The sequence below is a fragment of the Sphingopyxis sp. genome (assembly GCF_035944815.1).
Taxonomy (GTDB): Bacteria; Pseudomonadota; Alphaproteobacteria; order Sphingomonadales; family Sphingomonadaceae; genus Sphingopyxis.
Genome location: NZ_DASZAU010000008.1, coordinates 1 through 56779 on the forward strand (window position 1 = coordinate 1; position 56779 = coordinate 56779).

General features: G+C 65.5%; 55 protein-coding genes (1 of these 55 cut by a window edge). 29 read left to right on the forward strand and 26 right to left on the reverse strand.

Features of this window, described 5'->3' with window-relative positions:
* The coding region (locus VGU00_RS10605) for an acyl-CoA dehydrogenase family protein (RefSeq protein ID WP_327468265.1) at positions 1 to 193 on the forward strand (193 nt) is incomplete at its 5' end.
* On the forward strand, positions 190 to 1602 hold the full coding sequence (gene leuC / locus VGU00_RS10610) for a 3-isopropylmalate dehydratase large subunit (protein WP_327468267.1): 1413 nt from the start codon (positions 190 to 192) through the stop codon (positions 1600 to 1602). The genes VGU00_RS10605 and leuC, both read left to right, overlap by 4 nt.
* On the opposite strand, the gene leuD is transcribed toward leuC, so the two are convergent.
* A complete protein-coding gene (gene leuD / locus VGU00_RS10615) occupies positions 1599 to 2186 on the reverse strand; it encodes a 3-isopropylmalate dehydratase small subunit (RefSeq protein WP_327468269.1) in 588 nt (195 codons plus the stop codon). The genes leuC and leuD overlap by 4 nt on opposite strands.
* A gap of 159 nt (positions 2187 to 2345) precedes the next feature.
* On the opposite strand from leuD, the gene VGU00_RS10620 reads away from it, so the two are divergent.
* The 3 genes from VGU00_RS10620 (at position 2346) to VGU00_RS10630 (ending at position 4182) form a co-directional block, all read left to right on the forward strand.
* Positions 2346 to 2852, forward strand: coding sequence for a MarR family transcriptional regulator (locus VGU00_RS10620; RefSeq protein WP_327468271.1), 507 nt, complete (start codon positions 2346 to 2348; stop codon positions 2850 to 2852).
* A gap of 70 nt (positions 2853 to 2922) precedes the next feature.
* On the forward strand, positions 2923 to 3495 hold the full coding sequence (locus tag VGU00_RS10625; RefSeq protein ID WP_327468273.1) for an NAD(P)H-dependent oxidoreductase: 573 nt from the start codon (positions 2923 to 2925) through the stop codon (positions 3493 to 3495).
* A 138-nt stretch (positions 3496 to 3633) separates the two neighbouring features.
* Positions 3634 to 4182, forward strand: a complete 549-nt coding sequence (locus tag VGU00_RS10630; protein ID WP_327468275.1) for a hypothetical protein — start codon at positions 3634 to 3636, stop codon at positions 4180 to 4182.
* A gap of 29 nt (positions 4183 to 4211) precedes the next feature.
* Here VGU00_RS10630 and VGU00_RS10635 read toward each other — a convergent pair whose 3' ends face one another.
* Positions 4212 to 4667, reverse strand: a complete 456-nt coding sequence (locus tag VGU00_RS10635) for a MarR family winged helix-turn-helix transcriptional regulator (RefSeq protein WP_327468276.1) — start codon at positions 4665 to 4667, stop codon at positions 4212 to 4214.
* Between the two features lie 153 nt (positions 4668 to 4820).
* Here VGU00_RS10635 and VGU00_RS10640 point away from each other — a divergent pair, with 153 nt between their 5' ends.
* Genes VGU00_RS10640 through VGU00_RS10665 form a run of 6 tightly spaced genes read left to right on the forward strand, consistent with a single transcriptional unit; the run spans position 4821 to position 11495 of the window.
* Positions 4821 to 6455: a long-chain-fatty-acid--CoA ligase gene (locus VGU00_RS10640; protein ID WP_327468278.1), complete on the forward strand. Its 1635-nt coding sequence runs from the start codon at positions 4821 to 4823 to the stop codon at positions 6453 to 6455.
* A 24-nt stretch (positions 6456 to 6479) separates the two neighbouring features.
* Positions 6480 to 7610 (forward strand): alpha/beta hydrolase, encoded by a 1131-nt coding sequence (locus VGU00_RS10645; protein ID WP_327468280.1) that lies wholly within the window; start codon positions 6480 to 6482, stop codon positions 7608 to 7610.
* 1 nt (position 7611) lies between these two features.
* Positions 7612 to 8586, forward strand: a complete 975-nt coding sequence (locus VGU00_RS10650) for an aminoglycoside phosphotransferase family protein (RefSeq protein WP_327468282.1) — start codon at positions 7612 to 7614, stop codon at positions 8584 to 8586.
* 1 nt (position 8587) lies between these two features.
* Entirely contained in the window at positions 8588 to 9886 is a 1299-nt protein-coding gene (gene eno, locus VGU00_RS10655; protein WP_327468284.1) for a phosphopyruvate hydratase, read from the forward strand.
* A complete protein-coding gene (locus VGU00_RS10660) occupies positions 9883 to 10803 on the forward strand; it encodes an NAD(P)-dependent oxidoreductase (RefSeq protein WP_327468286.1) in 921 nt (306 codons plus the stop codon). The genes eno and VGU00_RS10660 overlap by 4 nt, the downstream gene beginning before the upstream one ends.
* On the forward strand, positions 10803 to 11495 hold the full coding sequence (locus VGU00_RS10665; RefSeq protein WP_327468288.1) for an alpha/beta fold hydrolase: 693 nt from the start codon (positions 10803 to 10805) through the stop codon (positions 11493 to 11495). Before VGU00_RS10660 ends, VGU00_RS10665 begins: the two co-directional genes overlap by 1 nt.
* Before the next feature lie 69 nt (positions 11496 to 11564).
* Here the strand turns inward: VGU00_RS10665 and VGU00_RS10670 are convergent, their stop codons facing one another.
* A complete protein-coding gene (locus VGU00_RS10670; RefSeq protein WP_414713525.1) occupies positions 11565 to 12623 on the reverse strand; it encodes a 5-methyltetrahydropteroyltriglutamate--homocysteine methyltransferase in 1059 nt (352 codons plus the stop codon).
* A gap of 80 nt (positions 12624 to 12703) precedes the next feature.
* Here VGU00_RS10670 and VGU00_RS10675 point away from each other — a divergent pair, with 80 nt between their 5' ends.
* A complete protein-coding gene (locus VGU00_RS10675) occupies positions 12704 to 14269 on the forward strand; it encodes a long-chain-fatty-acid--CoA ligase (protein WP_327468292.1) in 1566 nt (521 codons plus the stop codon).
* Positions 14270 to 14745: 476 nt separating this feature from the next.
* Here the strand turns inward: VGU00_RS10675 and VGU00_RS10680 are convergent, their stop codons facing one another.
* The 7 genes from VGU00_RS10680 to VGU00_RS10710 are packed head-to-tail and all read right to left on the reverse strand — an operon-like array spanning position 14746 to position 20143.
* Entirely contained in the window at positions 14746 to 15339 is a 594-nt protein-coding gene (locus VGU00_RS10680) for a VOC family protein (protein ID WP_327468294.1), read from the reverse strand.
* 18 nt (positions 15340 to 15357) lie between these two features.
* Positions 15358 to 15975, reverse strand: a complete 618-nt coding sequence (locus VGU00_RS10685; RefSeq protein ID WP_327468296.1) for a glutathione S-transferase — start codon at positions 15973 to 15975, stop codon at positions 15358 to 15360.
* Positions 15976 to 16022: 47 nt separating this feature from the next.
* Complete coding sequence (locus VGU00_RS10690; protein ID WP_327468298.1) at positions 16023 to 16937, reverse strand: SMP-30/gluconolactonase/LRE family protein; 915 nt, start codon at positions 16935 to 16937, stop codon at positions 16023 to 16025.
* Positions 16937 to 17584, reverse strand: a complete 648-nt coding sequence (locus tag VGU00_RS10695) for a carboxymuconolactone decarboxylase family protein (protein WP_327468300.1) — start codon at positions 17582 to 17584, stop codon at positions 16937 to 16939. Before VGU00_RS10695 ends, VGU00_RS10690 begins: the two co-directional genes overlap by 1 nt.
* Positions 17585 to 17594: 10 nt before the next feature.
* Positions 17595 to 17990, reverse strand: a complete 396-nt coding sequence (locus VGU00_RS10700; RefSeq protein WP_327468302.1) for a nuclear transport factor 2 family protein — start codon at positions 17988 to 17990, stop codon at positions 17595 to 17597.
* Between the two features lie 9 nt (positions 17991 to 17999).
* Positions 18000 to 18887 (reverse strand): SDR family NAD(P)-dependent oxidoreductase, encoded by an 888-nt coding sequence (locus VGU00_RS10705; protein WP_327468304.1) that lies wholly within the window; start codon positions 18885 to 18887, stop codon positions 18000 to 18002.
* A complete protein-coding gene (locus VGU00_RS10710; RefSeq protein WP_327468306.1) occupies positions 18884 to 20143 on the reverse strand; it encodes an MFS transporter in 1260 nt (419 codons plus the stop codon). The genes VGU00_RS10705 and VGU00_RS10710 overlap by 4 nt, the downstream gene beginning before the upstream one ends.
* Positions 20144 to 20286: 143 nt before the next feature.
* Between VGU00_RS10710 and VGU00_RS10715 the strand changes: the two genes are divergently transcribed.
* Positions 20287 to 21054, forward strand: coding sequence for an SDR family oxidoreductase (locus VGU00_RS10715; RefSeq protein WP_327468308.1), 768 nt, complete (start codon positions 20287 to 20289; stop codon positions 21052 to 21054).
* Here the strand turns inward: VGU00_RS10715 and VGU00_RS10720 are convergent.
* Genes VGU00_RS10720 through VGU00_RS10730 form a run of 3 tightly spaced genes read right to left on the reverse strand, consistent with a single transcriptional unit; the run spans position 21051 to position 24543 of the window.
* A complete protein-coding gene (locus tag VGU00_RS10720) occupies positions 21051 to 21761 on the reverse strand; it encodes a glutathione S-transferase N-terminal domain-containing protein (RefSeq protein ID WP_327468310.1) in 711 nt (236 codons plus the stop codon). The genes VGU00_RS10715 and VGU00_RS10720 overlap by 4 nt on opposite strands.
* Positions 21758 to 22255 carry a nuclear transport factor 2 family protein gene (locus VGU00_RS10725; protein WP_327468312.1) on the reverse strand — a complete coding sequence of 166 codons (498 nt, stop codon included), beginning with the start codon at positions 22253 to 22255 and terminating at the stop codon, positions 21758 to 21760. Before VGU00_RS10725 ends, VGU00_RS10720 begins: the two co-directional genes overlap by 4 nt.
* A gap of 14 nt (positions 22256 to 22269) precedes the next feature.
* Positions 22270 to 24543 (reverse strand): TonB-dependent receptor, encoded by a 2274-nt coding sequence (locus VGU00_RS10730; protein ID WP_327468313.1) that lies wholly within the window; start codon positions 24541 to 24543, stop codon positions 22270 to 22272.
* Positions 24544 to 24666: 123 nt separating this feature from the next.
* On the opposite strand from VGU00_RS10730, the gene VGU00_RS10735 reads away from it, so the two are divergent.
* Genes VGU00_RS10735 through VGU00_RS10745 form a run of 3 tightly spaced genes read left to right on the forward strand, consistent with a single transcriptional unit; the run spans position 24667 to position 26286 of the window.
* Entirely contained in the window at positions 24667 to 25164 is a 498-nt protein-coding gene (locus VGU00_RS10735) for a DUF3237 domain-containing protein (RefSeq protein ID WP_327468315.1), read from the forward strand.
* Between the two features lies 1 nt (position 25165).
* The gene (locus VGU00_RS10740; protein ID WP_327468317.1) at positions 25166 to 25891 is read left to right on the forward strand and encodes a glutathione binding-like protein; all 726 of its coding nucleotides are present in this window, start codon (positions 25166 to 25168) and stop codon (positions 25889 to 25891) included.
* Positions 25892 to 25941: 50 nt separating this feature from the next.
* On the forward strand, positions 25942 to 26286 hold the full coding sequence (locus tag VGU00_RS10745; protein WP_327468319.1) for a hypothetical protein: 345 nt from the start codon (positions 25942 to 25944) through the stop codon (positions 26284 to 26286).
* A 24-nt stretch (positions 26287 to 26310) separates the two neighbouring features.
* On the opposite strand, the gene VGU00_RS10750 is transcribed toward VGU00_RS10745, so the two are convergent.
* A complete protein-coding gene (locus VGU00_RS10750) occupies positions 26311 to 27015 on the reverse strand; it encodes a glutathione S-transferase family protein (RefSeq protein ID WP_327468321.1) in 705 nt (234 codons plus the stop codon).
* Between the two features lie 4 nt (positions 27016 to 27019).
* On the reverse strand, positions 27020 to 28183 hold the full coding sequence (locus VGU00_RS10755; protein WP_327468323.1) for a CoA transferase: 1164 nt from the start codon (positions 28181 to 28183) through the stop codon (positions 27020 to 27022).
* Positions 28184 to 28301: 118 nt separating this feature from the next.
* Here VGU00_RS10755 and VGU00_RS10760 point away from each other — a divergent pair, with 118 nt between their 5' ends.
* Entirely contained in the window at positions 28302 to 29207 is a 906-nt protein-coding gene (locus VGU00_RS10760; protein ID WP_327468325.1) for a hydroxymethylglutaryl-CoA lyase, read from the forward strand.
* Between the two features lie 3 nt (positions 29208 to 29210).
* On the opposite strand, the gene VGU00_RS10765 is transcribed toward VGU00_RS10760, so the two are convergent.
* On the reverse strand, positions 29211 to 30278 hold the full coding sequence (locus tag VGU00_RS10765) for a YeiH family protein (RefSeq protein WP_327468368.1): 1068 nt from the start codon (positions 30276 to 30278) through the stop codon (positions 29211 to 29213).
* Between the two features lie 192 nt (positions 30279 to 30470).
* On the opposite strand from VGU00_RS10765, the gene VGU00_RS10770 reads away from it, so the two are divergent.
* The 5 genes from VGU00_RS10770 to VGU00_RS10790 all read left to right on the forward strand — a co-directional run bounded on the left by VGU00_RS10770 (position 30471) and on the right by VGU00_RS10790 (position 36969).
* The gene (locus VGU00_RS10770) at positions 30471 to 31475 is read left to right on the forward strand and encodes a LacI family DNA-binding transcriptional regulator (RefSeq protein WP_327468327.1); all 1005 of its coding nucleotides are present in this window, start codon (positions 30471 to 30473) and stop codon (positions 31473 to 31475) included.
* 267 nt (positions 31476 to 31742) lie between these two features.
* A complete protein-coding gene (locus VGU00_RS10775) occupies positions 31743 to 33551 on the forward strand; it encodes an ABC transporter ATP-binding protein (protein WP_327468329.1) in 1809 nt (602 codons plus the stop codon).
* A 140-nt stretch (positions 33552 to 33691) separates the two neighbouring features.
* Positions 33692 to 34945: an MFS transporter gene (locus VGU00_RS10780; RefSeq protein WP_327468330.1), complete on the forward strand. Its 1254-nt coding sequence runs from the start codon at positions 33692 to 33694 to the stop codon at positions 34943 to 34945.
* Between the two features lie 57 nt (positions 34946 to 35002).
* Positions 35003 to 35905 (forward strand): aldo/keto reductase, encoded by a 903-nt coding sequence (locus VGU00_RS10785; RefSeq protein WP_327468332.1) that lies wholly within the window; start codon positions 35003 to 35005, stop codon positions 35903 to 35905.
* Positions 35902 to 36969, forward strand: coding sequence for an LLM class flavin-dependent oxidoreductase (locus VGU00_RS10790; RefSeq protein WP_327468334.1), 1068 nt, complete (start codon positions 35902 to 35904; stop codon positions 36967 to 36969). The genes VGU00_RS10785 and VGU00_RS10790 overlap by 4 nt, the downstream gene beginning before the upstream one ends.
* Positions 36970 to 37169: 200 nt before the next feature.
* On the opposite strand, the gene VGU00_RS10795 is transcribed toward VGU00_RS10790, so the two are convergent.
* Both VGU00_RS10795 and VGU00_RS10800 read right to left on the reverse strand, forming a co-directional pair.
* A complete protein-coding gene (locus tag VGU00_RS10795; RefSeq protein WP_327468336.1) occupies positions 37170 to 38336 on the reverse strand; it encodes an iron-containing alcohol dehydrogenase in 1167 nt (388 codons plus the stop codon).
* The gene (locus VGU00_RS10800; RefSeq protein ID WP_327468338.1) at positions 38333 to 39631 is read right to left on the reverse strand and encodes an MFS transporter; all 1299 of its coding nucleotides are present in this window, start codon (positions 39629 to 39631) and stop codon (positions 38333 to 38335) included. Before VGU00_RS10800 ends, VGU00_RS10795 begins: the two co-directional genes overlap by 4 nt.
* A 232-nt stretch (positions 39632 to 39863) precedes the next feature.
* On the opposite strand from VGU00_RS10800, the gene VGU00_RS10805 reads away from it, so the two are divergent.
* Positions 39864 to 40703, forward strand: a complete 840-nt coding sequence (locus VGU00_RS10805) for a hypothetical protein (protein WP_327468340.1) — start codon at positions 39864 to 39866, stop codon at positions 40701 to 40703.
* A gap of 5 nt (positions 40704 to 40708) precedes the next feature.
* On the opposite strand, the gene VGU00_RS10810 is transcribed toward VGU00_RS10805, so the two are convergent.
* The 3 genes from VGU00_RS10810 to VGU00_RS10820 are packed head-to-tail and all read right to left on the reverse strand — an operon-like array spanning position 40709 to position 45084.
* Positions 40709 to 42127 carry an FGGY family carbohydrate kinase gene (locus VGU00_RS10810; protein WP_327468342.1) on the reverse strand — a complete coding sequence of 473 codons (1419 nt, stop codon included), beginning with the start codon at positions 42125 to 42127 and terminating at the stop codon, positions 40709 to 40711.
* On the reverse strand, positions 42120 to 43523 hold the full coding sequence (locus VGU00_RS10815; protein WP_327468344.1) for an FAD-binding oxidoreductase: 1404 nt from the start codon (positions 43521 to 43523) through the stop codon (positions 42120 to 42122). Before VGU00_RS10815 ends, VGU00_RS10810 begins: the two co-directional genes overlap by 8 nt.
* Position 43524: 1 nt before the next feature.
* Positions 43525 to 45084, reverse strand: a complete 1560-nt coding sequence (locus tag VGU00_RS10820; RefSeq protein WP_327468346.1) for a glycerol-3-phosphate dehydrogenase/oxidase — start codon at positions 45082 to 45084, stop codon at positions 43525 to 43527.
* Positions 45085 to 45149: 65 nt separating this feature from the next.
* Here VGU00_RS10820 and VGU00_RS10825 point away from each other — a divergent pair, with 65 nt between their 5' ends.
* Complete coding sequence (locus VGU00_RS10825) at positions 45150 to 46067, forward strand: LysR family transcriptional regulator (protein ID WP_327468348.1); 918 nt, start codon at positions 45150 to 45152, stop codon at positions 46065 to 46067.
* On the opposite strand, the gene VGU00_RS10830 is transcribed toward VGU00_RS10825, so the two are convergent.
* The 3 genes from VGU00_RS10830 to VGU00_RS10840 form a co-directional block, all read right to left on the reverse strand.
* Complete coding sequence (locus tag VGU00_RS10830) at positions 46013 to 48022, reverse strand: alpha-glucosidase (RefSeq protein WP_327468350.1); 2010 nt, start codon at positions 48020 to 48022, stop codon at positions 46013 to 46015. The genes VGU00_RS10825 and VGU00_RS10830 overlap by 55 nt on opposite strands.
* A gap of 88 nt (positions 48023 to 48110) precedes the next feature.
* On the reverse strand, positions 48111 to 50429 hold the full coding sequence (locus VGU00_RS10835; RefSeq protein WP_327468352.1) for a TonB-dependent receptor: 2319 nt from the start codon (positions 50427 to 50429) through the stop codon (positions 48111 to 48113).
* Between the two features lie 179 nt (positions 50430 to 50608).
* Positions 50609 to 51532, reverse strand: coding sequence for a LysR substrate-binding domain-containing protein (locus VGU00_RS10840; RefSeq protein WP_327468353.1), 924 nt, complete (start codon positions 51530 to 51532; stop codon positions 50609 to 50611).
* A 102-nt stretch (positions 51533 to 51634) separates the two neighbouring features.
* Here VGU00_RS10840 and VGU00_RS10845 point away from each other — a divergent pair, with 102 nt between their 5' ends.
* Both VGU00_RS10845 and VGU00_RS10850 read left to right on the forward strand, forming a co-directional pair.
* On the forward strand, positions 51635 to 52399 hold the full coding sequence (locus VGU00_RS10845) for a phytanoyl-CoA dioxygenase family protein (protein WP_327468355.1): 765 nt from the start codon (positions 51635 to 51637) through the stop codon (positions 52397 to 52399).
* Between the two features lie 10 nt (positions 52400 to 52409).
* Positions 52410 to 53021, forward strand: coding sequence for an NAD(P)H-dependent oxidoreductase (locus VGU00_RS10850; protein WP_327468357.1), 612 nt, complete (start codon positions 52410 to 52412; stop codon positions 53019 to 53021).
* 3 nt (positions 53022 to 53024) lie between these two features.
* Here the strand turns inward: VGU00_RS10850 and VGU00_RS10855 are convergent, their stop codons facing one another.
* Together VGU00_RS10855 and VGU00_RS10860 are read right to left on the reverse strand one after the other, a co-directional pair.
* Positions 53025 to 54200: a benzoate/H(+) symporter BenE family transporter gene (locus VGU00_RS10855; RefSeq protein ID WP_327468358.1), complete on the reverse strand. Its 1176-nt coding sequence runs from the start codon at positions 54198 to 54200 to the stop codon at positions 53025 to 53027.
* 25 nt (positions 54201 to 54225) lie between these two features.
* The gene (locus VGU00_RS10860) at positions 54226 to 54990 is read right to left on the reverse strand and encodes an AraC family transcriptional regulator (protein WP_327468360.1); all 765 of its coding nucleotides are present in this window, start codon (positions 54988 to 54990) and stop codon (positions 54226 to 54228) included.
* A 246-nt stretch (positions 54991 to 55236) separates the two neighbouring features.
* Between VGU00_RS10860 and VGU00_RS10865 the strand changes: the two genes are divergently transcribed.
* From VGU00_RS10865 to VGU00_RS10875, 3 genes are all read left to right on the forward strand, one after another.
* On the forward strand, positions 55237 to 55851 hold the full coding sequence (locus VGU00_RS10865; protein ID WP_327468362.1) for a fasciclin domain-containing protein: 615 nt from the start codon (positions 55237 to 55239) through the stop codon (positions 55849 to 55851).
* Positions 55852 to 55891: 40 nt separating this feature from the next.
* Positions 55892 to 56479, forward strand: a complete 588-nt coding sequence (locus VGU00_RS10870; protein ID WP_327468364.1) for a fasciclin domain-containing protein — start codon at positions 55892 to 55894, stop codon at positions 56477 to 56479.
* Positions 56480 to 56643: 164 nt separating this feature from the next.
* Positions 56644 to 56779, forward strand: partial view of a proton-translocating transhydrogenase family protein gene (locus VGU00_RS10875; protein WP_058803547.1) — the beginning only. It continues 146 nt past the right edge of the window; the window shows 136 of its 282 coding nt (coding positions 1-136); its start codon is at positions 56644 to 56646; its stop codon lies beyond the right edge, outside the window.

Below are 56779 nucleotides of genomic sequence, written 5' to 3' on the forward strand. Positions count from 1 at the left end.
CGAAGCCGCCGACCGCGCGATGCAGGTCCATGGCGGCATCGGTTACTCGCGCCACAAACCGTTCGAACATATCTACCGCCACCACCGCCGATACCGCATCACCGAAGGCGCCGAAGAAATCCAGATGCGAAAAGTCGCAGCCTTCCTCTTCGGGTACATGGGGCCGAGGAAAGAAACGCTGGGGATGCTGTGAACCGCCCCCGCACGCTCTACGACAAGATATGGGACAAGCACGCCATCGCCGAGGACGATGGCGAAACCCTGCTCTATATCGATCTGCACTTGCTGCACGAGGTGACCTCGCCGCAGGCGTTCGCCGGCCTCGCTGCGGCAGGACGCAATGTGCGGCGCCCCGCGCGTGCGCTGGCGCTGTCCGATCATAATGTGCCGACGACGGGGCAGGCGGCGGGGCCAGCGGGCGTCGAAGACGAAGAGGCGCGCGCGCAGCTCGCCGCGCTCGTCGACAATACGCGCCGTTTCGGGATCGAGAATTTCCCGATGGGCGATCCGCGCGGCGGCATCGTCCATGTCGTCGGGCCCGAACAGGGGCGCTCGCAGCCCGGGATGACTATCGTTTGCGGCGACAGCCATACGTCGACGCATGGTGCGTTCGGAGCGCTGGCCTTCGGCATCGGTACGTCGGAGGTCGAGCATGTGCTCGCGACGCAGACGATCCGCCAGCGCAAGTCGCGCAACATGCGGATCACCGTCGACGGCGAACTCGCACCGCATGTCCATGCCAAGGACCTTGCGCTGCATTTGCTTGCCGCGATCGGGGTCGACGGCGCGACGGGGCATGTCATCGAATATGCCGGATCGGCGGTCCGCGCGCTGTCGATGGAGGCGCGCATGACGCTGTGCAATCTCAGTATCGAGATGGGCGCGCGCGCCGGGTTGATCGCCCCCGACGCGACGAGCTTCGCCTATCTGGAGGGGCGTCCTGCCGCGCCGCAGGGCGCCGACCGGGATGCTGCCCTCGATCGCTGGCGCGATTTGCCGACCGATGCCGGCGCGCTGTTCGACCGCGAGGTCATATTCGACGCCGCCGATGTGCGGCCGATGGTCAGCTGGGGAACCAACCCCGCGCAATCGATCGCGATCGATTCCCGCATTCCCGACCCGGGCGCGCTTGCCGGGGGTGACGCGCGCGTCGCGGCCGACCGGGCGCTGGCCTATATGGACCTCGCGGCGGGACAGGCGATCGCAGGGGTCCCGCTCGACCGCATCTTCATTGGCAGCTGCACGAACAGCCGGATCGAGGATCTGCGGATCGTCGCCGACATCGTTCGGGGCCGGACCGTCGCGCCACATATCCGCGCGATGGTCGTGCCGGGTTCGGGGCTGGTCAAGCGGCAGGCCGAGGCCGAAGGGATCGACAAGGTGCTGTGCGCGGCGGGTTTCGACTGGCGCGAGCCCGGCTGTTCGATGTGCGTCGGGATGAACGCCGACCGGTTGCAACCGGGCGAACGCTGCGCGGCGACATCGAACCGCAATTTCGAAAACCGGCAGGGCCGCGGCGGGCGCACGCACCTGATGAGCCCGGCGCTCGCCGCCGCCAGCGCGATCGCGGGGTGCATCACCGACCCCGCGAGCCTCGGCTAAAGGCTCGCCTCGAAACGCGCGATTGCGGATTCATGTCGCAAGGTTCGCGCGATGTCGTCGAGCCCCTCGATCAGTGTGCGCCGGTCGTCGGGATCGATCGCGAAGTCGATCGTCTCGCCCGATGCGAGGGCGATGCGCTGCTCGATCAGGTCGACGGTCAGCGGTGCGAATTGTGCGAGCGCGATTTCTTCGCGCAGCCGGTCGCAAATCGCATCGGGCAGGCGGATGAGCAGCAGCCCGTTCTTGCGCGCATTGCCGGCAAAGATATCGCCGAAGCTTGGCGCGATCACGCAGCGGATGCCGAAATCGGCGAGCGCCCACACCGCATGTTCGCGCGACGATCCGCAACCGAAATTACGGTCGGCGATCAGGATGCGCGCCTGTCGGCCCGCCGGATGGTTGAGGATGAAGCCCTCACGCTCCTCGTCGCCACCGGGGATATAGCGAAGCTCGCGAAACAGGTGCCGGCCAAGTCCGCTGCGCGTCAGCCCCTTCATATAGCGCGCCGGGATGATCATGTCGGTGTCGACATTGGCGAGGGGCAGCGGCGCCGCGATCGCGGTCAGCCGGTCGAATTTTTCCATGGGCCATTTCCATTAACTTAGATATCTAAGTATATCGGAAAAATGCCTTTGTCCAAGGATATCGCGGAGTCGAAGCAACTTGCGGTGCGAATCATAGAGCCCTAAGGTTCACGCCATAATGACACGGTTCCGCCCGCGGGCGGCCGAAGGGGAAAAATCTTGGCCAAGAAGAATGAGGGCTTCCGGCATCCGGCCGAATATTACACCAACCCGGACAACAGCATCGGCTATCTGGCGCGTATCGTGTTCCGGTCCTTCTCGCGCTTGCTCGAACGCGGCACGCTGACGCACGATGTGTCGGCGGGACAGTGGCGTTTCCTGCGCCAGTTGTGGCGCGAGGACGGGATCACCCAGCGCGAGCTCAGCGAGCGGGTGGGGATGCGCGAGCCCACGACGGTCGTTGCGCTGAAGGGCCTTGAAAAGGCCGGCTTCATCACGCGCAAGAAGACCACCGACGATCGCCGCAAGACCTTTATCCACCTGACCCCGCACGCGAAGAAGCTCGAACTCATCCTCGCGCCGATGAACGCCGAAGTGCACGAGGTCGCGACGCGCGGGATGAGCGATGCGGAGGTCGAGACGCTGCAGGCTTTGCTGCGCCGGGTGATCGACAATCTGGCCGACGAGACCGCCAAGCTTGCTACGCTGTCGGATATCAAGGCCTGATCGCCAAAGATGGTTGCGACCCGCCCGGGCAATAGGTTAGTATGCTAACTAAATTGCCCGGGAGGAAAAATTGACACAGATTGCAGTCATCGTCGGAAGCACGCGCGAAGGATCGTTCAACCGCGCGCTCGGCAAACTCGCGGTTCGCGCGCTGGAAGCGCATGGCGCGGCCGTCGCCGACATCGACCTGTCGGCTTTCGACCTGCCGCTTTATTCGGCGGCGCTCGAGGCCAACGCCTTTCCACCCGACGCGGTGCGACTCAAAGAGCTTTTTGCCGCGCAGCAGGGCCTGCTCTTTGTATCGCCCGAATATAATGGGTCGGTCTCGCCGCTGCTCAAAAATGCGATCGACTGGGCATCGCGCCCTACCGGCGATGAATCGCTCGTCGCGCTCACCGCCTATCGCGGCAAGGCCAGCGCGGTGATGTCGGCGTCGATCAGCCCGTTCGGCGGGCTGCGCGGGCTGATGCACCTGCGCCAGATCCTGTCGACCGTCCAGACGCTCGTCATTCCCGAACAGGTGCTGGTGCCGAACGCGCACGCAGCATTCGACGAATCGGGCAATCTGAAGGAGGCGCTGCCGGCGACGCTGGTCGACGCGACGGCGGCACGGCTGGTCGCCGTTGCGAAGGCGATCGGATAGCGCGGGCAAGCTCCGTCCCGGTCGGCAGGCGCCTCGCGTGTCGGCTCGCCGTGTCGGCTGCACGGTCCGGCAGCATGGCATTTGGTCCGACGCGGCGCGATGCGGCACGGGTGGTGTTGCTATTCGACAGGAGCCTTTATGCCCAAGCCTTCCGGCCTGCTCGCCGGCCTATGCCTTGCCGTTTCCGCAATCGTTGCGGTCCCCGCAGTACAGGCGCAGCAGGCCGCACCCGCCGCGTCGCTGATCGCCGGCGCCAAAGTTTACGACGAAAAGGGCGAGGAGGTCGGCCAGATCGTCAAGGTCCTCGGCGACAAGGTCGCGGTGGCGATCGGCGGTAGCGGGCTGGTGGTGCCGAAGAAGGATTTCCTGGGGACGGCCAAAGGCCCCGCACTGAAGGCGCCGAAGGAGAAAATCCTCGCGGTGCTGAAGGAAGCCGAGGCCGATGCGACCGCGGTCGACGGGGCGTTGAAACCGGGGGCGCAGGTTCATAGTGCCGACGGCGCCGCGGTGCTCGGCACCGTCAAGGCCGTGGCGCCGCGTGGCGCGGTGCTGACAACCAGCGAGGGCAATGTCACCATGCCGCGGGCGGCATTTTTCATGTCGAACAAGGGACTGGCCATGAAGGTCAACCAGAAGCAGTTCGTCGAGGGCATCAAGGCGGCGCAGGCGAAGAAGAAGGGCGGCTAAGCGCCCGATCGGTGGGCCGATATTGACGATCAGGCCTGCCGTTTTTTCGCGGGCGATGACGCCCCGATATTGTCGCCCCAGTCGGCCTCGAGCGTGGCGAGCAGGGCATCGAAACGATCCTTGCCCAGCCGCGCCGAAAGCTGGTCGGCCAGTTCGTCCATCGCCGCCTGCGCGTCCTGGCGCATCCGCGCGCCGGTGTCGGTCAGCGAAACGATCATATGTCGGCGGTCGTCGGGATCGGGATCGAGTTTGACGATTTCCAGCGCGACCATCTGGTTGATCGTGCTGTGGATCGCCTGCCGCGAGACGCCGAGGTTGCGCGCGATATCGGACGGGCGCACGATGCCGCTGACGATATTGGTCATCACCATCGATTGCGGGCGGCTGACGTCGGGCCAGCCGCCATCGTGGAGCCGCGCCTGCAAGCCTTCGTCGAGCCAGCAAAAGCGCTGGAAAAGTGCAATGATAAGCTGGTTGGTACGCATTGTGCCAGTGACGACCCCTGTTGCCGGCAGCCCCGCCGGCCCTGTCACGCTAGAAGAGCGACAAGGGCGAAGCAAGGCGCCTCCCCGATATTGCAAAAGCAAAATACTTAGCATACTATCTATATCAACAAGAGGCCGGGAGAGACGAACCGCATGGACGGGTTGATGCAGAATGTGCCGCTGACGGTCGACCGGATCATCGACCATGCGGCGAACTGGCACGGCGGGCGCGAGATCGTGTCGCGCGACGCCGAAGGGCAGGTGACGCGGTCGACATATGCGTCGGTGCACGCCGATGCGAAGCGCGTATCGAATGCGCTCGCCGCCGAAGGGATCCAGCCGGGCGACCGCGTTGCGACGATGGGATGGAACGGCGCGCGGCACCTTGCGGCCTGGTATGGTGCGGCGGGGATGGGGGCAGTGCTCCACACGCTCAACCCGCGGCTTTTCCTCGAACAGATCGCCTATATCGCGAACCACGCCGGCGACCGGCTGCTGATCGCCGATCCCGTGACCGCCGATCTCGTCGAAGAGCTTTTGCCGCAAGTGCCGAGCATCGAGAAAGTGATCTTCTTCTGCGACGCCGCCTCGATGCCCGAAACCAGCTTTGCCGCGGTCGCGTTCGATGACTGGATAGCGGAGCATCCGGCCGAATATGATTGGGGTGGTTTCGACGAAAATGCCGCTTGCGGGCTCTGCTACACCAGCGGCACGACGGGCAATCCCAAGGGCGTGCTCTATTCGCACCGCTCCAATTATATCCACGCGTTGATGACCTTGCAGCGCGACGCGCTCGCGCTGTCGGCGCGCGATACCGTGCTGCTCGTCGTCCCGATGTATCACGCCAACGCGTGGGGCGTCGTCTATTCGGCGCCGGCAGTCGGCGCGAAGCTCGTGTTGCCGGGCCAGCGGATGGACGGCGAATCCATCTATAATCTGATCGAGCGGGAAGGCGTCACTTACTCGGCCGCGGTGCCGACAGTGTGGCAGATGCTGCTCACCTATATGCAGGAGAACGGGAAGCGCTTCACGACGCTGGAGCGTGTGACAATCGGTGGCTCGGCGTGCCCTGAATCGATCATCCGGACCTTCCGCGACGATTATGGCGTCGACGTGATCCAGGGCTGGGGCATGACCGAAACCTCGCCTCTTGGTACGGTGTCGGTTCCCAATGCGGCGGTCGCGGCAAAATCCGATGCCGAGCAGATGGCGTACAAGCTGAAGCAGGGGCGGCTGCTCTGCGGGCTGGAAATGAAGCTGGTCGACGATAACGGCAACCGCCTGCCGCACGACGGCAGGACGCCGGGGCGGCTGATGATCAAGGGGCCGACGATCGCCGGCGCCTATTATGGCGGCGAAGGCGGCGATGTGCTCGACGCCGAGGGCTTTTTCGACACCGGCGACGTCAGTACGATCGACGGCGAGGGCTATATGCAGATCACCGACCGCGCCAAGGATGTCGTGAAGTCTGGTGGCGAGTGGATCAGCTCGATCGAGATCGAGAATATCGCGATGGGGCATGACGCGGTTGCCAATGCTGCGGTCGTCGGCGTCGCTCATCCGAAGTGGGACGAACGGCCGATCCTGCTGTGCCAGCTCAAGGACGGCGCCGATGCCTGCGCCGACGACCTCAAATCCTTTCTCGACGGCAAGATCGCGCGCTGGTGGATGCCCGACGATGTGTTGTTCGTCGAAGAGATCCCGTTGGGGCCGACGGGCAAGATCGACAAAAAGGCCATTCGCGCCGGGCTGGAAGGCTACAAATTGCCCTTCGAAGTGACGCGCTGAAAATAATCGAAAACAGGAGAGACGATGATGGACCCGAACGGGATCGAAGGACTGGACGCGCAATTCATCGGGCGGGTGTCGCCGACGGCGCCGCGCATTCAGGCGGGCGGGCATCCGTGCCAGGGCATTTATTGGACCGAAGCGGGCAAGCGGCCGAAAGTCGCGATCATCGCCACCCATTATAATGTCGATTTCTCCGAACATTATATCGCCCCCTATTTCGCGCGGCAGGGCTTCGGCTTTCTCGGCTGGAATACACGTTATCGCGGTGTCGAGGACCAGTTCCTGCTCGAACATGCGGTGCTCGATATCGGCGTCGGCATGAAGTGGCTCAAGGAAGAGGCGGGCGTCGAACAAATCGTCATTCTCGGCAATTCGGGCGGCGGTTCGCTGATGGGTGCCTATCAGGCCGAGGCGATCGCACCGACGCTGACCGATCGCCTGCCTTCGGTTGGTCAGGATGCCCTCGCGAACCTCATCAAAGGCGATCTCTACATCAGCTTCAACGCGCATCAGGGCCGGCCCGAAGTGCTGACTGACTGGATGGACGCGTCGGTGGTCGACGAGAATGACCCCGTGGCGACCGATCCCGAGCTCGACCCGTTCAATCCCGACAACGGTCCGCCCTATTCGGACGCGTTCATCGAAAAATATCGCACCGCGCAGCGCGCCCGCAACCAGCGCATCACCGACTGGGCAAAGGCCGAACTGAAGCGGCTGAACGATGCCGACATTCCCGATCGCATCTTTCCGATGTTCCGCTGCTGGGGCGACATCCGCTGCGTCGATCCGGCGATCGATCCATCGGACCGCAAGCCCAACTGGTGCTATCGCGGCGATCCGGCGATTGCGAACCGTACACCCAGCATCGGCCGCGCCAACACGATCAAGACCTGGCTCAACATGTGGAGCCTTGAAACCTCGCCGTGCCAGGGTCAGCCGCATCTTGCCAAGCACGACACGCCCGCGCTCGTCGTACAGGGAACGGCGGATACGGGCGTCTTCCCCAGCGATGCGCGCAAGATCTTCGATTTTCTCGGGAGCAGCGACAAGAAGCTCGAATTGATCCCCGGCGCGCATTATTTCGAGGATTCGATCGAGGAACGGCAGAATGCCGCCGATCTCGTCGGAAGCTGGATCCGGGAGAAGCTGTGACGTGACGGTGGACGCCGACATCGTGGACGAACTGCGCGGCGCCGGTCTGGTCGGCGAGGGCGACGTCGTCCTCGAACCGCTCACCGGCGGCGTGTCGTGCGATGTGTGGAAGGTCGAAACGCCGTCGGGACCGATCGTCGTCAAGCGCCCGCTGCCGCAACTGCGCGTCGCCGCCGAATGGCTGGCCCCCGTCGAACGCGGGACCAGCGAGGTGCGCTGGCTGCGCCGTGCGCGCGGCGTCGATCCGCATATTGCGCCCGAGGTGCTCGCCGAGCTGCCGACCGGCCATGCCTTTGCGATGCGCTTCCTCCCCGGTTGCCCGGTGTGGAAGGACGAGCTGATGGCGGGCCGTGTCGATGCCGATTTCGCCGCGCAGGTGGGGAAGGGAATCGCCGCAGTTCACGCCGCGACCGCCTATAACGACGTCGACCGCGCCGACTTTCCCAACGACGACATGTTTCGCGCGCTGCGCGTCGATCCCTTCCTGCTCTATGTTGCGCAGCATGACGCCGAACTCGCGCCCGCGCTCACTGCGCTCGCCGCCGACCTGTCGGGGCGCAAGATCGCGCTCGTCCATGGCGACGTCAGCCCGAAGAATATCCTCGTCAGCGCCGACGGCCCGGTGTTCCTCGACGCCGAATGCGCCGTTTATGGCGACGCCGCGTTCGATGTCGCCTTTTGCACGACACATCTGTTGCTGAAGGCGGTCTGGTCGGGCGATCCGCGATTGAACGAAGCGGCCGCGGCACTCGTCGCCGCCTATCGCGCCGGTATCGACTGGGAGGATGCGGACGACCTGCTGCTTCGCGCGGGCAAGCTCACCGCCGCGTTGCTCCTCGCGCGCGTCGAGGGCAAGTCGCCCGCGCCTTATCTGACCGACCCCGATCACAAACGCGTCGTCCGCGATCAGGCGCGCGCGTTGATCCGCGCGCCGCAGCAGACCGACGCGCTCGTCGCCAACTGGAAAAGGACTTAGAATGCCATCGCCGATCGTCTCCGTCACCGGCCGCCAGCTCTGGGATTCGCGTGGCCGCCCCACGGTCGAGGCCGAAGTCACGCTCGCCTCGGGCGCCGTTGGCCGCGCCATCGCCCCCGCGGGCGCCTCGCGCGGCGCGCATGAGGCGATCGACATCCGCGACGGTGGAGAGGCTTTCGGCGGCTACGGCGTCAACCGCGCCGTCGCGGGGATCGGGTCGGAGATCGCGCGAGCGATCACCGGCATGGACGCGCACGATCAGGTCGCGGTCGACGCAGCACTCTGCGCACTCGATGGCACCCCGAACAAGGCGCGCCTCGGCGCCAATGCCGTCGTCGCGGTGTCGATGGCGGTGCTCCACGCCGCCGCCGCCGATGCCCGCCAACCTTTGTGGCGCTATCTTGCGGGCGATGCGAAGGTCCGCATCCCGCTCCCCGAAATCCAGATATTCGGCGGCGGCGCGCACGCCGGGCGGCGCACCGACGTGCAGGACTTCATGATCATGGCGCCGCGTGCCGGCAGCTTCCGCCGCGCGCTCGAGATCACCGACGATGTCTACCGCGCCGCGGGCAAGCTGATGGAGGCGAAAGGCCCGCTCAGCGGCGTCGCCGACGAGGGCGGCTGGTGGCCCAATTTCGCCTCGAACGAGGATGCGCTCGACACGCTGACGAAAGCCATTGAGGCGAGCGGCCACCGCGCGGGCGAGGATGTCTTCATCTCGCTCGACATCGCCGCCAACGAACTCGGCGACGCCTCGGGCTACAGTCTCGCGCTCGACGACGGCCGGCTGAGCAGCGAGGCGATGGCGGCGCGCATCATCGAATGGGCGGGCCGCTATCCGATCCTGTCGATCGAGGATCCCGCGGGGCAGGACGACTGGACCGCGATGGCCGCCGTCACCGCCGCGATCGGCGACCGCGTCCAGATCATCGGCGACGATGTGCTCGTTACCAACGCCGAGCGTGTCGTCCGCGCCGGCGACGCAGGGGTGTGCAACGCCGCGCTGATCAAGGTCAACCAGGTCGGCACCGTCACCGAGGCCAAGGCCGCGCTCGACGCCGCCGTCGCGCGCGGCTGGGGTGCGATCGTCTCGGCGCGCTCGGGCGAGAGCGAGGATGTCACCATCGCGCATCTCGCGACCGGCTGGAACGCCGGGCAATTGAAGGTGGGCAGCTTCACGCGCTCCGAACGTATGGCGAAGTGGAACGAGATGCTGCGCATCGAGGAAGCGATGGGCGCCGACGCGGTGTTCGCGGGCTTCTCGGCCTTTGCGGGCACAATCGGCGCGGTGCACGCATGATCGTCCTGCACGCCCGCCCAAGTCCCGGTTTCCGCGAAGCCGTCGACGCCATCTTTGGCGCGGGCGTGGTGACGCATGTCGACGAGGCCGAACCGCTCGACGGCGTCGCGGGCGAGATCACCGCGCTGCTCCATGTCCTGACGCCCGTGACCCCCGCGTTCATCGCTTCGGCGCCGAAATTGAAGCTTATCCAGAAGCTCGGCGTCGGCGTGAACACCATCGCGCTCGATGCCGCGCGCGATCATAGCGTCGCCGTGTGCAACATGCCCGGCACCAACAGTCAGGCGGTTGCCGAAATGGCGCTGTCGCTGATGATGGCGGTGCTGCGCCGCACCTGCTTCTTCGACGCGCGCACCCGCGCCGGTCAGGGCTGGACCGCCGACCCCTCCGAACTCGACAGCGTCGGCGAGATCGGCGGGCGCACGGTGGGGCTGGTCGGCTTCGGCAATTCGGCGCAGTTGCTTGCGCCCGCGCTCGCCGCGCTCGGCGCGAAGATCGTCTATACCGCGCGCAGCAAGCGCGACGTGCCCTATGAGTTTTTGCCGCTGGGCGACCTGCTCGCCGCCAGCGACATCGTGTCGCTGCACATGCCGCTCACCGACGACACCCGCGCGAGCATCGACCCCTTCGCGATGAAGAAAGGCACGGTGCTGGTAAACACCGCACGCGGCGAGCTCGTCGACGAAGGCAAACTTGTCGAAGCGCTGACCAGCGGCCATCTGCGCGGCGCCGGGCTCGACGTGTTCGCCGAAGAACCGCTGCCGCGCGGCAATCCGCTGCTGGGGCTATCGAACGCGGTGCTCGCGCCGCATATCGCGTGGCTCACCCCCGAAACGCTCGTGCGCAGCCTGACCGTCGCGCACGAAAACTGCCGCCGCCTCGTCGCCGGCGAGCCGCTCCTGCATCAGGTGGTCTAATGACTCTCCCCATCGTCCTCATCACCGGCCAACTCCTGACCGACGCTGTGTGGCAGCCGTTGCTCGACGCGTGGCCCGACCGCGACGTCATCGTCGCCGACAATCGCAGCGACGATACGATAGAGGGCTTCGCGCAGCGCCTGCTCGACAACGCGCCGCCGAAATTCGCCCTTGTCGCCCACGCCATGGGCGGCTTCGTCGCGTTCGAGGTGATGCGCCGCGCGCCTGAACGCGTCGCCAAACTGGCGCTGATCTCGACGCTCGCTTCGGCCGACGGCCCCGCGCAGACCGCGCGGCGGCAGGGCTATATCGACCTCGTCGAGAGCGGCAATTTCGATCGGGTGGTCGAGGAACGCATCCCGATCCTCTTCCCCGAAGAAAAGCGGAATGACGAACATCTGCTCGGCATCGCGCGCCAGATGGCGGCGAACACCGGCGCCGATACCTTCCTCGCGCAGCAGCGCGCGATCATGGCGCGGATCGACAGCCGTCCGCGTTTGCATGAGATTGCGGTGCCGACGCTGCTGATCTGGGGCGAAAAGGACGGCATCACCAGCCGCGCGCATCATGACGAGATATTGGACGCGATCCCGGGCGCACGGCTCGAGGTGATCGCGGGGGCAGGGCATTTGCCGACCGTAGAGGCGCCTGAAGCGGTCGTGCCGTTGCTAAGCGAGTTTATCGACGCCTGACTAACGCGTCACCCCGGCGAAGGCCGTGATCTCGACGGTGAGATCACGGCCTTCGCCGGGATGACAAACTCAGGTTAACTCCGCCCGGACCAGTGCGGTCCCGTCGACCATCGCCTTCAGCTTGGCCTGGCTATGCTCGCGGCTGTGATATTTCATCCCGCAATCGGGCGCGATCCACAGGCGCTCGGCGTCGACATAGCGCAAAGCTTCGCGAATGCGTCCGGCCACGACTTCGGGGGTCTCCACCTCGGGGATCGACAGGTCGAGCACGCCATACATGATCGTCTTCGTCGGCAGTTCGGCGAGGATGGCGGGGTCGAGTCCCGGCTGCGCCGCCTCGATCGAGATGACGTCGATCGCCGAGGCTTCGAGCTCGGCGAGGAAGTCATAGGCCTTGGGCTTCGGCCCCGTCGCGCCCGCGCCGTGATGCACCATCGCGTAGCCGAAACAGATGTGGAGGGCGGTCGTCCCGTCGACGCCATCGAGCGCGCGGTTGATCGCCTCGATCGCATAACTGTTCGCCTCGGCGGCGCGCGCCTGCAGATAGGGTTCGTCGAGCTGGACGACGTCGACGCCCGCCGCGAACAGATCCTTCACCTCGGCATTGACCGCGTCGGCATAGTCCATCGCGAGCGCGCGCAGGTCGGGATAATAGCCATTTTCGGCCTGCTGCGTCATCGTGAAAGGGCCGGGCAGGGTCAGCTTCACCGGCTTGGTCGAATGGCGGCGGAGGAAGGCCGCATCCTGCGCCTCGATCGGCGCGACGCGGCGGATCGGGCCCGAGACGAGCGGCACCGGATTGGCGTTGCCCGTGCGGTCGATCGCCGTGCCATGCTTCTCGGTATCGATGCCCGACAGCGCGGTCGCGAGCCGGTTCGAATAGCTTTCGCGGCGCATTTCGCCGTCGCCGACGATGTCGATGCCCAGCTCTTCCTGATCGCGGATCGCCATCAGCGTCGCGGCTTCCTGCGCGTCGGCGAGCCAGGGTTCGGGGATGCGCCACAGCGTCTCGGCGCGCACGCGCGGGGGCAGGCTGGCCTTCAAACGCTCGCGGTCGATCAGCCAGTCAGGCTGGGGGTAGCTTCCGACGATGGTCGTCGGCAATATGGGGTGGTTGAACAAGGCCAATCCTCTCGAATTTTTAGCTGGCCAAGCATTTGCTTAGTATTCTATCTAATTCAAGTCGAAACGACGGTTGGGAGAGCAAAATGATCGATCTGGAGGCCATCCGGACGCTGGCGGACATTCCGGCGGCGCAGGCGCGGGTACGGGGGAGCGCCACCGCGGTGAAATTCGGCGCGCGCGAGACGAGTTTTGCCGAACTCGATGCGCGGTCGAACCGTGCTGCACACGCGCTGATTGCATCGGGCGTAGCGCCCGGCGACCGCGTTTCGGCGCTGACCAAGAACCACGACAGCTGGTATCCGCTCTTCTTCGGCACGGCGCGTGCGCGGGCCTGTTTCGCGCCGATCAATTGCCGCCTCGCTCCCGCCGAGATCGGCTTTATCCTGGGCGATGCCGGTCCGAAGCTGCTGTTCGTCGGCGAGGATTTCTTCGACTGCGCGCTCGCCGCGATCGCCGACCTCGCCGCCCCGCCGCGCCTGGTCGCGCTCTATGGCGAACATCCGGCGTTCGAACCGTTCGACGTCTGGCTCGGCGCGGCGTCCGACGCCCCGCTCGCCGATACGCCGCAGCTTACCGACGATGTGCTCCAGCTTTACACGAGCGGCACGACCGGACTGCCGAAAGGCGTCGTGCTGACCAACGCCAATTATCGCACCTTCCTCGAGGCAGCGACCGAGGTCGACGGCTTTGCCTATGGTGAGGACGAGACGGTGATGATCGTCATGCCGTTGTTCCACGTCGCCGGCACGAACGTCAGCTTCTCGGGGCTCGCACAGGGTGGGCGGCTGGTGCTCGTCAAGGATTTCACCGCGGCCGACGCGGTGCGCATGATGCGCGAGGAGGATGTCGCGCACGCCTTCCTCGCGCCCGCGATGATCCAGATGATGCTGCTCCAACCCGCGGCGAATGACGGTGCTTATCCAAAGCTCAAGTCGATCGCCTATGGCGCTTCGCCGATCGCGGAGGATGTGCTGCGCCGGGCGCGTGCGACCTTCGGCTGCGACTTCGTGCAATTCTACGGCATGACCGAATCCGCCGGTGGCGGTTCCTATCTCTCGCCCAGCGCGCACGACCTGCCGGGCAAGCTGACCTCGTGCGGCAAGCCCTGGCCCGGCGCCGCAATGGCGATCCTGGGCGGCGAGGGGCGCGAGCTGGGCGACGGCGAGATCGGGGAGATCGCGATCCGCGGCGGCATCGTGATGAAGGGCTATTGGAACCGCGCGGCGGCGACCGAGGAAACGCTGGCGGGCGGCTGGCTGCACACCGGCGACGTCGGCTACCGCGACACCGACGGCTTTTATTACGTCCACGACCGGATCAAGGATATGATCGTGTCGGGCGGCGAGAATGTCTATCCGGCCGAGGTCGAGAGCGCGATCATGGGCTGTCCCGGGGTCGCCGACGTCGCGGTGATCGGCGTGCCCGACGACAAATGGGGCGAAGGCGTCAAGGCGCTGATCGTGCCCGCCGCGGGCGCGACGCTCGATCCCACCGACATCGTCGCTTGGGCGCGCGAGCGTATTGCCGCGTACAAGGTCCCGAAGAGCATCGAGTTCATCGACGCGCTACCGCGCAATCCCTCGGGCAAGGTGCTGCGCCGCGAACTGCGTGCCCCCTATTGGGAAGGGCGCGACCGGGCAGTGGGGTAGGAAGGCTGCGCGCCGGGATAGGGTTGAGTGACGGCCAAGTCGCGTCAATCGCCTTAAAGCCACAAAAGCCCCGCATGGGCGTATCGAAACTGCGTCCTTTGAGGCCTTAAGGCGACAAAGGATACGGATGCGCGCGTCGCAAATGTCTCCTTTGTCGCTTTAGGCGAGGTTGCTGAAGCCGACTATTTCAAAGAGCGGGCTTGAGGCTGGCATAGCGCGACAATGTAGGACAGCGGTATTTTGGTGATGTCGATTTTGGGGTGGGAAGCTGCCACTCCTAATATCCGTCATCCCGGCGAAGGCCGGGATCTCACCCTCTCGAAATGACGCGCCGGCGAGATCCCGGCCTTCGCCGGGATGACGAGGATAGAGGCGGCAGCAATCGGTCGTGAGAAGACATCTGGGTAGCCCAAAAAAGAACCCGGCCAAAGGCCGGGTCCAGGAGGAGTTCCCAAAGGGTAATAGTTTGGGAAATTCTATTCGGCGGGCACCGGCGTGCGGCCCACGATGAAGCCTTCGCGCTTCGTGCCGTCGGCCTGTACCGGATCGTGCGCGACGTCGCTTTCGTCGAACACCTTGGTCCATGCCGCAAATTCGAGGCAAACGCCGTCGGGGTCGAAGAAATAGACCGAGCGCACGAACACGCCGGGGTGCATTTCGGCCGAGGCCTGCATCGGGCTGTCGTCATGGTTGAGCACCGGGGTAACCTCGATGCCCTTTTCGATCAGCCGGTTGTAATAATCGTCGAACTTGTCGGCGCGGACGTTGATCGCGATATGGTTCATCGACCCGTGTGCGGACACGAAGCTACCCTGCGTCGGCAGCGCGGCGGGCGCCGAAATGCCCGGAACGGCTTCGGGTGCGTTCGGGAACCAGAAGAAGGCGAGGCTGTCGCCATTGCCGATGTCGAAGAAGAAATGCTGGCCGCGTCCACCGGGCAGGTCGATCGTCTTGGTGAGCGGCATGCCGAGCTTGTCGCGATAGAATTCGACCGTCTTCGCCATATCCTTGCACACGAGGGCGAGGTGGTTGACCCCGCAGAATTCGAATTCGCTATTTGCTGCAGCCATGATCCGTCTCCTTGTCGTTCAGTTTGCGGCGAAGCTGGGGCGGCTTTTCATCCGCTCGTACCAGCTCTGGATATTTGCGTTGGCGGGGTCGATCGGCTGGCCGACCGACGCGCCGAAATCGAGGAAAGCGAACAGCATGATGTCCGCGAGGCTGAAGCTGTCGCCCGCGACGAATTCGCGCCCTGCGATCTGCGCATCGAGCCATGCGGTCCCGTCCTGCGCGGTCGCCTTCAATCCGTCAGCCGCTTCGGGCAGGCAGCGCAGCCGTGCCTCGAACAGCGGCAGCCCCTCGGCGAAGCGAAAGCCGTTGGTGAGCGGCTCGCAAATCTTGAGGTCGACGCGCCGCGTCCACATGCGGGTGTTGGCGCGCTCTTCCGCCGTGGTGCCGATCAGCGGCGTTTCGGGGAAGCGTTCTTCCAGATATTCGCAGATTGCGGTGATTTCGCAGACGAAACTGCCATTGTCGAGTTCGAGCGCAGGCGTCTGGCCGGCGGGGTTCACATCGACATTATAAGGCGCCCGCCGGTTCTCGCCGCCGCGCAGGTCGACGCTGATCTCGGGGATCTCGATACCCTTTTCGGCCATGAAAAGCTTCACGACGCGCGGGTTGGGGCCGACGCTGGTATAGAATTTCATTCTGTCCTCTCCCGATTCTTTTATCACTATCCGGATTAATCGTCAACTTAGTTGACGGTTAATCCGGGGCGCGGCCATCGGATACGATAAAGCATCCCCGTCGTCGAAGCCGTCACATAAGCGTCGCGCCGGTCGGCACCGCCGAATGCGATGTTGGTGATGCCGACATCGGGCAGCGGCACGAATTCCGATCCGCCGCCGTCGGGGTCGAAAATCGTGATCCCGCCCTCGACCATCGTGCCGACGCAGATGTTCCCGCCTGCCTCGACGGCCATGCTGTCGAGCAGGCGAAAGGCGGGCGGCGTGCCGACGAAGCGGCCGGGCGCCCATGGCGGCGGCGGCGCCAGTTCGCCCGGCGCGACGATCTCCATCGCCCACACGCGTGCGGTCATCGTCTCGCTGGCATAGAGCGTCTTGCCGTCGGGCGAGAGGCCGATGCCATTCGGTCCCATCATGTCGGCGCGCTGGCGGCTGATTCTGGACCCGTCAGCGGCGGCATAATAGATCGCGCCATGATCGCGGCCGCTGGCACGGACCTGCCCATGATCGGTGAACCAGAAGCCGCCGTCCGCGTCGAAGACGATGTCGTTCGGCCCTTTCAGCGGGGCGCCTTCGAAGCTGTTATAGAGCGTCGTCACCGCGCCGGTGGTCAGGTCGACGCGCTGGATCGACCCGCAAGGCTCGGCATGCGCGGCATGGCCGGGGAAGAGCAGGCCACCCCCTTCGATCCACTGGAAACCGCCATTATTGCAGACATAGGCCGCGCCGTCGGGGCCGAGCGCAAGCCCGTTCGGGCCGCCGCCGAGCTCGGCGACGACCGACAGGCTGCCATCGGGGGCGACGCGCGTCAGCGTCCCGCGCGCGATTTCGACCAGCAGCACCGACCCGTCGGGCATCGCGACAGGTCCCTCGGGAAAGCGAAGGCCCTTCGCGACGACCTCGGGGGTGCCGTAGTCGCGCATCACCCGTTTGCGGGGCGCGGGGCGCTGAGGAAGTCGGCGGCGTTGAAGCCTTCGGGTGCGGCGACCTCGACGATCGGTTCCTCGCGCGCATCATATTCCATACGCAGCGCGCGCGTGATGACGGCGTGCATGTCGTACAGGCAGGTGATGTAGGTGAATTCGAAAATCTGCTCGTCGTTCCAGAAGGTCTTGAGCTTGTCGAATACCTCGAGCGGCACGCGCCCGCTCGCCTGCGCAAGGCAGTCGGCATAAGCGAGCACGGTGCGTTCCTGCTCGTCATAGCAGTCGGCGACCTGCCAGTGCGCGATCGCGGCGATCTTCTCGTCGCTGACGCCAAGGCCGCGGAGCGACTTGCAATGCTGCGAAAAGACGAACTGGCTGCCCTTGACCCAGCCCGCTCGCGTCTGGCCGAGCTCGCGCAGCACCGGGTCGATCGTGCGTGCGGGGTTGCGATAGACGGCGAAGCCCTTGACCGCATGTTCGAAAATGTCGGGCGACAGCGCGAACACCGTCCACCAGTCGCCCGGCGTGCCGGTCGCGGTGCCGGGCTCGGCGACGGGATCGCGGTCGCCGAACAGGCGGTTGTAATAGGCAAGGACGGTTTCGTCGGTGACTTCCGAGCGGGGAACCTGGCGCAACACGGGCATGATAAACTCCTCAGGCGTTCGCAAATTTGCGGAATTCGGCGACATGCGCGCTGTCGAAATATTCGTCGAGGCGCGTGATCTTGCCATTTTCCACCTTGCACACGATCGCGCAGGGCAGGCGGACTTCGCCATCGTCGTGAACGCGGCGGCCCTTCAGGACGTGCTGCTGCACGAAGCCGCCGGGAAAGGCGGTGAGCCGGCGGTCGGCATATTCGCGGTCCTTGATCCGCGCGACCATGCCGGTCAGCGTCTGCGCGGTCTGCGCGGGCGTCACGATCAGCTCGTCGGTGTTGTGCCAGATTTCGGCGTCGGGGGTGAAGCTGCCCTGCATCGTTTCGATGTCGCCCGCCTCGATCGCGTCGAAGAAACGCTGCGCCATTTCGCGGATATCATTCTCTTCGGCCATGTCTCTCTCCTATGCTTTTGCGCCGAACATGCGGCCGCCGTTGGCGGCGATCAGCCCGTCGATATCGTCACCCCGGTACGTCGGGTCAGCCGAGGGGCCGAACGACGACAGCATATCCTGCGTCACCAGTTCGGCCATCGCCTTCCATTCGGGGTGGGTGAAGATCCAGTAGTCGCCATTTTCGATCGCCTGCACGACGCGCGCGCCGATCCTGTCGGGCAACATGCCGCCCGCGAGCACACCCTGCATCGCCTGGCTCGTTGCCGCGGCCTTGCCTACTTCGACCTCCACCGGGCGCAGCTCGCGCGTCGTCTCGACGATCCGCGTTGCCGACATGCCGGGCATCAGCACCGAAATATCGACGCAGCTTTCGGTGAGCTCGTTGCGCAGCGCCATCGCGATACCGAGCGTCGCATATTTGGAGCTGATATAGGCGACCGAGATCGGCGGCGGCACGATCGCGACCATCGAACTGGTGATGACGAGGTGCGATGCTTCGCCGCTCGCTTTCATCTCGCCGAGGAAGGTCCGGCACGCATAGAGATGCGCGTGCGCGTTGACCGCATAGTTCCAGCGCCAGACGTCGGTGTCATATTGCTCGAACGGTCCCGATCCGCCGCCGACCCCGGCGTTGCTGAACAGGATGCGCACCGGGCCGAAGTCGCGCGCCTTTGCACCCGCTTCGGCCCAGCTCTCCTCACTCGTCACATCGAGCTGGAGGCCGATTGCCTTTGCGCCGTCGCTGCGCAATCCTGCGGCTGCATTTTCGGCACCCGCCGCGTCGATATCGGCGAGGATCACCGATGCCCCCTTTGCGGCGAGTGCCCGGGCGGTCGCGAGCCCGAGCCCGCTCGCGCCGCCGGTGATGAAAGCCGTCTTGCCCGCGACGTCGGTCATTCGGCGAAATCCTTCTCGAGAGTGCGCGTCATGCGATACTGCGCGATGCCGGCGGCGGCGGCAAAGGGCATCAGCGCCATCAGTGCCCACCGGAGGCTGCCATCGCCATAGTCGGGTTTCAGGCTGTCGCTGACGATCCCGGCGAACAACGGGCCGAGTCCGAGCCCGACGATGTTGAACATCAGCATCAGCACCGCGGCGGCGGTCGCGCGGCTGCGCGGCGGGGTGAGGTTCTGGACGAGAGCGAGGGCAGGGGCGACATAGGCGGTGCACGCCGCCATCGGGATCAGCATCAGCGCGAGCGAGAGCTGCCAGCTGTCGACGAGCAGCGCGGCGATGAAGGTCGGGATCAGCACGGCGGTGGCGAGCGCGGGGATCGAGCCATAGGCACGCGCCGACACCTTCGCGCGGTGGCTGACCAGCCAGCCGCCGCCGAGGATGCCGATGCCGAAGGTGATGCCCGCCGCCGGGCCGAAATATGTCGCCATCGCTTCGAGCGGCATCTTCTGCGTCCGCATCAGGAAGGCGGGGATCCAGTTGAGCATGCCATAGCTGGTGAAGGCGGCAAGGCCGCTGCCGATCATCACCATGCGCAGCGACGGGCGGCGCCAGAACATGGCAAGACTCTCGCTGAAGGGCAGGGCGGCGTCGGCCGCCTTTTGCGTGTCCATCTGCCCGCGCGCGGGTTCGCGGACGAGCCAGATCAGGATCGGGGCGATGATGATCCCGACGATGCCGATCAGAAGAAAGGCGTTGCGCCAGCCGATGTTGGCGGCGGCCCATGCGCCGAAGGTCGCGCCGACAAAGACGCCGAACGGGCCGTTACAGGTGAACAGCCCGATTGCCAGCGGACGCTGCGCGGGCGGATAATAGTCGGCGATGACCGAGAGCGAGGGCGCGGTGCCGCCCGCTTCGCCCGCGCCGACGCCGAAGCGCATCAGCGCGAGTTGCCAGAAGTTCGACGCCATGCCGCACGCAGCGGTAAACCCGCTCCACACGACGCAGGCGATGCCGATCAGCTTCACGCGGTTCCAGCGGTCGGCGATCATCGCGACGGGGACGCCCATCGCGGCGTAGAAGAGCGCGAAGGCGAGGCCGGTGAGCAGGCCGAATTGCGTGTCGCTGAAATCCATGTCGGCGCGGATCGGTTCGACAAGCACCGACAGGAGCTGGCGGTCGACGAAATTGATCGTGCCGACGATGAACAGCATCACCAGCGCGACATTGCGGCGCAGCGTGAGGCCGCTGTCCGGCACCGGAGCGCCTCCATCAAGGGCGGTGGCTTGCGACATAACTCTCCCCAAAACGCACGAGTCTTCCCGGTCGAAAAATACTTAGGTATTTAAGTTTATCTGTCAATGTGCTTTACGGTAGCGACAAGATAAGCGGGAGAGAAGAGATGGACATCAAGGGCAAGACCGCAATCGTCACAGGCTCGGCCGGCGGCATCGGCCGCGCGACCGCGGTGATGCTGGCCCAGCGCGGCGCGGCGGAAATCCGGCTCGTCGACGTGAAGCAGGACGCGCTGGCCGAAACCGCGCGGCTTGTCGAAGCGGAGAGTGCGCGGGCGATGACCCACGTCCTCGACCTCTCCGACGTGCCCGCGGTCGAAGCCTGGTTCCTGGCGCATGGCGACGTCGACATCCTGCACAATAATGCCGGGGTCGTGTCGGGCCTGCCGCAATTCCCCGATGTCGATGCAGCGCGTCTCCGCTGGATTATCGACGTCAATATTACCTCGCTCGTCGCGGCGACGCAGGTCGCGGTGCAACGGATGAAGGCGCGCGGGGGCGGGGTGATTATCAACACCGTCTCGACCGTCGCGCTCGGTACCGGCTTTTACGACGCCATGTATGCGACGACGAAGGCGGCGGTGATGATGTTCACGCGCTGCTGCGCGCCCTTGAAGGACGAATGCAACGTCCGCGTCGCCGGCATGCTCCCCGGGCTCGTCGACACGCCGATCCTCGACACGACGGGCGCGGGCGGCAAGTCGGAGTGGATGAAGACCGTGCTCGCGAACAACGAGGCGTGCGTGCCGGAGGATATCGCCGGCGGCGTGGTCATGCTGATCGAGGACGACAGTCTTGCGGGCGGCGACTGGGTCGCGGTGCGGCGGTCGAACGGGCAGGTCGAATATCAGTGGGGCCACGCCGACACGGTTTAGCGTGTCGGCGCCTCGAGCATATTCTTGCCGAACAGGTTCGACCATTGTTCGTCGGTCAGCACCGGCCGCGCGCTCGACAGATTGGCGGCGTTCTTGACGTCGGTGCCCGTGATGACTGCGGGGCGCTCGCCGATCCGCGCGAACCAGTCGGCGACCGCGGGATAATCGTCGAGCGTCAGCCCGATTGCGCGGATCGCGCGTGTCCACGGCCAGGTCGCGATATCGGCGATGCTATATTCTTCCGCCAGATAGTCGGCTTCGCCGAGCCGGCCGTTCAGGACATGGAGCAGCCGAAGCGTCTCGTTGCGATAGCGTTCGACCGGATAGGTCTGGCCCTCGGGCGCATAGCGGATGAAGTGATGCGCTTGTCCTTGCATCGGGCCGAAGCTTGCCATCTGCCACATCAGCCATTGTTGCGCCTGGCTGCGCCTGCGCGGGTTTTCGGGAAGCAATTGCCCGCTCTTTTCGGCGAGGTAGAGCAGGATCGCCCCGCTCTCGAACACCGGCAGCGGGGCACCGCCGCCGACGGGGTCGTGATCGACGATCGCGGGCAGGCGGCCGTTCGGGTTGATCCGCCGATATTCGGTGGTCAGATGATCGCCCTCCAGCATGTTCATCGCCAGAAGCTGATGTGGCAGGCCGGTCTCTTCGAGCATGATCGAAACCTTGTGGCCATTCGGCGTGGGGGTGAAATAAACGTCGATCATGCGGACTTCCCTTCGGCAAAAATGGCGCGCGCGGCGGCGAATGCGGCTTCGAATGCCTCCTTGCCCGCAGGATAGGCGACGACGGACAGCGTCACACCGGCGATCTTCCATCCGTCCTGCCGGACCAGCCGGTGCGTGTAGCGGCCGAGCAGGTCGCCGAGCAGCGCGCGGTCCTCGACCCCGACGACATGGACGGCATCGACGATGCTCGTCACCGTCGCACGGTCGCCGTCGATCGTCGGGGCGATGTTGTGCAATTGGTGCGCGGTCGCGTCGAAGCCTTCGAGCGCCTTGCAACGCTGCGTCCATTCGTCGGCCGGCACGGTCGCGACGAGCGATCCGATCGCGCCATAATCGATCGCGATCTGGTCGGTGAAGAGCGCACGATAGGCCGCCCAGTCGCGCGCATCGAGCGCGCTCGCATAACAGGTCACGGCCGCGATCGCCGCTTCCCGGTCGAGGAGAGCGTCAATCGCGGCCGATCGCTGGGACATCGAATGAACCGAGTCTAGAACTTGATCCCCGCCTCGACCGAAATATTGCGCGTCGGTTCGAGGTAGAGGATCGCACGCGGAACCGGCGTGATCGGGAAGGGCAGGTTGAATGCGCTGCCGATCGTCTTCTGGTTGGTCAGATTCTTCCCGACCAGCGCGAGGTGCCAGCTATTGTCCCGATCGGCGAGCTGGACGCGCAGGTCGAGCTTCACATAGCCGTCCTGAACGCCGAAGATCGGGCTCTGGTTGTCCGAATTGAAATATTTCGAACGGCCCGCGGCGACGCCGGTGATGTCGAGCTTCAAATCCTCCGACATGTCGAAACGCGCGTGCGCGGTGACGCTGCCCGTCCATTTCGACGAATAGGCGACCGGATAACCGGCGAGATTGTTCGTCGCCGGCGTACAGCCGACTTGCGAAGCAAGGCAGGCCGCGCCCGGATAATCGTCATATTTGATATCCGAATAGGCTGCCGAGGCGCTGATATCGAAATTCTCGATCGGATAGATGCTGAGCGATCCTTCGATACCCTTCGACGTCGCGGCCGCGGCATTGCCGGTCAGATAGCTCGACGTCGCGGGCTGATAGACCGAAACCTGCAAGTCCTTGAACTTGGTGTGATAGAGCGAAACGTTCGCGACGACCTTGCCGTCGAACAGCGTCGATTTGACGCCCGCCTCGAAATTCTCCGACCGTTCGGGCTCGAAGGTGAAGGTCGCGTTCGTCGTGCCGAGCGTGTTCGAAACGAAACCGCCCGACTTCGAACCGCGGCCCCAGGTTCCGTAGATCATGATGCGCGGCGCGATGTCGTATTGCAGCGTCACCGACGGATCGACATTGCCTTCGCTGATCTTGCCTACCGCGCTCGAAATCGGGCGCAGCGCAAAAGGCTGGCCGTTGAGGCCATTCGTCCCGTAGACCAGCCGTGCGGCGAAATCGCCTTCCTTCTTGGTATGCGAATAACGCAGGCTGCCGATCGCGCGGAAGGCGTCGGTGACGTTGAACGTGCCCTGTCCGAACACCGACCAGCTTTCGGCTTCCTGATTGAAGACGCTGTCGATGCGGCCGAAATAGGGGCCGGCAAAGACGCCGGGGATCGTCAGGCTCGGCAGGTTGAAGCCCTGATATTGTTCGAGCGTGTAGTTCGATTTGTCGTAATAGGCGCCGACGATGAACTCGAACGTCTTGCCGGTCGGCGACAGGATGCGAATTTCCTGCGAAACCTGGTCGAAGCGTTCGGGGAAGGCGTTGTAGACCGAGTTTGCGGTGAACGCGCCGCCGCTGTTCGGGATCGTCTGGTCGAACCCGTTGATGATCTTCGACTTGAACCAGCTATAGCCGGTGACCGAGGTCAGCGTGAAATCGCCGAGCGCGAGGTTGCCGACGCCCGAGATCATCACCGATTTATTGTCATTGCCCTCATCGCCCAGCGCCGAGCGTTCGAGATAGCGCGTCGTCTGCGGATCCTGCCCGCTGGTCAGCGGGCTCGATACGGTGATGCCGCCGTTGACTTCGCGGTTCCCATATTCGACCTTCGCGGTGTAATCGAAATTGGCCGACGGCTCCCACTTCAGGGTCAGGCGCAGCAATTGCGACTTGATTTCCGGATCGTCGTGATCGGTCGCGCGGTTATAGATATAGCCGTCCTGGTTGACGATCTTGTACGCAAGGCGCGCGCCCAGCGTGTCGCTGATCGGCCCCGACAGATAGCCCGAAAAATCGGTGCCCTTGTGGTCGAAATTATAGAGGCCGGTGATCGCGCCCTCGAAATCCTTCGTCGGGCCCGCCGACACGACGCTGACCGCGCCCGCGGCGGTGTTCTTGCCGAACAATGCGCCCTGCGGACCGCGCAGCACCTCGACGCGCGCAAGGTCGAAGAAGGGCGCCTGCGCCTGCCGGTTGCGGCCGGCGTAGATGCCGTCGACATAGAGCGAGACCGACTGGTCGAAGGCGAAGTTCGCCGGCGGCGAACCGAAGCCGCGGATATAGATGACGTCGTTGCCCGCGGTCGACTGGACAAAGACGTTCGGCGTGTAGTTCATCACCGCCTTGATGTCGCTCGTGTTGAACTCGGCGAGCTTGGCGCCGCTGACGACTTCCATCGAAATCGGCACATTCTGCAGATTCTGCTCGCGCTTTTGCGCGGTCACGATGATTTCGTTGCTATTGCTGTCGTCGACCTCCGCCGCATCGGCGGGGGCGGCGGCCTGCGCCATCGCCGGCGCGGCATTGGCGAGCATCGCGATCGCGGCCACGCCGGACAGCAGGAACTGGTTATGCGCCTTCATCTTCACCCTCCCATAGAGCTTGTTGTCGCCGGTCCCGGAATGGCTTCCGATCCGTCAATCTGATTGACCCTTAGTATACTAATTGTTTTATGCTTGTCCATAGGCAGGAAGAGGATTCGCATCATGAACGCAGAAAATTCGCACGCGCCGCTGGCGACCCATCACCTTTGCACCGTCGAGTTCGAAGTGGGCGGCGGGATCATCGGGATCGGGGCCTCGCCGTTCGGCGATCAGCGGCTCGGCTATATCAGCGGGGGGCGGTTTTTCGGTCCGCGTATCAACGGTATAGTCCTGCCGGGCGGCGGCAACTGGTCGCGCAGCGGGCGGCTCGGCGACAGCGCTTCGGTCGGCACCTTCGACGCCCGCGCGGTGTGGCAGACCGATGACGGCGACCTCATCTATCTGAGCTACACCGGCCGCAACATCATTCCCGACGATGTGCGTGCGACCTTTGCCGATCCGGCGGTGCCCGACGCCGACCCGTCGCGCTATTACCTGCGAATCGCGCCGGTGTTCGAAACCGCTAGCGCGAAATATGGCTGGCTCAACGGCGTGCTCGCGGTCGGCGTCGGCGAACGCACCGATTTCGGCGTCCGCCATCAGATTTATGAGGTGCTCTGAGATGATCGACCTTCATTATTCGGCGACCCCGAACGGGCAGAAGATCGCGATCATGCTCGAGGAAATCGGCGCGGCCTATCGCGTCATTCCTTATGACATCTTCGAGGGCGACCAGCTGACCGCCGAATTCGGGCGCATCAATCCGAACCACAAATTGCCCGCGATCGTCGACCGCGATCCGGCAGACGGGGGCGATCCGGTGACGGTGTTCGAATCGGGCGCGATCCTGCAATATCTCGCCGAAAAGAGCGGGCGTTTCCTGCCCGCATCGGGCGCGGCGCGCGCGGCAACGCTGTCGTGGCTGACCTGGCAGGTCGCGGGGCTCGGGCCGATGGGCGGGCAGGCGAGTCACTTCCTCCGCTACGCCCCGGCGGGGCAGGATTATGCGATCGAGCGCTATACGAAGGAGCTGACGCGCCTGCTCACCGTGCTCGAAAAAAGGCTGGAGAAAAGCGCCTATGTCGCGGGCGACGAATACAGCATCGCCGACATGGCGATCTGGCCCGGCCGCGCTTCGGCGTTCGTGATGGGGCTGGGGCTCGACGAATGGCCTGCGATGCGCGGCTGGTTCGAACGCATCCGCGACCGCCCTGCGGTAGCGCGCGCAATGGCGCGCGACGATCTCAAGGCGCCCGCCAAATATGTGGGCCGCCACCAGCAACTCGACGATAAGGAATGGTCGAACATGTTCGGCGACGCGAACCGCGCGGCGGTAAGTCGGGATTGAGGTTCCTCGAGCCGGTTGCCGGCGCCCGTCGCAGGAACTAGATCGGCCCGATGGAAAAATCGGGTTTCGACGCATTGATGCACACCGCGTGCGTGACTTGGGGATTTTGCGGGTGCCTGAAGCACGGCGAACCGCTCCATGTCACCATGCTCATCCCGCCAACCGGGCCGGTTCACGCGTCTCAATTTGTCGAATGGCTCCTGCTGGCGGACAATCTGAATCCCAACCTGCCCGAATATAATGATCACAAGGCCGCGCTAACCGAAGCATTTGTAACGCACATGGGGGGCGAGATCATCGACGCATCTCGCCTGCGCTGGAGTCATTGCGAGCCGGATACCGACCAGCCCGAACTCAAATACAGGGGAAAGATCGACGACAACCCGGCCGGCTAGCCAGCGCGAAGCGGGCAGATCGCCTCAACGCTTCGCGTGCTGTCGGTCGCCCCACAGGATCGCGCGATGCTCGTCGGTAAAGCCGGTAAGCCCGCCCTCGATCGTCTCGGCGCGTGCGACGCCCACGGTCATGCCCTCGGCGACCGCGGGGCGTTCGAGCATCGCGGCGCCCCAGCGGTCGACGTTGGGGAAACGCCCCACCTTTTCGATCAGCTGGCGGCGCAGATAGGGCAGGGTCGCCATATCGGCGATCGTATAGTCGCCGCCGGCAAGCCATTCGGCTTCGCCGAGGCGCTTGTCGATCACCATCATCAGCCGGTCGACCTCGCGGCTGTAACGCGCGATCGCATAATCGTGCCGCTCCTTGGCATAATGAGTGAAGTGGGCCTCCTGCCCGAACATCGGGCCGACCCCCGACACCTGGAACATCAGCCATTGCCAGCAGATCGCGCGCTGCACCGGATCGGCCGGCACGAAGCGTCCCGTCTTCTCGGCAAGGTAGAGCAGGATCGCGCCCGTTTCCCACAGTACGAAGCGTTCGCCATCCGGCCCTTCGTCGTCGACGATCACCGGCGTCTTGTTGTTCGGGTTGAGCGCGAGGAATTCGGGGGTCAGCTGGTCGCCCGCGAGGATGTCGATATAGTCCAGCCGCCATTCGAGCCCCATTTCGAGGAGCGCGATCGCGATCTTGCGGGCATTGGGGGTCGGGCCACCATAGAGGGTGATCATCGCGTCATGCCTCCCGCCCGAGCCAACGTTTCAACACGTCGGCGGTGTCCTCGCCGACGGTCAGCGGGGCCGGGCGGCGCACGCTGCCCGGCGTCGCCGACAGTTTCGGGAATATGCCCTGCATCCGGATTTCGCCCAGCTCTGCGTCGGGCACGCTCACCAGCGCCTCGCGTGCGGTGAAATGCGGATCGGTCAGCATATCCTCGGCATCGAAGATGCGGCCCGCGGGAACGCCGGCCTCGACCATCTTTTGCTCCAGCTCGTCGATTGTCAGCGTGGCGGTCCATTCGCCGATCAGCGCGTCGAGTTCTTCCTGACGCACCCCGCGGGCGCGGTGCGTCGCATAGCGTTCGTCGGTGGCGAGCCCGGGCTGCCCCATCGCCGCCGCCAGCCGCGCGAACACCCCGTCTTGATTAGCGCCGATCAGATATTCGCCATCCTTGCACGGATAGACGTTCGACGGCGCGATCGCGGGCAGCGTCGATCCGGTGCGGCGGCGCTTGGTGCCGCTCGCTGAATAGTCCGACACGGTCGATTCCATCACCTGCAGCACGGCCTCGTACAGCGCCGAGTCGACGATCTGGCCCTCGCCGGTCTTGCTGCGGTGGTGGAGCGCGGCGAGCGCGCCCATGCACCCGTAAGTGGCGGCAAGCGTGTCGCCGATCGATACGCCCATACGCGCCGGCGGCAAGTCGGGATAGCCGACGATGCCGCGCCACCCGCCCATCGCCTCGCCGATCCCGCCGAAGCCCGCGCGCGCCGAATAGGGGCCGGTCTGGCCGTAACCCGACACGCGCACGACGATGAGGCCGGGATTGGTCTTGCGCAGCTCGACTGGATCGAGGTTCCACTTTTCGAGCGTGCCGGGACGGAAATTCTCGATAAGGATATCGGCCTTGGCGATCAGCTCGCGCGCGAGCGCCTGACCCTCTTCAGACCGCAAATCGACCGCGACCGAATATTTGTTGCGCGCGATCACGCGCCACCAGCTCGGTTTGTCGCCCTGGCCCCAGTTGCGCATCTGGTCGCCCGTCACCGGGGGTTCGAGCTTGACGATCTCGGCGCCCATGTCGCCGAGGAGCTGGCCGCAGAAGGGGCCAGCGATCAGCTGCCCCATTTCGACGACCTTGATGCCTTCCAGCGCGCCCCCGCTGCCCGTCTCGCTCATATCATTCCTTTCGCGGCCGACTCTGATAAGACGGCCTGCCTCGCCCATGGCCATTGTATACTTAGAATGCTATGTAATTTTCAACCTGCTAAATGACTCGGGATAATCGGGACGCAAGATGTTGAAAAATCATGCCGTGGAAATCGTCGAAGTCGGCCCGCGCGACGGGCTGCAAAATGAAAGCGCGATCGTCTCGACCGCCGACAAGCTCGAACTGATCCGCCGCGCGATCGACTTTGGCGTCCGGCGTATCGAGGTGACGAGCTTCGTCAACCCGAAGAAGGTGCCGCAGCTCGCCGATGCCGAAGAACTCGTCGCGATGCTGCCCGACCGCGCCGATGTGACCTGGATCGGTCTCGTCCTCAATCGCCGCGGCGCTGAACGCGCGCTCGCGACCGGCCGCATCGACGAACTCGGCGCGGTGTGCGTGACGAGCGACAGTTTCGGCGTTCGCAATCAGGGGCAAAGTTCGGACGAATCGCTCGCCGCCGCCATGGAAATCGTCGCGCTGGCGAAGGCGGGGGGACGCAGCGGACAGATCACCATCGCGACGGCCTTCGGCTGTCCTTTCGAGGGCGAGGTCGCGCTGGGCCGCGTGGTCGAGATGGCGAAGCGTGCCGCCGACGCGGCCCCGCGCGAAATCGCGCTCGCCGACACGATCGGCGTCGGTGTGCCCGCGCAGGTCGCCGAGATGGTCGGCCGCGTGCGCGAGGCGGTCGGCGATCTTCCGGTGCGCGTCCATTTCCACAACACGCGCGGCACGGGCATCGCCAATGTCTGGGCGGCGGTGCGCGAAGGCGCGGCGACGGTCGACGCGTCGCTCGGCGGGCTCGGCGGCTGCCCTTTCGCGCCGGGCGCGGCGGGCAATGTCGCGACCGAGGATGTCGCCTATGTGCTCGAACGCAGCGGCGTCCGGACCGGCCTCGCGCTGCCCGGCATCGTCGACGCCGCAGGCTGGCTCGCCGGGGTGATGGATCGCCCCTTGCCGGCGATGGTCAGCAGGGCGCCGGCGTTCCCCGGCTGACGGTCAGACGATCCAGAAGGCGAACAGCAGCGCGGCGGCAAAGCTCGCCGCCGTCGCCGTCGCGACCGGCACCGCCGCGCGCCATCCCATTTCGAGCAACAGGTCCATGCGCGTGCGCATCGCGGTCGCCGTCACCGCCAGCAGCAGCATCGCCTTCGATCCGGTGAGCGCGGCGCCGCGCACCGCTTCGGGGATCGGCGCGACGCTGTTCAGTGTCACCATCGCAAAGAAGGCAATGATGAACCAGGGCAGGGCGAGGCGGCGCCAGATCTGTTTATCGCCGCCGTCCTCGGGCTTCAGCAGCAGCCCGACGAGCGCCACCACCGGCGCGAGCAGCGCGACGCGCGCCAGCTTGACGATCGTCGCGCTCGCCCCCGCCGCGTCCGAAAAGGCATAGCCGCCGCCGATCGCCTGCGCGACGTCGTGAACCGACGCGCCGATCAGGAAACCCGCCTCCGCATCGCTCAGGCCCAAACGCGCGGCGAACAGGGGGTAGAGCGTCATCGCGAGCGCGCTCGCGAGCGAGACACCGACCAGCGTCAATGCGAATTGCGCCTGCGACAGCCGCTGCTTGCCGATGACTCCATAGAGCGCAAGCGCCGCACTTGCGCCGCAAATTGCCGTCGCGCCGCCCGCGAGCAGTCCGGCATAGGGCGTCTGCCCCGACAGGCGCGCGCCCAGGAAGCCCGCGCCCATCGTCAGCGTCATGATGACGATCAGCGCCACGAAGGGCACTGGCCCTAGCACCGCGATCTGCATGAAAGTGACCTGCAGCCCGAGTATGACGATCCCGATGCGCAGGAAGCTGCGCGACGCAAAGTCGAGCCCGCGATGCGTGGCCTCGTTCGCCGAAATGAAATTGAGGGCGAGGCCGACGAGCAGGCCGAGCAGGATGATCGGCATGCCATAATGATCCGACAGCCACGCCGCCGCCGCCGATGCGGTCGCACAGGCGGCAAGGCCGGGGAAGAGGCTGCCCTTCGGCGCGGTACCGGCGGCGGTCTGCGCGAGGTGCAATTCGCCGAACAGGTCGCCGCCGCTCGGCAGATTGTTCCAGTGCGCATGGCGCATCGCGGTCAAATCGTTTCTGTCCAACGCTGTCATAGAGTCGCGCCATATCGTCAGCATGGGCGGCCGCGCAAGGCTTCTCTTGCGAAGGGCAGGGCGACCGGCCTAAGCAGACAACGATGGTCAGCAAGGCCGAACGGGGAGACGCACGATCGTGACATCAATTTGCCAGCCGGGTGCGGAGCGCTTGCGCGCATGACCCGGGCGACGATCAAGGATGTCTCGCGCGTCGCCGGCGTGTCGATCAAGACGGTGTCGCGCGTTCTCAACAAGGAGCGCTATGTCAGTGAAGACATGCGGCAAAAGGTCGAGGAAGCGGTCGCGCGCCTCAACTATCACCCGAGCCTTGCTGCGCGCACGCTCGCCGGGCGGCGCTCGTTCCAGATCGGGCTGATCCATGACAACCCCAGCCCCTATTATATCTTCAACATGCAGGCAGGCGTCGGACAGCGCTGCCGCGAAGCCAATTTCCGCATGATCATCCAGCCGTGCGACATCAATTCGCCCGGCCTCGTCGACGATATCGGCGCGCTGATCGATCAGGCGCAGCTCGACGGCATCATCATGACCCCGCCGGTGACCGACGTCGGCACCGCGCTTGCCGAGCTGTTCCGCCGCAAGATTCCTGTCGTGCGCGTCCAGCCGGGCACCGACCTGACCGCGACGTCGGCGGTTTACATCGACAACGTCCAGGCCGCCGACGACATGACGGCCTATCTGATCTCGCTCGGCCATCGCCGCATCGGGCTCGTCACCGGCCACGCCAATTATTTCGCCAGCGGCCAGCGCCTGACCGGCTACCGGCAGGCGCTCCAGCGCGCGGGGATCGGCTTCGATGCCGCGCTCGTCCACCCCGGCCAGTTCGATTTCCAGTCGGGCATCGCCGCCGCCGAGGCGCTGCTGGCGCTGCCCGAACCGCCGACGGCGATCTTCGCGAGCAGCGACGAAATGGCCGCTGGCGTTCTCGCCGCGGCGCACCGCATGGGCATATCGGTGCCCGGCCAGCTCTCGGTTGCGGGTTTCGACGACACCGATCTCGCGCAGGTCGTCTGGCCGTCGCTGACGACGATCCGCCAGCCGATCCGCGATTTGGGCTATGCCGCCGCCGACCTGCTGCTCGAATTCGGCGAGACGATCGAGCGCCGCCAGCTGCCGCACGAACTGATCGTGCGCGGATCGACCGCGGCGCCCACAGGCTGACCGAAAGCGGCCCCCCGGGGCCGGCTCCAAATCATCGAAATACCAGGGGCTTGCCAAGCATATTTCAGGGCGGTACACCGAACGCCGTTCCAATGCGAAGAAAGGAGGGCGCAATGAAATTCATGTTCGCAGCATGCCCTTCCGGAAGGTTTCGCGCCTTCGAGCGCTTCGACCACTAGGTCCTGAAGCCTCCGTGATCCGGTTTTCGGACCCGATCGCCCCCTGACATAATGCTTTGGAGACGGCGCCCCGGCGCCGGTTCATGATATGACATCGACACCCGAAAAGGGCCGCGCGGATTCGATCCGCCGCGTCCTCGACTTCACTTTCCGTCACTGGGCGGGGCAGCGCGGACGCGCCGCCTTCATCGCCCTGTTCATCACCGCCGCGACGGTGACCGAGATTTTCGTGCCGCTGTACGCCGGCCGCCTGATCGACGCGCTTGCGGCCGACCGACGCGACGGCGCGCTCGCGCTGTTCGCCGCGATGGCGGCGCTTGGCCTCGCGATGGTGGTCCTCCGCCATTTCGCCTGGGCGGGCATCGTTCCCTTCACGCTGCGCATGATGCAGCGCGTGACGCAGGGCAGCTTCCACCGTGTCCAGCGCTTCTCGACCGACTGGCACGCCAACGCCTTCGCCGGTTCGACGGTGCGCAAGATCACGCGCGGCATGTGGGCGTTCGACACGCTCAACGACGTGCTGCTCCTGCAATTGCTGCCTTCGGTGGTCGTGCTGATCGGCACAATGCTCCTCCTCGGCTGGCACTGGCCCGTGCTCGGGCTCGTGATGGGGATCGGCGCGGCGCTCTATGTCGCGATGACCGTCCTGCTCGCTGCGCGCTGGGCCTCGCCCGCCGCGACGCTGTCGAATGCGTGGGACACGAAGCTCGGCGGGCTCCTGTCGGACGCGATCGGCTCCAACGCCGTCGTCAAGGCTTTCGGTGCCGAGGACCGCGAAGAGACGCGCGTCGAGGCGCTGCTCGCCAAATGGGCGAAGCGCACGCGGCGGACGTGGATGCGCTATACCTGGTCGGGCAGTGCGCAGATCCTGCTCCTCTGGGTCGTGCGCAGCGCGATCACCGGAACCGCCCTTTGGCTGTGGTGGAGCGGCGCCGCGACCCCGGGCGACGTCACCTTCGTGCTCACCAGCTATTTCGTCGTCCACGGCTATCTCGTCGATATCGGCTTTCACATCCATCACCTGCAACGCTCGGTGAACGAGATGGAGGAACTCGTCGACCTCCACGACCAGCCGCTGGGAATCGAGGACCGCGCCGACGCCGAACCGATCCGCATCGGTGCCGGCGAGATACGCTTCGACGACGTCACCTTCCGCTATGGCGGACACGAAACCCCGCTCTACGAGCGGCTCGACGTGCTCATCCGCGGCGGCGAACGGATCGGCCTCGTCGGCCATTCGGGATCGGGCAAGACGAGTTTCGTCAAGCTGATCCAGCGCCTCTACGACGTCAACGCGGGCCGGGTAACGATCGACGGGCAGGATGTGTCGCACGCGACGCAGCAGTCGCTGCGCGCGCAGATCGCGATCGTCCAGCAGGAACCGATCCTGTTCCACCGCAGCCTCGCCGACAATATCGCCTACGCCCGCCCCGACGCGAGCCGGGCCGAGGTCGAGGCGGCGGCGCGGCTCGCCAACGCGCACGACTTCATCGTCCGGCTGCCGCGCGGCTATGCGACGCTCGTCGGTGAGCGCGGGGTCAAGCTGTCGGGCGGCGAGCGCCAGCGCGTTGCGCTCGCGCGCGCTTTCCTCGCCGACGCGCCGATCCTGATCCTCGACGAAGCGACGTCGAGCCTCGATTCGGAAAGCGAGGCGCTGATCCAGCAGGCGATGGACCGGCTGATGAAGGGCCGCACCGCGATCGTCATCGCGCACCGCTTGTCGACGGTGCGCACGCTCGACCGGATCCTCGTGTTCGATCAGGGGAGGGTGATCGAGGACGGCGACCATGAAACGCTGCTCGCGAACGCCGATGGCCAGTATCGCCGGCTGTTCGATCGTCAGTCGGGCAATATCGTCGACGCGGATGATGGGGATCCGGCGCTGATCGACGCATAAGGACGGGCAGGCGGGCCGTCGGCCGCGGTCCTTCGGGACGCGATCGGCGGCCTGCGCGCACCCGGATAAAAAACCGCTGTCCATTCCGGTATGACAACGTTATCTCATCGAGCGACAAACAGATTCGGGGAGAGACGATCTTGGCGCACATCGCCGATAAACGCCGCTGGCTTGTGGTGGGGCTCGTCTTCGTCGCGATCGTCCTCAACTATGTCGACCGCCAGATTCTCGCGCTGCTCAAGCCGACGCTCCAGCTCGAGTTCGACTGGACCGACCGCGACTACAGCCACATGGCCTCGGCCTTCCAGTTCGCCGCTGCGCTCGCTTTCCTTGGCACCGGTTGGTTCATCGACAGGGTCGGGCTGCGCTGGGGTTTCGCGATCGGCGTCGGTGTGTGGAGTCTTGCGGGCATGGCGCACGCCTTCGCCTCGACCGTTTCGGGTTTCGTTGCGTCGCGCGCGGTGCTCGGTGCGGCGGAATCGATCGGTACCCCCGCCGCGGTGAAGACCGCCGCAACCTACTTCAACGCGAAGGAGCGAAGTTTCGTCCTCGGCCTTGGCGGCATCGCGCCCAATGTCGGCGCGATCCTGACGCCCTTGCTCATCCCGCTGATGGCGCTGATGTGGGGCTGGCAGGCCACCTTCCTGATCGCCGGCGGGCTGGGGCTCGTCTGGGTCGTCGTCTGGCTGATGGTCCGCATCCCCGAACAGCCCAACGCCGCGCGCGACGCCGCCGCGCCCAAGATCGCGTGGAGCAGCCTGCTGCGCGATCGCCGCCAGTGGGCAGTGATCCTTGGCAAGGCGCTCACCGATCAGGTGTGGTGGTTCCTGCTTTTCTTTATGCCCGACCTGTTCCACCGCGTGTTCGGGCTGACGCAGGGCACGCTCGGGCTTCCGGTCGCGTTCGTCTATTTCATGGCCGCGCTTGGCGGCATCACCGGCGGTTATCTACCATCGTATCTGATGGGGCGCCGCGGCTGGACTGTGAACGCGGCGCGCAAGACGACGATGCTGATCTACGCACTGCTCATCCTGCCCGTGCCCTTGCTCGTCGGGGTCGACAGTGCTTGGGTCGCCGCGATGATCCTCGGGCTTGCGCTCTTCGCGCATCAGGGCTTTTCGACCAATCTCTTCGGCCTCACCACCGACGTCTTCCCCGCGCGCATCGTCGGCTCGGCGATCGGGATCGGCGCCTTTGCCGGCAATCTGTCGGGCATGGCGATGATCGAGTTCGCGGGCTGGTCGCTCGACACGGGCAGGGGGTACCTCCCGATGATGCTCGTCTGCGCCTTCACCTATCTCGTCGCGCTCGCCGCGATCCACCTCATCCTCCCGCGCATCGTCGCGGTCGATGAAGAGGAGGATGGTGAGGCCGGCCCGGTCCTCGCCCATTAAGAAGCCATCCGAACAAACCCGCTTCCCACCCGATCGATTATGGAGTATATGACAGCGATGTCAGATTTTCTTCCCGCTCCCGCCAACGTGACGCTCGCCGGTCACGAGGTTTCACCCATCGCCTGGGGCATGTGGCGCTTCGCCGGCGTCGATGTCGCCACGGCGCGCGCGCGCGTCGATGCGGCGTTCGAGGCCGGCGTCACGCTGTTCGACACCGCCGACATCTACGGCTGCGACACCCCCGGCGGCTTCGGTTCGGCCGAGGCTTTGCTCGGCGACGTCTTCGCCGAAGCCCCCGGCCTCCGCGACAAGATGGTGCTCGCGACCAAGGGCGGGATCATCCTCGGTGTGCCCTATGATAGCAGCGCGCCCTACCTGACTTCCGCGATCGATATCTCGCTGAAACGCCTGCGCACCGACCATGTCGAACTGTGGCAGATCCACCGCCCCGACTTGCTCACCCACCCGCAGGAAATTGCGCGCGCGCTCGAAGATGCGCACCGCGCGGGCAAGATCGGTGCGATCGGCGTCTCAAACTTCACGCCCGCCCAGACCGCGGCGCTCGCCAAATTCCTCCCCGTCCCGGTGGTCAGCCACCAGAGCGAATTTTCGCCGCTCCATCTCGCCCCGCTTTTCGACGGCATCTTCGACCAGTCGATGGCCGAGGGCATGAGCTTCCTCGCCTGGTCGCCGCTCGGCGGCGGCCGGCTCGGCGATCCGGCCGACGAGCGCACGCGCGCAGTCGCCGGGCTGTTCGACGCGAAGGCAGCCGAATATGGCGTTTCGCGCGCCGCCGCGACCTACAGCTGGGTGATGGCGCATCCCGCGCGCCCGATCCCGATCGTCGGCACGCAGAATGTCGATCGCATCAGGGAAATTCCGCAGGCCTTCGCGCCGCGCTGGACACGCGCCGAATGGTACGCGGTGCTGCAAACATCGATGGGGGAGAATCTGCCATGACCGACCGCAGTTGCGAAGTCAGCTGGTTTTCGGCGCTCTGCGACGACGACTATGAGTTCCTCGGCGTTCCCGACCCGATGCTCAAATCGAGCTGGGAGCATTGCCGCGACATCGTGATGCAGGCGGATAGCCAAGGCTTCGACAACATCCTGCTCCCCTCGGGCTATGCGCTCGGCATCGACACCACCGCCTTTGCGGCGGCGATCGCGACGATGGTCAAGAATATCCGCCTGCTGATGGCGGTGCGTATCGGCGAAAGCTGGCCGCCGCAACTCGCGCGCCAGATCGCGACGATCGACCAGATCCTCGGCGGGCGCCTGACCGTCAACATCATCTCCTCGGACATGCCCGGCGAGACGATGGAGTCCGAACCGCGCTATCGCCGCACGGTCGAGGCGATGCATATTTTGAAAACCCTGCTCAATGGCGAGGCACTCGACCATGACGGCGAGTTCTGGAAGCTGCAGGTGGCGCCCGCGCGCGTCGGCACCGTCTCGGGCAAGGCGCCGCCGCTCTATTTCGGCGGCCTCTCGCCCGCCGCGCGCGACGCCGCCGCCAAGGGCTGCGATGTCTTCCTGATGTGGCCCGATCGCGAAGAGGTGGTGAAGGAGATCATCGCCGACATGACCAAGCGTGCCGCCGCTTATGGCCGCACGCTCAAATTCGGCTACCGCGCGCATATGATCGTGCGCGATACCGAAAGCGAAGCGCGCACCGCCGCCGACCGCCTGCTGTCGAAGCTCGACGCCGCCAAGGGCGCCGAGATCAAGGCCAAGTCACTGGATTCGCAAAGTTTCGGCGTCAACGCGCAGGTTGCCTTGCGCGAAGCCGCGTCCGACGACGGTTATGTCGAGGACAATCTCTGGACGGGCGTCGGCCGCGCCCGCTCGGGCTGCGGCGCCGCGATCGTGGGCGACCCCGATCAGGTGCTCGCGAAGCTGAACCGCTATCAGGATATGGGCATCGAGGCGTTCATCCTCTCGGGCTATCCGCATGCGGCGGAGGCCGACCTCTTCGCGCGCCACGTGCTGCCGAAGATGACGCACGGGCCGCTGGAGGTCTGAACACCGACTGTCTACCTTTCGTCACCCCGGACTTGATCCGGGGTCCCGCTTTCAACGTCGCTGAGCGGGACCCCGGATCAAGTCCGGGGTGACGTCGTGTTATGGGGATGCCCCGCCTCCTCGATGAGACGTAGGAGAGAGGGAGACGGGGCGAGCGCGCTTAAGCAGGAAGCGGCTCGCCTGTCGATGAACAAAAGGTCTTAGCTGGCCCAGACCTGCGCATAGAGCATCGCCATCTCCTCCGCATCGGGCACGCGCGGATTGTTCGCGGGCGAGCCGGACGCCGCCGCCTGCGCGCACATCGTCGGCACCAGCGCGTCCCAGCGCGCCGCGTCGATCCCCCACGCCGCCGGCCCCGGCACCTCGAGCTCGCGGTTGAGCGCCGCCAGCTCGTCGAGCAACCGCGCCACCGCCGACTGATCGCCCTCGGCCTCGTCCGCCACCCCCATCGCCCGCGCGCAATCGCCATAGCGGTGCAGCGCCGCGGGCGCCGACCAGGCGGTCACGGCGGGCAGCAGCATCGCGTTCGACAGCCCGTGCGGGACATGGAAATGCGCGCCGATCGGCCGGCTCATCCCGTGCACCAGCGCGACCGAGCTGTTCGAAAAGGCGATCCCCGCCTGCGTCGCGCCCAGCATCATCGCCTCGCGCGCCGCGGCGTCCATCGGGTCACTGCACACGCGGCGCAAATTCGGCGCCAGCGCGCGCATCGCGAGCAAGGCCATGCCGTCGCTGAACGGGTTGGCGCGTTTCGACACATAGGCCTCGATCGCGTGGACCAGCGAGTCGATGCCCGTGTCGGCGGTGAGCCTTTTGGGCTTGGTGAAGGTCAGCTCATAATCGACGAGCGCCGCGACCGGCAGGTAAGCGAGTCCCGGGCACAGCATCTTCTCGTCGGTCGTCTCGTCGGTGATGATCGTGAAGCGCGTCGCCTCCGACCCCGTGCCCGCGGTGGTCGGGATCGCGATCACCGGCAGCCCCGGCGCATCCTGCACATGCGGCGCCTTGTAATCGGCCATCGCCCCGCCGAACCGGGCGAGCAAGGCAATCGCCTTCGCGCTGTCGAGCGGGCTGCCCCCGCCGAAGCCGACGACGCAGTCGTGATCGCCCTCCAACAGATACGCTACGCCTGCATCGACCGACGCCACCGTCGGGTCGGGCACCGTCTCGGCGAATATGCGCGCTGCGATCCCCGCCGCCGCCAGCCCGTCGGTCAATTCGGCCACGCGCCCGCTGCTCACCAGATATCCGTCGGTCACGATCAGCGGCCGCGACAGCCCCAGCGACGCCAGCACCTCGGGCAATTGTTTCGACGCGCCGCCGCCGATGCGGAAAATGCGGGGCAGGGCGATGCTGGCGATACTCAACTGACCATCTCCTCACGGATCGTTTTGCGCGCCATCCAGAACAGCGCCGAGGCGAGCGCGCCGAACAGGATGAAGATCATCAGCGACCAGCGCACGCCCTCCGCCGACCCTAGCCCCATTGGCCCGGAGAGGAAATCGCTGACCGCACCGACCCCGAGCGGCCCGAGGCCCAGCCCGAGCAGGTTGATAATGAACAGCAGCACCGCCACTGCGGTCGCGCGCGTCTGCGGCCGCACCAGCCCCTGCACAGCTGCAAAGCCCGGCCCGTACCAGAGCGTGTTGAGCACCGGCGGAAAGGCGAACATGATCAGCGCGAACACGGCGGAATCGGCCAGCAATCCGGCGATGTAGAAAGGGATGCCAAGGAAGGTCGAAACCGCCGGGATCGCGACATAGGCGCGCAGGTCACGCGCGCCATATTTGTCAGCAAGCTGCCCGCCCATCCATGTGCCGAGCGCGCCAGTCAGCCCTAGCACGATGCCGAGCGCGACGCCGAGAAACCCCGTCAGCCCCAGCCCGAAATCGCCGGCGATCACCGTCAGCTCGTCGGCATGGTTGCGGAAGAAGAAGGGCGCGAGGAAGGCGGCGGCGCCATAGCCGATGAACGCCTTGATCGCCGCGGCAAAGGCGATCAGCCAGAAGGTACGCTTGCCGCGGATCTCGGCCATCGCGGTTTTGAAATCGGGTCGCGACGCTTTTAGCGCTGCCAGATCGGCATTCATCTGCTGTCGCCGCGGTTCCTTTAGCGTCGCCCATGCGATCAGCGCCATCAGCACCCCCGGCGCGCCCGCGACGAGAAACGCCGTGCGCCACCCATAAGCATCGGCGATCAGCCCGCCCATCGCGAGGCCGAGCAGCCCGCCCAAGGGAATACCGAGCGAATAGAAGGCGAGCGCGGAGGCGCGCTTCTCCTTCGGCGTATAGTCGGTGATCAGCGAATGCGCGGGCGGCGTACACCCCGCTTCGCCGATGCCGACGCCGATCCGGCACAGCACGAGCTGGACGAAATTCTGTGCAAAACCGCACGCGACGGTGAATATGCTCCACAGCCCCGCCGCCGCCGCGATGATCCGCGGCCGGTCGCCCGTCTCGGCAAAGCGTGCGATCGGGATACCGAGCACGGTATAGAAAAGCGCGAAAGCGAGGCCGGTCATTACCCCGAGCTGCCAGTCGGCCAGATGCAGCTCGTTCTTGATCGGCTCGGCGAGGATCGAGACGATCTGCCGGTCGAGGAAGTTCAGGATATAGATGATGAGCAGCACCGTCAGCGCATAGCGGCGGTACGCCGGCGACACGGGCGGGACGGCGGGCGGGGCGGCGGGCGGGGGCTGCGGTCGTCATCTCATCCTCTCTCTCAATACTTCCCTCTTCGTCACCCCGGACTTGATCCGGGGTCCCGCTTCATCCGTTGAGGAAATAAGCGGGATGCCGGGTCAAGCCCGGCATGACGAGGGTTTCCTGTTCCTGCAAAGCCGATTGACTCCCTCTCCCGGCACGATATGACAGCGTTGTCTGAAAGGAAAGGCCTTGCCCGAATTGCTCGTTCTCCAGTCGGTCTGGGGCCTCGACAAATGCCCCGGTTTCGACATCGAAAACCGCCTCGACGACGCGCTCGCCGAAGTCGTCGCCGCGGGCTTCGACGGCGTCGGCGTCAACCTCGCGCGCACCGCGCGTACCGACGGTGTCGCGCGCACCATGAACCCGCGCGGCCTCGCATGGGAGGGGCAGGTGCTCGTCCATGATGCGGCTCAGCTCACCCACTGGATCGGCGAGGCGCAGCGGCTCGGCGCGCATCACCTCAACGTCCAGATCGCCGGCCCGACTGCCGATTTCCGCGCCGCGCTGCGCCTGATCGACAGCCTCGTCGCCGCGGCGAAGGACGCGCCGCTTCCGGTCTGGTTCGAAACGCACCGCGGCCGCCTGACAAACGACCTGCTCTTCACGCTGCAATTGCTCGAGGAGCGCCCCGGCCTGCCGCTCACCGCCGACCTCTCGCACTATCCCGTCGCGGGCGAGATGGAGCTGCCGCTTCGCCCCGACCAGCTCGCCGCGATCGAGACGATCCTGCAGGGCAGCCATAATTTCCACGGCCGCGTGTCGACGACGCATCAGGTGCAGGTCGCGCTCGGCGCGCCGCAGCATCAGGCCTGGCTCGACCAGCATATCGCCTGGTGGCGCCGCGGCTTCGAACTGTGGCTCGAACAGGCGCGGGGCGACGACGCGCTGACCTTCATGTGCGAACTCGGTCCGCCGCCCTATGCGATCACTGCCCCCGACGGCAGCGAACTCACGGACCGCTGGGACAAAGCGCAGCGCATGCGCGATATCGTGCGCGGCCTCTGGAGCGAGGTCGCCGGCAGCGCCTGAACGCATCACGGCGCGACGGCATCCCGCCAGCGGACAAACGCGGCATCGGCCTCATCGCGCGACACTTTCGGCACAAACTCGGCGTCGTATCGCGCCAGCCGCTTCAAATCGCTCTCGCCGAAGAGCCCGACGCCCATGCCCGCGGCCAGCGCCGCGCCATAGGCGCTCGCCTCGCGCACCGCATGCCGCCGCACTGGTCGCTGCAACGCATCGGCCTGCAACTGCATCAGCGTATCGCTCGCTGACAATCCGCCCGCGACGGGCAGCGCCTCGGGCACCGGCAAAGCCGCCGCAATCACCTCGGCAATCTCGCGAAAGCGAAAGGCGATGCCCTGCAACGCCGCACGCGCGACCTGTCCCGGTCCGTCGGCAAAGCTCAGCCCCGCGATCAGCCCGCGCGCCTCGAACTGTCCGTGCGGCGCGCCCATGCCGGCGAGCGACGGCCGCACCACTACATTCCCCGCGTCGGGCACCAAAGCCGCCGCTGCTTCCAGCGCCGCAGGCGATGCAAACAGCCCCAGCCCGCCGCACAGCCATTCGATCATCGAGCCGGTGGTGATCACCATCCCCTCGATGCAAAAACGTGGCTTGCCGCCCGCAAAGGCCAGCGCCTCGGCGGGCATGCTGCTATGGATCGTCTCGGGCGTCGCGCCCGTCCCCGCCATCAGCACGCCCGACGTGCCATAGGTGGCCTTCCAGTCGCCGCGCTCCAGCGCGCCATGCGCGACCATCGCGGCCTCCTGATCGGCGATCAGTGCAGTGATCGGCACGCGCGCGCCGAGCACCGCCGGGTCGCTCTCCGCAATCGCGCCCCAGCTTTCGACTTGTGCCGGAAACATCGTCGTGGGCAGGTGCTGGTGCGCGAGCAAGGCCGCGTCCCATCCGCTGCCCGACGCATAATCATAATAGCCCGTCAGCCACGCCGCCGAGGCATCGGTGACATGCGCGCCGCTCAGCTTGAAGGTCAGCCAGCTATCGAGCGTTCCCCATTGCAGGTCGCGGGGATCGCGCCCCGACAGCGCAATCGCCGCGGGCAGCTTCGCCGATGGCACTTGCGGCCAGCTGATGAACCCCGCCGCGCGCAGCTTCTTATATTCGTCGATCCCGCGCAGGTCGCTCCAGACCAGCATCGGCGCGACGGGCTCGCCGGTGGCGCGGTCCCACAGGACGATGCTCGCGCGCTGCGTCGTCACTCCGATCGCCGCGACATCGGCGATGCTGCGTCCGGCAGCCGCCAGCGCCCCGTCAATCACCGCGCGGCAGATGCTCCAGACTTCGGCAGCATCCTGTTCCACCAGTCCGGGGGCAGGAAAGCGGCTCGCGATCGGCCTTTTGTCGACGCCCAGCACCGCGCCTGCCGGATCGACCAGCATGGCGCGGGCACCCGTCGTGCCCGCGTCGAGCGCGAGCAAAAGCTCAGGCATCAGGGATGAGGTTGCCCGGGTTCATGATCCCCTCCGGATCGAGAGCCTGCTTCACCCGCCGCAGCAAGGCAACGCCGCTCTCGCCGAGGTCGTGGTGAAGGTACGGCTTCCGCAACCGCCCCGCGCCATGATGGTGCGCGACCCCGCCGCCATGCTTCGCGGTCGCTTCCATGATCGCGCGCCAGCCGGCGAAATAGGCGGGCTCCATCTTCGCGCTGTCCTCGAAGGTCGCGGCGAAACTGAAATAGAGGTTGATGCCCGATCGATAGACGTGGCTGCTGTGCGCCGACGCATTGATCACGCCCGGAATTTCATTGAGCGCCGCGATGCTGTCGTCATAGATCGCGCCGATCTCGCTCCACCGCCCCGAAATCTCGACCGTGTCGGCGACATAGCCGCGCTCGAACATGTCGCGCCAGCTCGGCACGTGGTTGCGCTTTTCGATCCACTGCTTTGCCGCCATCGGGTCGCCCGCTTCGAGGCCGGCCGCACCGCAAATCTCGTGCATCGCCGCCAGCTCGGCCTCGACCCGCGTCTTGGGTCCTTCATGGACCATCAGCAGCATCGCCTTGCCATCGCGCTCATAGTCGCGGAACAGCCGCCGCACCTCGCGCCCGTCATACTGGCGCATCACCGGCGGGCGCCAGTCGGCGCGGACGATCTGCCGCTGCGCCTCGAACCCGACGCGCATGTCGGTCGCATAGAAGATGCTGTAATCGCGGTGCGGCGCTTTGGCGCGCAGCGAAAAGGTTACGCCGGTGATCACCCCCATGGTTCCTTCGGCGCCCATCAGCAGATGCCGCAAATCCGGCCCCGCCGCCGCGCGCACCGCCTTGCCCAGCGTCACCAGTTCGCCGTTCGGCAGCACCGCCTCGATCGAATGGATGATGTCCTCGATATTGCCATAGGCGGTCGAGAATTGTCCCGAGGCGCGCGTCGCGACCCAGCCGCCGACGCTGCTGATCGCGATCGACTGCGGCCAGTGGCCGATCGTCAGCCCGTGCGCCGCGACGGCTTCCTCGGCCTCCATACCGTTCAAACCAGCATCGAAGCTCGCGAGCAGATCGTCACTGTCGATATAGCGCACCCGGTTCATCGAACTCATGTCGAGCAGGATGGCGTCGGGCGTCGGCTCGATCCCGCCGCACACGCCGCTGCCAAGGCCGAATGGGATCAGCGGCACGCGCTTCTCGGCGGCAAGGCGCACGACCTTCTGCACGTCCTCCACCGACTGCGGCCGCACCACGCATCCCGGCGCGGGCACCGTCTCGCCGCGCCAGTCGCGCAGATGCTTGACCGCCCACTGGTCGTAACGCCGCGCGTGCAGCGCATCGGCGTCGCTTGCGACGCGGTCTGCGCCGAGGGCGCTGGCAAGGGCTTCGGTTATCGAACTCATCTCACTCTCCCAAAAGCCTGCGGCTTTCCTCGTTGATCTGTCGGCAATGCGCGATCTGCGCCGCCGTCATGGCGTCATCCCAGCCGAGCAACGCGCCCATCGCCTCGGCGGCCGGCACGAGCGCGGCAAGGCCGGCACCCTCGTCGAACCAGGCACGTGCGCTGCGGCGGACCCAATAATCCTCCAGCGTTGCTGCACCTTCGTGCGTCACCGCACGCGCGGCCTCGGCGGCGATGTCGCCGCCCGCGATGACAATCTCGTTTGCCTCGTCGCCGTACAGGCGCGCCAGCCGTTCGGCGGCGCGCGGGTCGAGGCGGTTCAGCCCGTCGCCGACGCCGCGCGATCCGCCGGGCAGCGGTGCATCGGCGGTCGAACAGGGCAGGGCGGTCTGCCCCAGCCGCTCGACGACCAGATCGACCACCCGTTCGGCCATCGCGCGATAGGCGCTGAGTTTTCCGCCCGCGATCGACACGAGCCCACCGGGCGAGGTCCAGATCTCGTCCTTGCGCGACACCTCGTTGGCCTTCTTTCCCGGCTGCGCGATCAGCGGCCGCACCCCCGACCACAGCGAGACGATCTCGGCGTCACGGATCGGATCGATGCGCAGCGCCGCTTCGGTCGCGCGCAGCAGATAATCGATGTCGCCCCGCGTTGGCGCGGGCCAGTAATCGGCGCCATCGTGGAACACGTCGGTCGTCCCGATGTAGGTGAAGGCGCCGCGCGGCACCGCGAAGATGCTGCGTTTGTCGGGCGCGCGGATGATGATCGTTGCATGGATCGGCAAGCGCTCGCGCGGCAGCACCAGATGGATGCCGCGGCTCATCGACATGCGCGTGTCGCTTTCGCCTGCCTCCAGCCCGCGGACCTTGTCGACCCATGGGCCCGCCGCGTTGACCACCAGCTTCGCCCTGATCCGCGCGCCCAAGCCGTCGTCCAGCGTCGACGTCGCGACCAGCCCGTCGCCCGTCAGTTCCGACGCCGCCGCATGATTGACCACCACCGCGCCCGCACCCTGCGCGCTGCGGATATTGGCGAGCACCAGCCGCGCATCGTCGGTCAGGAATTCGGGGTACAGCACCGCACCATTCAGCCTGTCGGTGCGCATCAGCGGCTCGCGCCGTTGCAGTTCGGCCAGCCCTATCACCTCATGCTTCTCGGCCTCGGGCACGCTGCCGAGCTTTTCGAAGGTCCACAGGCCCGTCCGCAATTTCGCGGTCATCGCCATATTCGTCGTCGGGATCAGGAAAGGCGAGAGCGTCGTCAGATGCGGCGCGATCCGCCGCACGACCTGCCGCTCCGACGCCGCTTCCTTGACCAGCGCGATATCGCCCTGGCTGAGGTATCGCAGCCCGCCGTGGATCATCTTCGAGCTTCGGCTGCTCGTCCCGCTCGCATAGTCGCGCGCCTCGATCAGCGCGACCGACAGCCCGCGCATCGCCGCATCGCGCGCGATCCCCGCGCCGGTGATCCCGCCGCCGATCACCGCCAGGTCGAACGCCCGCGATTCCAGCTCGGCAAAGACATGCGCGCGCCGGCGGGCATCGAGTTGAATGCTGCTCATGACAACACGCTAAGCGCATCACAGCGCCATTGGTATTGCATTATAGGAATGATATGGTGCGCGCCATGAACCTCCGCCGCCTCCGCCATTTCGACACGCTCTACCGCCTCGGCAGCTACGCGCGCGCCGCCGACGAACTTGGTCTCACGCAATCGGCGCTCACCCGATCGATCCAGAAGCTCGAGGAGGAACTGGGCGCCACGCTCTTCGACCGCACCACCCATTATGTGCGCCCGACGAGCGACGCCGACCGGCTGATCCGCTCCGCCCGCGACGTCATCGCCGCCTCTGCGAACCTCGAACAGGAAGCGCGCGGGCTCGGCCAGCCGACGGGCGGCACCGTCGCGGTCGGCAGCGGCCCCTATCCGCTGCAACCCTTGCTCACCGACGCGATCGCGCGCTTTGCCGAAATGCACCCGGGCGTGCGCGTCACCGTCACCGGAGGCCCGTCCGAACAATTGCTCGAAACGCTCGTCGACCGCCGCCTCGACCTCGTCGTCTGCAACCGCGCCAAATTCGCATCGTCGGGTCACGCCGACGAGGTGCTCTGCATCCCGCTGCCGCCCGAGCCGCTGATGCTCGTCTGCGCGCCCGATCATCCGCTTGCGAAAGGCGAGGGCGACAGTGCCGATTTCCCCTGGGCGCTCCCGCGTCCCGCGCCGGGCAGCAATTTCCCGCGCGCGCTCCGTGCCCGCGTCGCCGCGGGACAATTCCCCGATTACGAGCTCGATTCCACCGCCGCCTGCCTCGACATGGCGGCGAGCGGCCGCGCGATCACCGTCGTGCCTCGGCGGCTCGCGGAGCGTAGCGGCCTCGCGATGATCGCGCTCCCGCCGGCCGAAGTCACCCGCGATGCGATCCATCTCCTCCGCAACCGCAGCCGCAGCGCGCTCGTCGCCGCCTTTGTGACGGTACTGAAGGAGGTCGCTCAGGCAGAGACGATCGCGTCGAACAGTGCGCTATCGGCGGATCCCGCGCGATAGAATACCGGCGGCTGCCCGAACGGCGCGGCGACGGTCACATCGCTACCGCCTGCGTAGGTCTTGCCCGACCAGATATGCACCCACTCGATGCCGGCAGGCAGATAGGTCGTCCACTCGCTTTTCCCCGCCGCGATCACCGGCGCGACGAGCAGGTCGGGACCGAGCAAATAGCTCGTCTGGATCGCATAGGTCTCCGCATCATCCTCGAAATGCAGGAACAGCGGCCGCTGCACGGGCAAGCCCGTCTCCGAAGCCTCCTTAGACAACCGTCGGATGTACGGCGCCAGATGCGCATAAACGCGCGTCATCTTCGCAAAATGCGCGAGCAGTTCGGGATCGTCGTCGTATTGCACATTCTGCCGCGGCCTATTGCCCTCGTGCGTGCGGATCATCGACGTGAACGCCGACATTTCCGCCCAGCGCATCGCCAGCTCGGCATCGCGCACCGTGTCGAACAGGCTCGTATAACCGCCGCAATCGCTATGGTGATGCGCATTACCCAGCATCCCTGCCGACAGTGCGGCGCAGATCACCGTGCCGATGCCGTCGTGGCGTGAAAAATCGACCGACTGGTCGCCCGCCCACAGCATCGGGCAATGGCCCTGCACGCCGGCCCCGCCCGATCGCATGAACACCATCATCTCGCCCGTCTGCTCGCGTCCGGCAATACCCTTGGCGTTGACCTCGCCCCACAGCGTCGGCCAGCGATTGTGCGCGGTCATCCCGCTCTCGCCATTCGCCAGCCGCACATCGACGGGCAGATATTCGCCGAAGTCGGCCATCCAGCCCGACAGGCCGAAATCGATCATCTTTTCTCCAATGATCGTGTCGGCGAACCACTGCGCGGCTTCCGGGTTGGTGAAATCGACATGCCCGCAATCGAACTCTCCGAAGTCAATCACATAGGGCTCGTCCTTTTCGGGGTGCATCACCATGAAACCCTGCGCGGCGGCGTCGGCATAGAGCGGGCCGTCGACCGCGAGATAGGGGTTCACATAACCGAGGAAACGAATGCCGCGGTCCTTGAGCTCGGCGATCCGGGCCGGCAGGTCGGGGTAGCGCTCCGCATTCCACTGCCAGTCCCAGAACAGCCGGTTGCCGAAGCTGGTGATGCGGAGGCCCACCCAATCCTCGCACCAAAGCCCCGACACCGCGACCCCGGCCTCCTCATAGGCCTTGAGGCGTGCAAAGCTGTTGTCACCGTCTTTCAGCCCGATCACGGCACCCTTGAGCAGCCATTCGGGCAGCGGCGGCTGGCGCCCGAAGCGATCCGACAGCGCGGTGACAAGTTCGGTGAAGTGCGGCCGCGCCCATAGCTCGATCTTCGCGGGAATCTCCCACACCTCGACCTCGTGATAATCCTCGGCGCGGAAATCGAACGCCGCATAGGCAAAGCTGTCGACGTGCAGCGCGTAGCGCCGCGAACTCACATAGGTCGGCTGCGGATAATTGGTGTGCGAATAGCTGCCGCCACCGCCCTTGCGGTGCGCCTCGACCTGCCTGAACAGCTCCGACGAGGGATCGCGTCCAACGCCGGGCTCGCTCGACCAGAGCGGGAAGTGCCGCCCACGCAGGTCAAAATAGGAGAATTGCTCGCCGCCGCCCCACACATGCTCGCCCGCATCGGCGGGCACGCGGAGCCACAGCCGGTTGAGCGTCGCGTCGAGCGCCGTCAGCGCGATAACCGCATCGCCATCATCGCCCGACACAGCGGCTTCGAGCAGCCAGGGTTTCCCGGCAGCTTCGGCAAAACGCAGCACCTCACCATCGTCCTCGACATGCCCCAGCGCGATGCGTTCGATCACCTCCTGGCCCACATCGAAATGCCCCAGCTTCGCATGGACGTGCGGCACCCCGCGTCCGACGAAGAAACAGGGCGCGCCCTCGCCATGCTTCAGGATCACTTGCCCGCCGAGGCGGAGCGCAAAGCCGGTATCGAGCGCATCGAGCGCCATAGGGGAGGATCCTTTCGCGGCCACAGGGCGGGCCGTCCATATAATTACCCCGCCGCGTCGTGGACGGACGCGGCGGGGCAGGGGGTCTTTAGAAATTCATCCGTGCGGTGACGCCGAAATAACGCTCGGCATCGCGCGGGGTGATCTGGCGCATGAAGCTCGTCCCGTTCGGGATGCGCTGGATCACGAAATGCTTGTCGGTCAGGTTCTTGACGATGAACGACAGGCTGTATTTGTCGTCGTCGGTGCTCACCTTGATGCCGGCATCCCAGATCGCATAGGCCTTCTGGAACGCATTGGGGTTCTGGTTGATGTCGAACTGGGTGCGGCTCTGATACACGAGCGAGCTGTTCAGATCGACGTTGAACCCGTCGATATTGAGCGGCAAACGCCAGTCCATCGTCACCGTGCCCTTGTACTTGGGGGCAAAGGGCAAAGGCTTGCCGTTGATCGCATCGGCGCAGGTCACCGCGGCGCCCGACGGACAGATGAACTTGTTGATATGCGCGTCGGTGTAGTTGAACCCGCCCGACAGCGAGAAATCGTCGGTGATCGCGGCGTTGAAGTCCATTTCGATCCCGCGCGTCGACACCGTGCCCGCATTGGTCAGGCGCGTGACGACCTGCCCGGCGACGAGGTCGAGGAAGTTCGCCTGATAATTGTCGTATTTGGCGTAAAATCCCGCGATGTTCAGCGTCAGGCGGCGGTCGAACAGCCGGGTTTTCAGGCCGACTTCATAGGCGTCCGACTTTTCGGGGTCGATGCGGCCGGTATCGCGCGCCTGCATGTTGAAGAACACGTTGAGCGCCGGCCCCTTGTAGCCACGCGTATAGGTGGCGTAGCCGACGATATCGTCGGTCAGATCATATTGCAGGCCGGCATTGCCCGACCAGCCATTGTCCTTGATCGACCCCGCCGCAGTGAAGGCCGGGTTTACGCCGGGGAAAGCGGTCAGCGAGGTCGACCGGCGGGCAAAGTCATAGCTCACCTTGTCCTCGGTGTAGCGCAGTCCCAATATGCCGCGGAACGCATCGGTGAAATTGAACGTGCCCTGGCCGAAGGCCGAATAGCTCGTCAATTTGGTCGTGAAATCGGCATTGCCTTCGTTGGTGACATAGGTCGACGACCCCGCGGCGCACGGCGTCAGCCCGCCGACCGTCGGCAGCGTCGACGCGGTGCAACTCGTCACCGTCCGATTGAAGAAATCGACTTCCTTCGTGTGATAATAATAAAGCCCCGCAACATATTCGAAAAACTGCGGATTTGCCGACGCGATGCGCAGCTCCTGCGTGAACTGGTCGAACTTCAGGTCGCCGCGGTCGTGCGAACGGACGTCGCCCGACGCGGTGCCGGTGTTGACATATTTGGGCGCATCCGACCGGAAATCGCCGTCGCGCTGCTGGTAATTGTACCAGTGGCGGTACGCGGTGATCGAGGTCAGCGTGACCCCGCCAAGGTCGAGGTCGATCTGCCCCGACACGCCGCTGTTCTTGTCCTTGGTATAGGGATCGAGGTCGTTGTCGATGTCCTTGTTCTTGCCGTCGAGCGTCAGCGGCGCGAGGCTCGGGATGAATACGGCGTTGTTGAATGCCGAGGAAAAGACGGTGCCGATGCTGTCGGCGAAACCATTGTCGCTGTTCTTCGAATAGTCGGCGATCAGCGTGATCTTGAGGTTGTCGGTCGGCTCGGCAATCAATTTGCCGCGCACGCCCCAATGTTCGTATCCGTTGACCTTGTTGCCGTTGAACACATTGCGGGCGTTGCCGTCATATTGCGACCAGAAGCCGGTGAGCGACGCGCGGATGCCGTCGCCGAGCGGGCCGCCGATGCTGCCGCGGATGCGATATTCATTGCCCTCGTACCAGGCGGCGTCGATGTAGCCGCCGAGCTCGTTACCGGGCTCGCGCGACACGATGTTGATCACGCCGGCGCTGGCATTCTTTCCGAACAGGCTGCCCTGCGGCCCGCGCAGCACTTCGATGCGTTCGACGTCAAGGAAGTCCGACGTCTGCTGGCCGGTGCGCGCGTAGACGACGCCGTCGATGACCGTCGACACCGACGGTTCGACCCCCGACGAGAAGCTGATCGTGCCGACGCCGCGGATCGACAGCGCCGAATCCTTGTTGGTGTTGCCCTTGCGGAAGGTCAGCGTCGGGACGCGCTGGAAAAGCTGCTCGGCCGAATTGACGTTCGATCGCTCGAGCTGCGCGCCCGATACGACCGAGATGGCGACCGGCACGTCCTGAAGATTCTGCTCGCGCTTCTGCGCGGTGACGATGATGTCGGTCGAGGCGAAGGGCGCATCGGTTTCGGCGGCGGCCTCTTGCGCGGCGGCGGGCATCGCCAGCGCAGCGGCGCTCAGCGCCGACGACAGGAACAGGGTTTTTTTGAACGGCGAAAACTTCATTCTATCCTCCCCAAGAGGCCACAGCGGATCTGCGTCCGCTCGTGCGTCGAGTAGGAGGCTCGGCGTGCCCCCTAATATCTACTTATTCGATTGACAATATGGTCAATCCGCCGACTTAGGGATGCGCGGAAAATATATATCAGTCCAATCGAGAAATGTCGGTCTGTTATGTCCAAATGCTATGGCTTGGACGAGACGACCTTGCGGACATGGTCGAGGCAGGCGGCAGTTTCGCGCGCCACATCGGCATTGAGCCACGCCACAATCTCCGGTGTCGGGCCGATATCGGGTTCGAGCAACGCGAAATCGAGATAGACCGGCGGCGCGATCGGGCGGATTGCGACATTCAGCCGGTGGAACAAGGGCGCGCTGAACGGCTCGGCGATCGACACGCCAAGCCCGGCTTCGACAAAGGCATATAATATCTGCGAATGCTGCGTTTCCAGCCGGCGCGACACCGGGATACCCGATGTTTCCAGCGCCGCGTCGATCCCATTCCACAGCGCGTCGGCCTCGTGCATCGGGCCGATAAACTCTTCGCCTGCCAGATCCTCGACCGCCAGATGCGGTCGCGCCGCGAGCGGGTGGTTCGCGGGCAGGATGCAAACATATTCGGCACGCGCGAGCATCGTCGACCTTATGCCCTCGCGCCCCTGCGCATCGACCCCGATGCCAAGGTCGGCTTGCCCAAGGAAGACGCGCTCCTCGATCGCGCGCTGGCCGAGCGATTCCACCGTGATCTTGATGTCGGGATAAAGGATGCGAAAACGCGCGATCACCGCCGGCAGGATCGCCATCGCGATCGCCGCGAGCGCTGCGATCCGTACCGTGCCCACCGGATGCGCACGGATACGCCGCGCGGCCTGGTCGAGCAGGTCGAGCCCCGCATAGCTCCGCCGTACCGCCTCATACAGCGCCTGCGCCTGCGCGGTCGGGTGCACCCGCGCGCCGCGCCGGTCGAACAGGCGAAAGCCCACCGCACGCTCCATGTCGGCGATCAGCCGGCTCACCGACGGCTGGCTGATATTCAGCATCGTCGCGGCGGCTGTAATGCCCCCGCTCATCATCACGGCGCGAAACGCCTCGACCTGTCTCATTCGCATAGGCCATAGTATAGACGTATGACTGCTGGATGCAATTCGATTGGATGCGATGGACGAATCGGGGGTATCAGATCCGCATTGGATAAATCCGGGAGAGACGAAATGGATTATGCGGCGCAGCGCGAACAATTCGCCACCGAAGGCTATGCGGTCTTCGAACGCATCCTCGAAGGCCCGCTGCTCAACCTGCTCCGCGAAGAATGCGGCCGCGTGATCGACCGCGAGGACGCCCGCCTCGACAGCCTCGGTGTCGAAGTCGATGGCATCAGCCACAAGGGCAAGCGCTATTTCGCCGGCGAATGCCAGCGCCAGCAGCCCGATCTCCGCAAGATGCTGTTCAGCGAAACGATGGCCGACGTCTGCCGCGCAACGCTCGGCGAAGACGCCTATTTCTTTTACGACCAATATGTCGTGAAGGGCGCCAGCGAAGGCATGCCGTTCAGCTGGCATCAGGATTCGGGTTATGTCGTCGGCAACGGCGGCCCCGCCGATCACAAGCCGTACCTGACTTGCTGGTGTACGCTCGACGACACCACCGTCGCCAACGGCACCGTCCGCATCATGCCTTTCTCGCAGGCGCCCGAGACGCGCGACGGCATCGTCCCGCACATCCGCCAGCCGGGCAGCAACGACCTCGTCGGTTACACCGGCGACAATGAGGGTGTAACGCTCGAGGTGCCCGCGGGCAGCATCGTCGCTTTCTCCAGCCTCGCGCTCCACGCAACCGGATCGAACTCGACCCCGAACATGCGCCGCGTCTATCTCGCGCAATATTCGCCCGAACCGATCCTCAATCCCGGCACCAACCACCTCCGCCGCAACGCGATCGCGTTCCTTCGCGGCGGCAGCCAGGTGACCTTCAACTGAGGAGGAAGTCATGATCGATCGTCCCCGCATCGTCGCACTCGGCGGAAACGCCACCGCCGGCGGATCGGCCGAACGCCTGCTCCGGCACGCGCTCATACGTTGCGAGGCGCAGGGCGCGGAGACACGTCTTTTCGCGGGCGAGGCGATCGATCTGCCGATGTACGCGCCGCACCGCAGCGAACGCTGTTCGAAGGCGCAGGCGCTGATGGCGGCGCTACGCGATGCCGACGGCATCATCGTCGCCTCGCCCGCCTACCACGGTACGGTGTCGGGGGTGGTCAAGAATGCGCTCGATTACGCGCAGGACCTGGTCTCCGACGCGCAGCCCTATTTCGATGGCCGAGCGGTGGGCCTGATCGCGGTTGCGGGCGGATGGCAGGCGGCGGGCAGTACGCTCGCGACGCTACGCTCGATCACCCATGCGCTGCGCGGCTGGCCCACGCCGATGGCGGTCACGGCGAACAGCAGCCAGCCGCTTTTCGATCCCGACGGCCTGCTCACCGACGACGGCATCGCGATGCAACTCGACATCATGGCCGGGCAGGTGATGACATTCGCGCGTATGAAGGCAGCCTATGCGATGGCCGCTAGAACCGAAGCGGCGGTGACGCTGCCGGTGTAATCGTCAGGCGCGTCTCAGGAACCGGCCCGCGGCGAGCGCCAGAAAACCGACCACCAGTCCCCAAAAAGCCGACCCCAGCCCGAACAGGGCGAGCCCGGACCCCGTCGCGAGAAAGGTCAATATCGCCGGGTCGCGGTCCTCCTGCGCGCCCAGCATCGTCCCCATCGCACCAAGCAGCGCCGGGATCAGCGCCACGCCGGTCAGCGCTGCGATCACCGACGGCGGGAGCGCGAGGAAGAGGCGCACCAGCAACGGCGAAAAAATGGCGAGCAGCAGGTAAAATGCGGCATAGAGCATACCGACCGTCCATCTTTTTCCATGGTCGGGATGCGCTTCCTCGGCGGTGCAGATTGCCGCGGTGATCGCGGCGAGATTGACGCCATGGGCGCCAAAGGGCGCCGCTGCGAGCCATGCGACGCCCGTGCCGACCAGCAACGGGCGCGGCGCCGGTTCATAGCCCGCGCTGCGCAGCACGACGAGGCCGGGCAGATTCTGCGATACGAGCGTGACGAGGAACAGCGGCAATCCGACGCTGAGGATCGCCCGGGCGTCGAAGACCGGCGCGACGGGGATGAGTGTGCCGAACGTGGCGCCGGGCGGCAGCGGTTCGATGTCGCCGCGCAGCAGCGTGAGCGCCATGCCGGCGGCGAGCGCAAGCAGTAAAGCATAGAGCGGAAAGCGCTGCCGCGCCGCGACAAAGACCGCGACGAGCAGGGCGACGAGCAGCGGATCGGCTGCGCCGAGGCCGAATAATTTGAGGCAGAAGGGCAGCAGGACGCCAGCCAGCATGGCCGACGCGATCGGCGCCGGGATGCGCTCGGCAAGCCGTCCGAGCAGCGGCACCGCGCCGAGCAGGATCATCATCAGCGCCGCCGACAGGAAGATACCGATCGCGACGGACCACGACAGGCCGGCGGTCGCGGCCGCGAGCAGCGCTGCGCCCGGCGTCGACCAGGCGAGCACGACGGGCATGCGCAGGCGCCACGACAGCGCAGCGCCTGCGACTCCAATGCCAAGGCACAATGCCGTGACCGCCGATCCGGTTTGCGCCGTCGACGCACCGAGATGCCGCATCGCCTGGACGACCAGCGCGATGGTTCCGCCAAAGCCGACGAGACCGGCGATCAGCGCCGAGGACCAGGCGGGAACGGGGGGCAGCCGGCCGAACATCGCTGTCATGCACCTGTCTTCCGTACGTCGATCATCAACTGGCATACGGGGTCATTTCCAACCGCCGCATTTCGGTCGGTGCCATGCCGAAGCGGCGCGCGAAGGCGCGGGTAAAGCTTGCGTTGCTCAAATAGCCGCAACGATATCCGATGCTCGATATCGGCAAGTCGCTCTGCGCGAGCAACTGCCTGGCCTGTTCAAGCCGACGCGCGCTGACCGCTTCGGGAACCGTGCATTGATAGAGCTGGCGAAACCCGTGCGTGAGCTTCGCCTTGCTGAGGCCGCATCGGCGCGCGACGGTGCTGACGGTCAGCTTCTCCTGCCAGCATTCGTTCACCAACTGATGCGCGGCTGCCACGCGCGTGATATCCTGTTCGCTCAACGTCGTCGCGCCGCCGACCTCGACCATACGGTCGGCTTCGAGAGCGGCGAAAAGCTGGCAGAGCAATTCCATGCTGCGCGCGGTGCGAAGCATGGTCGATGCCGGACTGTCGCCATCTACCGCGACGAGTGCGCGGCCGAGCCCGCGAAGATCGGCGGGGAGGTACCAGCGTCCTTCCGGCTTGGGAAGCATGCCGAACAGCGTCGAACAGGCTTCGCGGCCGATCGCGAACACGACCAGATGGTCGATCGCCTCTGCGGTCAGATCGTCCTGACCGAGCATCATGACGGCTGGCTCGCCAATATCGCCAAAGCCGAGGATCAGCGCGTCGCCGGGAAGGGCGGTCGGATCACAAGGGCCGCGCCCCACGAAGCTGGTAAATTGGGGCGAAATGACAACGGAGCGCTTGCTGTTCATGGCGCGTCTATAGCCACAGCTCTCGCGTATCGCACGCGCGAATAGCAGCGGTCGATTCTCCCGATCAACCGGCCCGCAATCCCGTCCCGATCAGGCCGCGGCATACGGCCGGTATCGGTGTCGATCGGGCGCGTGCGTCGGGGCTTGGGCAAAAATGGCGGATTTCGGCCTTTTCACGAAACTTACTTTGGTTACTATGTGTCCAGGGTAGCTAACCCTGACGTTAAACCAACTGGAGACTGATTGATGATGCCTGCGAAGCTTTTCGCCACTCCCCTCCTTGTATTTGCGACGCTGTCGCCCGTTTATGCGCAGGAAGCACCTGCCCCGGCCGAAACTGCGGCCCCCGCTACTGAAGCCGAAGTCGCTGCCGACGCGGCAGCGCCCGCCGAAGCCGCCGCGCCGGCAGAGCCGACGGGTATCGCGCTCGAAATCGGCGCCAAGCCCGACCACAAGACGTTGGCCAACGCGCTGACCGCGGCCGGCGTTTCGGAAAAGCTGGCCGGCCAGCCCTTCACGATGTTTGCGCCGACCGATCAGGCCTTTGCCGCGGTGCCACAGTCGATGACCGACTGGCTGATGAATCCGGGCAACACCGAATCGCTCGCCAAGGTGCTGACCTATCATGTCGTTCCCGGCCGCGTGACCGCCGAGGATCTCTATGCCAAGATCAAGGCCGGCGGCGGCAAGGCGACGCTGAACACGGTCGAAGGCGAAGCGCTGACCTTCACCGAGGTGCAGGGCAACATCAAGGTCGATGGCACGCAGGGCAGCAGCGGGTTCATCACCCAGCCCGACGTCGAGCAGTCGAACGGTAATATTCATGTCATCAACGGGGTGTTGATGCCGACCCTCGGCTGACGATTCGCGCCGCTGCGGTCGTCAATTTGAAGGACGGACCATGAAGACCCCCCTCATCCTGACGGCCGCAGCGGTCGCATTCGCGCTTTCGGCCTGCAGCAGCAAGCCCGACGAGGCGCCTGCGGTGGAGGCTGCGGCGGCGGTCTCCACCGTCGACGAGCCCGTGGCAGCAAGTTCGGCGACCACGATCGCGGCAGGCATCGCGGCTTCGCCAACATTCAAAAGCCTCGCGGACAGCCTGCAGGCAGCAGGCCTTGCTGAAACGCTCTCGGGCACCGGACCGTTCACTCTCTTCGCGCCGACCGATGCCGGCTTTGCGCAGGTCGCACCGGTGACCCGCGACGGCTGGATGCGCCCCGCGCAAAAGGACGTCCTCGCCGGCGTTCTCAAATATCATGTCGTTCCGGGGAAGCTGACCGCCGCCGACATCGCCGCCAAAATCGCCGAAGGGGGCGGGAAGGCGGTGCTCAAGACGATCGACGGACCGGAACTGACCGCGACGAAAAGCGGCGATGCGATCCTGCTCACCAGTACCAGCGGCAACAAGGCAATGGTGACCGGCGCGGATGTCGATCGGTCGAACGGTATCGTGCACGTCGTCGATGCGGTGCTGATCCCCAATATGTGAATTGTCGCCGGTTCGGCCGGCCCCGCGATATTTTATGTCGCCAGATGCGCGCATTTCCCGCGCCGGGAAATGCGCGCGCTGCCTTTTTGACAGCTTTGGAGTCGACACGCCGGACGGCGCACGGCAAGAGGTGCGCGAAACGGAATCAGCAGGGGAGCGAGCCCGTGGATTTTATCGCGATTTTTTCGATTTTCGTCCTGGCCTGCTTTGTCGGCTATTTCGTCGTCTGGTCGGTGACTCCGGCGCTGCACACGCCGCTGATGAGCGTCACCAACGCCATTTCGTCGGTTATCATCGTCG

Coding starts and splice junctions, on each gene's coding strand:
- VGU00_RS10835 (WP_327468352.1), bottom strand. CDS start 50,429: ATGAAGTTTTCGCCGTTCAAAAAAACCCTGTTCCTGTCGTCGGCGCTG.
- VGU00_RS10760 (WP_327468325.1), top strand. CDS start 28,302: ATGTTGAAAAATCATGCCGTGGAAATCGTCGAAGTCGGCCCGCGCGAC.
- VGU00_RS10640 (WP_327468278.1), top strand. CDS start 4,821: ATGGACGGGTTGATGCAGAATGTGCCGCTGACGGTCGACCGGATCATC.
- VGU00_RS10830 (WP_327468350.1), bottom strand. CDS start 48,022: ATGGCGCTCGATGCGCTCGATACCGGCTTTGCGCTCCGCCTCGGCGGG.
- VGU00_RS10645 (WP_327468280.1), top strand. CDS start 6,480: ATGATGGACCCGAACGGGATCGAAGGACTGGACGCGCAATTCATCGGG.
- VGU00_RS10785 (WP_327468332.1), top strand. CDS start 35,003: ATGTCAGATTTTCTTCCCGCTCCCGCCAACGTGACGCTCGCCGGTCAC.
- VGU00_RS10765 (WP_327468368.1), bottom strand. CDS start 30,278: ATGCGCCATGCGCACTGGAACAATCTGCCGAGCGGCGGCGACCTGTTC.
- VGU00_RS10720 (WP_327468310.1), bottom strand. CDS start 21,761: ATGATCGACGTTTATTTCACCCCCACGCCGAATGGCCACAAGGTTTCG.
- VGU00_RS10870 (WP_327468364.1), top strand. CDS start 55,892: ATGAAGACCCCCCTCATCCTGACGGCCGCAGCGGTCGCATTCGCGCTT.
- VGU00_RS10750 (WP_327468321.1), bottom strand. CDS start 27,015: ATGATCACCCTCTATGGTGGCCCGACCCCCAATGCCCGCAAGATCGCG.
- VGU00_RS10755 (WP_327468323.1), bottom strand. CDS start 28,183: ATGAGCGAGACGGGCAGCGGGGGCGCGCTGGAAGGCATCAAGGTCGTC.
- VGU00_RS10815 (WP_327468344.1), bottom strand. CDS start 43,523: ATGAGTTCGATAACCGAAGCCCTTGCCAGCGCCCTCGGCGCAGACCGC.
- VGU00_RS10840 (WP_327468353.1), bottom strand. CDS start 51,532: ATGCGAATGAGACAGGTCGAGGCGTTTCGCGCCGTGATGATGAGCGGG.
- leuD (WP_327468269.1), bottom strand. CDS start 2,186: ATGGAAAAATTCGACCGGCTGACCGCGATCGCGGCGCCGCTGCCCCTC.
- VGU00_RS10790 (WP_327468334.1), top strand. CDS start 35,902: ATGACCGACCGCAGTTGCGAAGTCAGCTGGTTTTCGGCGCTCTGCGAC.
- VGU00_RS10730 (WP_327468313.1), bottom strand. CDS start 24,543: ATGAAGGCGCATAACCAGTTCCTGCTGTCCGGCGTGGCCGCGATCGCG.
- VGU00_RS10700 (WP_327468302.1), bottom strand. CDS start 17,990: ATGGCCGAAGAGAATGATATCCGCGAAATGGCGCAGCGTTTCTTCGAC.
- VGU00_RS10630 (WP_327468275.1), top strand. CDS start 3,634: ATGCCCAAGCCTTCCGGCCTGCTCGCCGGCCTATGCCTTGCCGTTTCC.
- VGU00_RS10725 (WP_327468312.1), bottom strand. CDS start 22,255: ATGTCCCAGCGATCGGCCGCGATTGACGCTCTCCTCGACCGGGAAGCG.
- VGU00_RS10845 (WP_327468355.1), top strand. CDS start 51,635: ATGGATTATGCGGCGCAGCGCGAACAATTCGCCACCGAAGGCTATGCG.
- VGU00_RS10865 (WP_327468362.1), top strand. CDS start 55,237: ATGATGCCTGCGAAGCTTTTCGCCACTCCCCTCCTTGTATTTGCGACG.
- VGU00_RS10685 (WP_327468296.1), bottom strand. CDS start 15,975: ATGAAATTCTATACCAGCGTCGGCCCCAACCCGCGCGTCGTGAAGCTT.
- VGU00_RS10740 (WP_327468317.1), top strand. CDS start 25,166: ATGATCGACCTTCATTATTCGGCGACCCCGAACGGGCAGAAGATCGCG.
- VGU00_RS10715 (WP_327468308.1), top strand. CDS start 20,287: ATGGACATCAAGGGCAAGACCGCAATCGTCACAGGCTCGGCCGGCGGC.
- VGU00_RS10665 (WP_327468288.1), top strand. CDS start 10,803: ATGACTCTCCCCATCGTCCTCATCACCGGCCAACTCCTGACCGACGCT.
- VGU00_RS10745 (WP_327468319.1), top strand. CDS start 25,942: ATGGAAAAATCGGGTTTCGACGCATTGATGCACACCGCGTGCGTGACT.
- VGU00_RS10850 (WP_327468357.1), top strand. CDS start 52,410: ATGATCGATCGTCCCCGCATCGTCGCACTCGGCGGAAACGCCACCGCC.
- VGU00_RS10825 (WP_327468348.1), top strand. CDS start 45,150: ATGAACCTCCGCCGCCTCCGCCATTTCGACACGCTCTACCGCCTCGGC.
- VGU00_RS10855 (WP_327468358.1), bottom strand. CDS start 54,200: ATGACAGCGATGTTCGGCCGGCTGCCCCCCGTTCCCGCCTGGTCCTCG.
- VGU00_RS10810 (WP_327468342.1), bottom strand. CDS start 42,127: ATGCCTGAGCTTTTGCTCGCGCTCGACGCGGGCACGACGGGTGCCCGC.
- VGU00_RS10690 (WP_327468298.1), bottom strand. CDS start 16,937: ATGCGCGACTACGGCACCCCCGAGGTCGTCGCGAAGGGCCTTCGCTTT.
- VGU00_RS10635 (WP_327468276.1), bottom strand. CDS start 4,667: ATGCGTACCAACCAGCTTATCATTGCACTTTTCCAGCGCTTTTGCTGG.
- VGU00_RS10770 (WP_327468327.1), top strand. CDS start 30,471: ATGACCCGGGCGACGATCAAGGATGTCTCGCGCGTCGCCGGCGTGTCG.
- VGU00_RS10660 (WP_327468286.1), top strand. CDS start 9,883: ATGATCGTCCTGCACGCCCGCCCAAGTCCCGGTTTCCGCGAAGCCGTC.
- VGU00_RS10705 (WP_327468304.1), bottom strand. CDS start 18,887: ATGACCGACGTCGCGGGCAAGACGGCTTTCATCACCGGCGGCGCGAGC.
- VGU00_RS10675 (WP_327468292.1), top strand. CDS start 12,704: ATGATCGATCTGGAGGCCATCCGGACGCTGGCGGACATTCCGGCGGCG.
- VGU00_RS10860 (WP_327468360.1), bottom strand. CDS start 54,990: ATGAACAGCAAGCGCTCCGTTGTCATTTCGCCCCAATTTACCAGCTTC.
- VGU00_RS10820 (WP_327468346.1), bottom strand. CDS start 45,084: ATGAGCAGCATTCAACTCGATGCCCGCCGGCGCGCGCATGTCTTTGCC.
- VGU00_RS10735 (WP_327468315.1), top strand. CDS start 24,667: ATGAACGCAGAAAATTCGCACGCGCCGCTGGCGACCCATCACCTTTGC.
- eno (WP_327468284.1), top strand. CDS start 8,588: ATGCCATCGCCGATCGTCTCCGTCACCGGCCGCCAGCTCTGGGATTCG.
- VGU00_RS10775 (WP_327468329.1), top strand. CDS start 31,743: ATGACATCGACACCCGAAAAGGGCCGCGCGGATTCGATCCGCCGCGTC.
- VGU00_RS10680 (WP_327468294.1), bottom strand. CDS start 15,339: ATGGCTGCAGCAAATAGCGAATTCGAATTCTGCGGGGTCAACCACCTC.
- VGU00_RS10695 (WP_327468300.1), bottom strand. CDS start 17,584: ATGCCCGTGTTGCGCCAGGTTCCCCGCTCGGAAGTCACCGACGAAACC.